Origin of the sequence: Enterococcus sp. 4E1_DIV0656 (assembly GCF_002140695.1) — a bacterium.
Taxonomy (GTDB): domain Bacteria; phylum Bacillota; class Bacilli; order Lactobacillales; family Enterococcaceae; genus Enterococcus_D; species Enterococcus_D entomosocium.
Window position 1 is genome coordinate 95,913 of the sequence record NZ_NGLF01000001.1, and the last position, 57,671, is coordinate 153,583.

A 57,671-nucleotide genomic window follows, 5' to 3' on the forward strand; every position below is an offset into this window, starting at 1 on the left:
CTTGTCGACTCACTAACACTTGTAGATGTTGATTCGCTCGATGACGTACTTGCGCTTGTGGAATCGCTGTTGCTTACACTTGTGCTACCACTAAAGCTTGCTGAATCACTCGCACTTAATGATGCAGAAATGCTTGTACTCAATGATGCAGAATCGCTGATTGACGTACTTTCACTTGCTGATTCGCTGTTACTGATACTTGTACTTACTGATAACGAATCGCTGATCGACGTGCTGGTGCTTGTTGACTCACTAATGCTTGCAGATGTTGATTCACTGCTTGACGTACTTGCGCTTGTGGAATCACTGTTGCTTACACTTGTACTACCACTGAAGCTTGCTGATTCACTCGCACTTAGGGAAGATGAAACACTTGTACTCAATGATGATGAATCACTAATTGATGTGCTCAAGCTTGTCGACTCACTGATACTTGTAGATGTTGATTCACTACTTGACGTACTTGCACTTGTCGAATCACTGTTACTTACACTAGTGCTACCGCTAAAGCTTGCTGATTCACTCGCACTTAGGGAAGATGAAATACTTGTACTCAATGATAATGAATCGCTGATCGAGGTGCTTGTGCTTGTGGATTCACTAATACTTACAGATGTTGATTCACTACTTGACATACTTGTACTTGTCGAATCACTGTTGCTTACACTTGTACTACCACTGTAACTTGCAGAATCACTCGCACTTAGGGATGTCGAAATGCTTGTACTCAATGATGCAGAATCGCTGATTGACGTACTTTCACTTGTTGACTCACTAATACTTACTGAAAGTGAATTACTTGCAGATATACTTTCGCTTGCCGAATCGCTATTACTTACACTCGTACTGCCGCTATAACTTGCTGAATCACTCGCACTTAGGGATGTCGAAACACTTGTGCTCAATGATGATGAATCACTGATCGAGGTGCTCAGGCTTGTTGACTCACTAATACTTACTGAAAGTGAATTACTTGCAGATATACTTTCGCTTGCCGAATCGCTATTACTTACGCTCGTACTGCCGCTATAACTTGCAGAGTCACTTGCACTTAATGATGTCGAAATGCTGGCGCTCAATGAGGATGAATCACTAAGCGAGGTACTCAAACTCATTGACTCACTGTTACTTAATGATAATGAATCGCTAACTGATGTGCTGGTACTGATTGACTCGCTAATACTTACAGATGTTGAAGCACTAGCTGACGTACTTACACTTGTGGAATCACTGTTACTTACACTTGTGCTGCCACTGAAGCTTGCTGATTCGCTAGTAGACTCACTATTGCTTTCACTAATGCTCAATGACATCGACATACTAATTGAATTTGAGATCGAGTCTGATTCCGATAAACTTTCTGATAAACTCATGCTAGCACTCAATGAATCAGAAATAGATTCGCTGAAACTAATGCTCTCACTAAGCGAAGAAGAATCAGATTCACTAATTGCGACAGATAATGATTCTGATGCTGAAATACTTTCTGATACTGAATCACTCTCTGACAATGATAGTGAAGTGGATTCACTGAGTGATTGCGAGAGTGAAACTGATACTGACTCAGATAAAGATAAACTTTCAGAATCACTTGTACTGTTGCTCAATGATCCAGAAACAGAGGCACTAAAGCTAGAACTATCACTTTCTGAATCTGACTCAGAAACACTAGCTGATATGGATAACGATTCTGATGCTGAAAGACTTTCTGACATTGAATCACTATCCGACAATGAAATCGATGTTGAAATACTTTCAGATAGGGATTCTGATAAAGATTCTGAATCACTAAGCGAAATTGAAAGAGACATTGATTCACTTTCTGAGATAGAGGTCGATGACGAGCCACTCTCTGAGTCCGACACTGAAATAGATTCACTTGTTGAAAGAGACGCTGATTCTGAGTCACTCAATGAGATCGAAACCGATTCTGAATCACTTAAAGAAGTTGAAGTAGAGATTGATGTTGATAATGATTCAGATGTCGAATCATTCATATCAGATTCACTTTCTGAAATAGACGATGACAATGAGTCACTCTCTGATTCTGAAACTGAAACAGACTCACTCATTGATGTAGACATTGATTCTGAATCACTAACAGAGATCGATTCTGATAAAGAGTCACTTTCTGAAATCGATTGAGAAAGAGAAACACTTTCTGATTCTGAAGTAGAAGTAATAATGGATTCTGATAATGATTCACTTCCCGAAACAGACTCTGAAGTAGACAAAGATACCGGATCTTGTTCATAATTGACCGTGAACATCTGAGGTGAAGAATCCATTTGAGATGCTCCATTACTGGTGGTGTCAAAAGTTTGATTGGCAGCCATAGCTTCCGCTAATGTATTGTAGACTACTCCATCTGGTCCTGTAACCGTATAAATATATCCATTTCTCTCTAAATCTGCATCTGTTACACCAAGAGTGATACTTTCGTTTGAAACGCCAGAAGTACCATATTTTCCAACAGTGACTGTTCCCGGGATTTGCTCAAATGCTTCCCCTGTAGCAGGATCTGATTCCGGTTGATTATTTCCAACGACACCGACTTCTTGATAAGACGGATAGAGAGTGATCGTAATAAACTGTTGATCACTATCTGTCGTACTACCATTATTGCTAGTATTATCAAAAACAAATGTCCCTGTTTGATCTGCATAATAACCGGTTTGAGTGAGGTAATCCGCAATTAAATCCTCATAACTTATTTCTTGGCCGGTCGTCCCATTGATGGCAACTGTGCCAGTTTGGTTTTGTAATGGACGACCATCTGAATTAACAAATGTTACGTTGACTGTTTGTGTATCTGCTACAACATAAATAGTGGTTAGACTCGCTCCAGTTCCGACTGTAGTAGATCCAGGCTGTACATTACCATTTAATACTGCACCTGTTGCATAGTAGTAACCAGGAGGTAAATTCGTCGAAGTATAGTAACTATTGGTCCAATCAATAACATTCCCGTAGTTTGCAGGAACTCTATCTGTTCCTGAAGCTTCGGTACCAGCATTCATGTACTCAGAAGAAATCACTTGACCTGTCTTAACGTCAACATATTGGTACTGAACCGAATTATTAGCAACACCGTATACATAAATATTATAGGTATAATTGGTGTTTTCCATCGGAACGATCGCAACTGTCGCTTGTCCATAACTATCCCCATTATCAGCATCAGTCGTACTATCTCCACCACTTTGGCCATCATTTTTCGCAGAACTAGCGACTTGGGTACCAATCGCCCACATATAATTATCAGGCATTAGATCATTGGCATACTCCAACGTTTGCAAATCAAGATACTCACCAATGTAATTAACGTCTGGATCAATTGGCATATCAACAGTTTTGATAATATTGCCATACTGATCAACATAGTTTACAGTTACAGTTCCTGGTGCAATAGCAACAGTCGCTAATTCACGGGTAGAAGTATCTACAATATTAGATGTAGTAACATTTCCAGCCGTATCTTTAATGGTGGTTGTCGTACCTGAAATAGTCATCTCTACGAATTTTAAGTTACGGTTTCCTTCTGGAGCAGCGGTTTGGCTACTGCTGCCTTGCCATGTACTAATCTGAGAATTATTCATGACAAATGTTCCCGAACCTGTAATCAATCGGCCAGCCGAAACAGCTCCTGAAGAAGTTAAACGTGCTAAGTGCAATGCTCGCGGTGAAATAAAGCGAATGGTTGCGCCAGAATCAACGTTTACAACAGTATTGGCATTCCATTGTTGCAAATCAAGTACCGTTCCTGCATTAAATGTAACAACCGCTCTATTTGTGACATTCAGCGAGTTAGAACCTACTGTACGCGTAGCCGTCATTTGTAAATTTTGTCCAAAAGTTGCAGTTCGGTCATTTGATTGACTTCCTGAATAACGAGAAAAATCAAGGAGCATTTGGAAGCCGTCTTGTTTCCAGGTTACGTCATCTCCAACAGTGATTGAGTTAAATCCATAATAGACAAGGGGATAGTTGTTACTATTATAGGTACTAAGTTCGTTCCCAATAATTGTCGCTCCATCACCTACTTTAAAGGTATGGTTGAATCCTGTATCACTCGCATTGTTCCCTCGGATGGCCATATAGTAAAACATGGAATAACCAGTGGTACCAGCTGTTCGATTCAACTCTACATGGGATCCGTTAGCGATAGCTACTTCCCCAATTTGCATCAATTCTTGTTTTACATTGGCAACGATTTTGCCTGATAAAGTCACTTGACTATCCTCAGCATCCAGTAGTCGTCGTGGTTGATAAGCAGTATCTGTTCCGCTAACACCATCTCGTCCTTCGAGAGTGACATTATCGATATTGAAGTACCAGTATCCATAACCACCTGTTGCCGACCTTGAATCGATCACAGCGTCCGCTGTACCTGTCCCACTGTCTCCTGAGTTGGTGCCTGACTGCCAATGAATCAAGTTAATATTTGTGATCGTAAAAATAGAACCGCGAACCGTAGAACTTGCCCCTACATTAAACGCTGCTCCTGCCATATTGACTGTAAAACCATTCCCGTCAATAATCACACTCGTTTCGCGCCAACCCAAATCACGAGTTGCCACATTGGTAGCCGCTGTAATATTGGCGGTTACCTCGATATAGGTAATCGAAGAATTTCCATATGCTGCTTTTAAGGTAGCCCAGTCAGTAACTGCGGCATAAGTGCCATTAGCAATAGCGGTTTGCTTATATAAATCTTTATTCTTCACTTGGTCTGGCACATCAACTGTTACCCCAGAAGGTGAATTGGTTTTATTTCCATCATTGATTGCCTGCTCAAATTCTTCTCGACCCATATCCGGATCTGCAGAAACATTGATTTTAATGATCTGCCCCGATTGGGTGGTAATTGCAAAACTTGCAATCAAATTATTGGCACTAGCATATTGTTGCGCTGCCCGTATCAAAGATGTACTTGGTGAATTGCCATCTTTGACTACTATCTCTAATGAATTCGTTGTAGTGTCAACCGACGCTTGTACTTTCTTCGGCACTAATTGATCAAAGAGATCTTGTGCTTTTTGCGATTCTACTTTATTTTTTTCGGTGACTGTTTGTTTTGGTGGGTTCTTTTGACTTACTGACGTTGAATGAGAGACGCTGGTAGATCGTGACATCGATAGACTAGTCGATTCTGATGCACTTGACGACAACGAACCACTTTCTGAAATAGAGGTACTTTCTGAGATACTCAAACTCTCTGATTCAGACACACTCTCCTCCTCGGAAAGGCTCATTGATTCAGAAGTGCTTTGGGATTCTTCAATAGTGGTAACATTGTTTTCAATTTCTGAATCACTCACACTCTGTGATTCGGTTAAACTAGTTGACTCTGTTGCACTTTGTGACTGGGTAATACTTTCGGATTCAGAAAAACTATCCGATGGCTGTGTGCTTTCAGATTGAGAAGTAGCTTCACTTTCTTGTGTCGATGAAGCCGGTATTTTGGTCGTCGTTTTATTTGCCAAGACATTCTCGGCATTTGCTTCTTTACTTGCATCTAATGGCGGTGTGATTTCTGAAGCATGTGCCACGATTGGCGCGATACTCAATCCAGCAATGCCAGTAAAAGAAGTGATCGTTGCATAGACCCAATGTTTTCCGCTTTTATACATCTTGTAGCGTTCACTTTTATTGGAGCGTAACAACTTTCGATAATTATTCTTTTTACTCATTACGTTTATTTTTCTCCCCTTTCGTAAAAATGTTTTATAAACTTCCCCAAGTCCTATTTATTTAGAAGATAGGATAACTAATTATTTCATAGCTAGTAAAAAAGTTACGTTTTGTCCCAGAATCGGGACAAAAAAAAGCAACCTCTCCAATAGAAGAGGTTACTCCACTTGAAATTCCTGTTGGACAAGCTTTAAAGCAGCTGCGATCGTATCGTCCATATCATAATAGCGATAGCTGGCTAGGCGCCCACCAAACAAACAATTTTTTTGCTGTTGCGCTAATTTTTCATATTTGCGATACAATGCATTATTGCTTTGATCGTTAATTGGGTAGTAAGGAATATCTCCTTTCTTCCACTCTTTCGGGTATTCTTTAGTGATAACTGTTCTTTTTGACACCACTGGACAAAAATGTTTATGCTCAATGATTCGCGTATAGGGCGTTTGACTGTCTGTAAAGTTCATGACGGCTGTTCCTTGGTAATTATCCGTGTTATAGACTTCAGTTTCAAAATGTAAAGACCGATAGGCCAACTCGCCATAACAATAATCGAAATATTGATCAATCATTCCAGTATAAACAATGTTCTTAGAAGAGGCTTCATGTCGTGTGCGATCTGCAAAAAAATCAGTCTCTAAAGAAACATCAATCAGTGGATGTGTAAGCATTTTTTGAATCATTTGTGTATAACCCAATTTAGGTATTCCTTGAAAAATATCCGTAAAATAATTGTTGTTAAAGGTATACCGGATCGGCAGCCTTTTGATAATAAAAGAAGGAAGAAGATCACATTCTCGTCCCCACTGTTTTTCAGTGTAGCCTTTGATCAGCTTATGATAGATGTCTGGTCCGACTAAAGAAAGAGCCTGTTCTTCTAAATTTCGTGGTCTTTTTATTCTTGTCTTTTCAATTTGAGTCATTATTTTGGTACGAGCTTCAGCAGGATTTTTGGTTCCCCATAGTTGGTAAAATGTGTTCATATTAAAAGGAAGATTATATAGCTCGCCTTGATAGTTTGCAATAGGAGCATGAATGTAGGGATAGAATTCAGTAAACTGATTGATATAGTCCCAAATTTTTTTACTCGATGTATGAAAAATATGCGCACCATATTTATGTACGTCGATTCCTGCTTGTTTTTCTGTATAACAATTACCGCCAATATGTGTCCGTTTTTCCAACATTTTGACTGTATGTCCCCGTTTTGCTGCTTCATGAGCAAAAACTGAGCCAAAAAGACCTGTACCAACGATCAAATAATCATAAGCCATTTTTTTCTCCTAAAAACTATTTTCTTCTATTATAGGATTTTGATAAGTCAGAACTATAATTTCTTTTTTTTGAAAAAGAAAATAAAGAAGAAATGACTACCTTCTGTTATCTTAAATGATTGGTCATTGTCTACACTGAATGAATCGAGACAACAAAAAAGCTCTGAAATCGCAGCAGCTGACTGTTAAATCAACCGCTGCTCTTTCAGAGCAAAGCAATAATCGAAAGATTATTTATTTTTTAAGTTGTAGAAAGCTTGCAAGCCTTTGTATTCAGCAACTTCACCAAGTTGGTCTTCGATACGTAGTAATTGGTTGTATTTTGCAATACGGTCAGTACGTGAAAGAGAACCAGTTTTGATTTGGCCAGCGTTTGTTGCAACAGCGATATCAGAGATTGTTGAATCTTCTGTTTCACCTGAACGGTGAGAAACTACTGCAGTGTAACCAGCTTCTTTCGCCATTTCGATTGCATTGAATGTTTCAGTCAATGTACCGATTTGGTTAACTTTGATAAGGATTGAGTTACCGATACCGTTTTTGATTCCTTTTTCAAGGATTTCAGTATTTGTAACAAACAAGTCATCCCCTACTAATTGAACTTTGTCGCCTAAGCGTTCAGTTAATAGTTTCCAACCATCCCAATCGTTTTCATCCATACCGTCTTCGATAGTGATGATTGGGTATTTGTTAACTAATTCTTCTAAGTAGTCAACTTGTTCAGCAGCAGTACGTTTTACGCCGTTTTCGCCTTCAAATTTAGAGTAGTCGTAAACACCGTTTTCGTAGAATTCTGATGATGCACAGTCAAATCCTAGGTATACATCTTTACCTGGTTCTAAACCAGCAGCTTTGATTGCTTCTAAGATTGTTTCAACACCGTCTTCAGTTCCTTCAAAACGAGGAGCGAAACCACCTTCGTCACCTACTGAAGTTTCTAAACCACGTTTAGACAAGATTGATTTCAAAGCGTGGAATACTTCAGTACCCCAACGTAAGCCTTCTTTGAATGTAGGTGCGCCTACAGGCAAGATCATGAATTCTTGGAAAGCGATTGGTGCGTCAGAGTGAGAACCACCGTTGATGATGTTCATCATAGGAGTTGGCAATACTTTTGTATTGAATCCGCCTAAGTAGTGGTATAAAGGTACTTCTAGGTAATCAGCAGCTGCACGAGCAACAGCGATAGAAACACCAAGAATCGCGTTTGCGCCTAATTTGCCTTTGTTAGGAGTTCCGTCTAAAGCGATCATTGCTTTATCGATAGCCATTTGGTCACGTACATCGTAGCCGATGATAGCTTCTGCAATGATGTTATTTACATTGTCAACTGCTTTCGTTACACCTTTACCGCCATAACGAGCTTTGTCGCCATCACGTAATTCAACTGCTTCGTGTTCACCTGTTGAAGCTCCTGAAGGAACCATTCCGCGGCCGAAAGCACCTGATTCTGTGTAGACTTCTACTTCGATAGTTGGGTTACCACGTGAGTCTAAGACTTCGCGTGCGTAAACATCAGTAATAATTGACATGTTTTGTCTCTCCTTTGAGTTTGTTTTATCTTAAGGGGAATACCCCTTGCGAACAACTTAATTGTAGTGAAAAAATGACGATTCTGCAAATGTTATTTTCATGAAAATGAAATTATTTTACAGCATCTAATAATGCTAGGAATGAATCAGCTTGCAAGCTTGCGCCGCCAACTAATGCTCCGTCAACATTTTCTTTTGCCATGTATTCAGCAATGTTTTCAGGTTTTACAGAGCCTCCGTATTGAATACGTACGCTGTCTGAAACTTCTTTGCCGTATAATTTTTCAACGGTTTTGCGGACAACGCCACAAATTTCGTCTGCGATGTTTGCATCCGCAGATTTACCAGTACCGATCGCCCAGATTGGTTCGTAAGCAATCACAAGATTACTTACTTGACCGTCTGTTAAACCGTCTAAGCCAGCAGTGATTTGTCCTTCGATCCACTCCGCTGTTTTGCCAGCTTCATAGGTTTCTAAAGATTCACCACAGCATAGGATTGGGATCATGCCGTTTGCAAAGATTGCTTTGGCTTTTTTGTTGATGTCTTCATCTGTCTCATGGAAGTATTCACGACGTTCTGAATGACCAATGATGACATAGTCAACACCTAGATCTGCTAAAGCTGCTGGTGAAGTTTCGCCAGTAAAGGCACCTTCATTTTCCCAGTAGCTGTTTTGAGCAGCAATTTTTAATTCTGTTCCTTCAGCAGCATTCACTAATGTTTCTAAGAATAAAGCTGGCGAACCGATCACAGAGTCAACTGTATCGTTGCTAGGAATTTTTGTTTTGACTGCTTCAGCAAATTCTTTTGCTTCTTTCGCAGTTTTGTTCATTTTCCAGTTTCCGGCAATAATTGGTTTGCGCATGTTCTGGCACTCCTTTTCGTTATCAAGCGTGCAAAGAAAGTTCTTTGCACGGCTTGTCATTGATTATTTATCGTTGATCGCAGCTAGGCCAGGAAGTGTTTTTCCTTCTAGCAATTCAAGGCTGGCACCGCCACCTGTTGAGATGTGGGTAAATTTGTCAGCAAACCCTAATTGTTCTGCTGCAGCTGCAGAGTCACCGCCACCGATGATCGTTGTTGCATCTTCAAGGTTGGCAATTGCTTCACAAACACCGATCGTACCGTTTGCGAAGTTAGACATTTCAAACACACCCATCGGTCCGTTCCAAACGACTGTTTTTGCGCCTTTTAATGTTTCAGCAAACAAAGCGATGGTTTCAGGTCCGATATCTAAGCCCATTTGTCCTTCAGGAACATCACCAGTATGTTCTTCTGTTGGGACATCATTTGAAAACTCAGCAGCAGTGATTGAATCAACTGGTAATACTAATTTATCGCCAGCTTTTTCGATCAATTCTTTTGCTAATTCTACTTTATCTGCTTCCACAAGAGAATTACCGATTTCCATGCCTTTTGCTTTGTAGAACGTATACGTCATTCCGCCGCCGATCAAGATTTTGTCTGCTTTAGGAATCAAGTTTTCGATTACGCCGATTTTGTCAGATACTTTTGCTCCACCAAGAATCGCGATCATTGGACGTTTTGGTTCTTCGACTGCATCACCGATGAATTTGATTTCTTTTTCCATTAAGAAACCAGCAACTGTTGGGATACCTGTTGAAGCGATCCCTACGTTTGAAGCGTGTGCGCGGTGTGCGGTACCAAAGGCATCATTTACAAAAACATCGCCTAAAGAAGCCCAATATTTACCTAGTTCAGGATCGTTTTTGCTTTCTTTTTTGCCATCGATGTCTTCGAAACGAGTGTTTTCAAAAACAACGACATCGCCATCTTGCATGTTGTTGATCGCTGCTTCTAATTTTTCGCCGCGGGTTTCATCAACGAATGTTACTTCTTTGCCTAACAATTCGCCTAGACGTTTCGCAACTGGCGCTAAAGATTTTCCAGCTTTATCTGCTTCTTCTTTCACACGACCTAAGTGTGAGAAAAGAATTGCTTTTCCGCCGTTTTCGATCACATAATTGATTGTTGGTAATGCTGCTTTGATCCGTGTATCATCTCCGATCACTCCATCTTTCAATGGAACGTTGAAGTCCACACGTACAAGAACTTTTTTATCTTTTAAATCGATATCTTGAACTGTCATTTTAGCCATGAACAGATTCCTCCTAGCATAATTGTTAAAAAAAGCGGAGAAGCGCGATGCTTCCCCGCTTTCTCTTGCGATGGTTTAAATTAAAGTCGTTCGCAACTCTTATAGGTTAGCGAAGTATTCTAAAGTACGTACTAATTGTGCAGTGTATGACATTTCATTGTCGTACCAAGCAACAGTTTTAACTAATTGTTTGTCGCCAACAGTCATAACTTTTGTTTGAGTTGCATCAAATAATGAACCGTAAGTCATACCAACGATATCAGAAGAAACGATTTCGTCTGTGTTGTAACCGTAAGATTCGTTTGAAGCTTCTTTCATTGCTGCATTGATTTCATCAACAGTTACTTCTTTGTCAAGAACAGTAACTAATTCAGTTAATGAACCAGTTGCAACAGGAACACGTTGAGCAGCACCATCTAATTTGCCGTTCAATTCTGGGATTACTAAGCCGATCGCTTTAGCAGCACCAGTTGAGTTAGGCACGATGTTTGCAGCAGCAGCACGGGCACGGCGGAAGTCACCTTTAGGGTGTGGTCCGTCTAGAGTCATTTGGTCACCTGTGTAAGCATGGATTGTAGTCATTAATCCTTCAATCACACCAAATTTGTCGTTCAATGTTTTCGCCATAGGAGCTAAACAGTTTGTTGTACATGAAGCACCAGAGATAACTGTTTCTTCACCTGTTAAAGTTTCATGGTTTGTGTTGTAAACGATTGTTGGAACATCGTTTCCACCAGGAGCTGAGATAACTACACGTTTTGCACCAGCTGTTAAATGTTTTTCAGCAGCTGCTTTAGAAGTGAAGAATCCAGTACATTCTAACACGATTTCAACACCTAGTTCGCCCCAAGGCAATTCTTCAGGGTTGCGGTTAGCTAAAACTTTGATTTCGTTTCCGTTCACATTGAATGAACCTTCGTGAACTTCAACTGTACCGTTGAAACGTCCTTGTGTTGTATCATATTTTAACAAGTGAGCTAACATTTTAGCGTCTGTTAAGTCATTGATAGCCACAACTTCGATTCCTTCTACTTCTTGGATACGACGAAATGCTAAGCGTCCGATACGTCCAAATCCATTAATACCTACTTTAACTGTCATTTAAGATTTCCTCCTTATGAAAATCATAAAAATATTTATTTTAAAGGGTTGCCCCTTTTAAAATCTCATTTGCGCAAGCTTCATCGGTGATGAGCCAGGTTTGTTTTGGTGCATTTTTCATGTATGCATTGACCGCTTTGGCTTTTGATTGTCCGCCAGCGACCGCAAAAATGATTGGGACTTTTTGTAAATCTTTTAATTGAAGTCCGATTCGAGGAACTTTGTAAACGACCTCGCCTGCTTCGTTAAAGAAATACCCAAAGGATTCTGCAACTGCATTTTTTTGTTTCAACATCAGAATTTCTTGTTCTGACATTTTTCTTCGAGCCGCCATATGCAACGCCCGTCCAATACTATGAATAACACAATTTGCTTGACTTATCAAGTTTAAGACATCAACGATGGCGGGTTCTTTCAAGAGAAACTCGTAGGTGTTCATGCTTAATTGTTCTGGTACAAACAAGGAGCGATAATCGCCATTTGTCTGCATTGCCATCACCGAGCTGACAGAGTTTGCTTGCACGTTGACTGATTCTCCGATACCACCACGGGCTGGAACAAACAAGTTATGACGTTTGGCGGTTTCCAAATTACCCAATTCCTCGGCAACTTTCGCCATTGTCGTCCCTCCCATTACTGCGATGGTGTTTTTGCCTTCTGGCAATAAGAGATCCAACGATTCATTCAGCAACTGGCCAAATTCAGCAATAACTTTCGGTTGTCGATCACCATCGCCGCTCGCAATCAAACAACGTTCGATGCCAAAGGTCTCTGATAATCGTTTCTCGATTTGGTGCATTCCGAACAGCTGATCCATCAGTGCACCAATCTTCGTGTACACTTCTTCTCCGTAGGCGGTCAATTGCATGCCGCTTTTTGAAGAGTCGATCAGTTTCAGCTTTTTAAGGATATCTGTTTCCGTCCTCAACACGCGTTCCGTCATTGATAAACTTTCCGAAAGTGTCCGGCGGCCAACGGGCTGCATCCAATAAATATTTCTTAAGATACGGTAACGTTCCTGGAGTACAGCGAGAATATCCGGGGTGATTGCCTCAATCAATTTTAATTCATCGAGCATTTTATATCCTCCCGTTGGACAATTTTCGTCCTACAATGACTTAAAATGACCCATCGATTGCAAAAAAAATTTAAATCTGTTTCCTACACCAATAATAGTAGCACTTATCGCCTTGATACGCAACTATTTCAGTCACAAAATCTTGCTTTTCATAAAATCGTCATAATTTGAAAAAGAGGAAAGGATCGATAAAAAAAGGAAAGGCTTTGCTGCCTTCCCTACTCATCGTTAATAGTAAGTTTTGCTTTACTCGAATCGTTTCCGCTTGGAAGAACCAGGGATATTCATGGCTTCACGATACTTTGCCACCGTTCGTCTAGAAATATCGATGCCTTGGGCTTTGAGGGCATCTGTCAACTTTTGGTCTGACAATGGTTTGTTTTTATTTTCTTCATTGATCAGTGCTTTTAGCTGCTGTTTGATCGATGCCGTCGTCAGGTCATCACCGCTTTCTTGCGTCGAAACTTTCTGTCCAAAGAATAGTTTTAATTCAAACACCCCAAAGGAGGTCTCCAAGTATTTCCCATTGACTGCCCGGCTGACCGTTGATTCATGAATTCCTAATTCTTCGGCAACTTCTCTTAAAACCAATGGCTTTAATGGTCGATCTGGTTGAGTGAAAAACTCCTTTTGCCGCGCAACGATCTGCACCCCGACACGATAGATGGTATCCCCTCGTTGCAGCAAGGTCTTCTTTAACCACTCGAACTCTTGGGCTTTATTGTCTAAATAACTTAAGACTTCTGGATCACCGCTTTGCTTCAATTGGTCAAAGTACTGCTGCTGAAAGCGAACCTCTGGTAAGGCGCGTTTGTTTGATTTCACGATCGGTTGTCCTTTTTCAACCGTCACTCGCAGGTCAGGAACGATGTAAAGCCCATCGGTCGACCCAAACGCCGCCCCTGGTGTGGGGGTCAATGTTTGAACATAATCAAAGACCTTTTGAATCTCAGTTAATGGAATCTGCAGCGCTTTGCTGATTTTGTCCCACTTGCGCTCTGCCATTTCCGTGAAGAATTCTTCTAAAATGAGATAAGCCATTGGCGGCGCATAGTCATCTCTTTCCGTTTGCAGCATCAAACACTCTCTTAGATCACGAGCACCGACTCCTGCCGGATCCAGTTGCTGGATCAAGGTTAAAGCATCAAGCATTTGGATCGGCGTCCCCCCGACAAGCTTCCCAGCTTCTTCCAAATCAATCGTCAAAAAGCCGTTTAAATCAATGTACTCGACTAAAAATAAAACGATCGTCCGCAAAAAGGTGTCGCGGTAATTTAAATGAACTTGATCAATGAGGTGTTCGAATAAAGACGTGTGCTGATCAGGGATCTGGCTTAAGTAATCCATTATTTGTTCTGACGAGCCGCTGCTCTTGCTTGGTGTGATGGGCGAATCATATTCCCCCAGATCAATCAACGGATTTTCTAATGCCTGGTTATCTATGAAGGACAATAATTCATCTGCAGAAAATTGCAGCACTTGGATCGATTGCTGTAATTTCTGCGTCATAGCAAGCTTTTGCGTCTGTTTTTGTTGTTGTGAAAATTGCTGTTGAAATTTCATCATTCTACCTCTTGTTTTTTTCACTGAAATTGGTTAAACTAATATTTGTGCTTCGCGCCTTTAGTGTAGTGGATATCACGTAAGATTCCGGTTCTTGAGACGGGGGTTCGATTCCCTCAAGGCGCGTTTTTTCTTTTCGTTACAAGTATACTCGATTCAAATCAATAATTCAAAAGCACTTAGGGACCGCTGATGCGGTTCCTTTTTTATTTGTATCTATGTAAGAAGGCGAACTCGTCCTTCAACGATTAAAAGCTGCTTGCAGCCATAAGGCGAAAAAAAGAAGAGGATTACTCCTCTTCTTCCTCTTCATCCGCAAAATCATCTTCATCATCGTCATCGATAATGGTGAGATCTTCCTCAATGCTGTCAGGTAATTCTTCTTCATCATCGGTGCTATTGTCGGCGCCGATTTCTTGCAAGTCTGAATTGTATGCCGAGATTTCTTCATCCTCGTCATCATCATCATCAAAGAGATCATCTTCTTCGTCATCTGACAAATCAGTATCCTCAGGATCATCATCGTTATAATCGATTGCATCTTCATCATCGTTGATAAAGGCATTGACTTTTTTACGTTTGCGACGACGTGGTGTATCTTCATCATCGTCTTCGATGCCATGGTTGACTTCTTCATCGATCGAATCAATGGCGTACCACGAACGTAAGCCCCAACGATTGTCGCCTAAAGAAATAAAACTACCGTCGATATTCAAGTCTGTATAAAACTGCGCCAATGAATCACGAATCTCGCTGTCTGAAGTTTCAAGATAGTTTTGAATTTGGTTGACCAAATCAGAAAAATCCATCACGTCACCGCGCTGCTCTAAAATCGCATGGGCAACTTCAATCATCGACAATTCGTTTTTATTTACACCTTCAAATACATTAATTTCCAAACGGGACACGTCCTTTCACAGTCTACTCCTAATCATACAAAATTACGTCTCAAATTGCAATTTTTTCTTTCAATTTCCCTTTGATTAAGCGGTAAATTCTAAAGACAGTTTGTATTCGCCGACTTTGTCAGCAGCCATGAACAAGTCATAATCGATATCGATCTTTCCCGAGTATGGACGGTCTTTCAAGCTAACGTGCAAGTGATTGGTGAAGGTGTGGAACATCATCAAGCCATACGGGGTTTGATAACTCGTCTCTAAACGTTCCTTATAAGAAAATTTCAAGCGCATGCGCATTTCCCCTGAGCGAATCAATTGAATCAATCCGTCTGGCATAATTTTCATCGTAACGGGAATGTCGGTGCCGTCTGGCTGGATCTCTTTGTAACGGAGATATAAGGTATCACCGATCTTGACTGCTTGTCCTTGCAGATCAAACAGAAAGTTCTCTGTTTCCCCTGCTTGACGTACATTGGTTGTTAAATGAATCGAGATTGGGATTCCTTTTGATAATTCTTGCATGTACGTGTGCCTCCTTTGAAGATTTCAGTTTCATTCTTGCTTTTTTTCATTCGTTTGTCAATCATTTCAGTTGATTCTCCTTAGTCTATTTCTTCATTGAAAATAAAAAAAGAAAACAATAGCAAGTTTTCATTCTTTTCTCCAAGTAATTTTCCAAGAATCGTATATAATAAGGATAACAGGTATTTTAAAGGAGTTTAACCGATTTGACTATCTATGTAATGGATCAAACCTTACCACGTATCCACAATCCTTATGAGCCGTTTGCCTTCACCGATGTTGCCACCGAAGTTGCTGGCAAACAGGAACAAGTTTATTGTCATTTTTGGCAGTTGTCCGATACGATGATTTTAGGCATGAAAGATACCCGGCTGCCTTTTTTGACAGATGGTCTGCAGGTTTTGAAAGAAGCTGGCTATGCCTCGATCATCCGCAACTCAGGGGGGCTTGGCGTAATTAATGATGCCGGTATTTTGAATGTCTCCCTCATCTTCCCTAAACATTTGGCTGCCACCACAGATGCAGCCTATGAAATGATGGCGACATTGCTGCAAACCGCCTTTCCTGAGCGGACAATTTTGGCTTATGAAATTGCTGACTCGTATTGCCCAGGCACCTATGACCTGAGTATTGATGGGAAAAAAATTGCTGGTACAGCACAACGACGAATCAAAGACGGCGTGGCTGTCATGATGTATCTGAGTGTCAACGGCGACCAACCAGCCCGCGGCTCTCTCGTTCGTCGTTTTTACCAAGCAGGTTTGAAAGAGCGCTTTGGTACAGATGGCTATCCAGCCGTCAATCCTGCGAGCATGACCACTTTAGAAGCGGCCCTCGGCCGTAAGTTTACCACACACGAGGTGACTGACCGCTTGCAAAAAGCCCTGCTTTCCTTGATCACAGACCAATCCCTATATCCGCTTGAATCACTGGATCAATGGCGGACAGAAAATAACCTTAGCGAACAAATGCAGCAACGCTTAGCTGGCATGGAAAAGCGAAACCAACCAATAAAGGAGTTTAGCGATGAGCCTACCATATAAATATCAAACCTTAGCGATAGAAAAAGTATTTCGTGATCCTGTTCATAACTATGTCCATGTACAGCACCAAGTGATTTTAGATTTGATCAATTCCAAAGAAGTGCAGCGTTTGCGGCGCATCAAACAGCTGGGAACTGCTTCCTTTACCTTTCACGGAGCAGAACATAGCCGCTTTTCTCACTCCTTGGGCGTTTATGAAATCAGCCGTCGCATTTGCGATATTTTCCAACGCAATTATTCCCTTGAAAAAGTCGGACCAAACGGCTGGGATGATAAAGAGCGTTTAGTGACCTTGTGTGCAGCATTGCTTCATGATGTGGGCCACGGACCATACTCCCACACCTTTGAGCACATTTTCCATACAGACCATGAAGCCATCACAGTGGCGATCATTACTTCTCCTGAAACGGAAGTTCATCAGATATTGAACCGAGTGGAAGCTGGATTTCCTGAGAAAGTCGCAAGTGTTATCACTAAAACTTATCCAAATCCTCAAGTCGTTCAAATGATTTCTAGTCAAATCGATGCTGATCGGATGGACTACTTGCTGCGCGATGCTTATTTTACCGGCACTGAATACGGCACGTTTGATCTGACCCGAATTTTACGAGTGATTCGTCCGTACGAAGGCGGTATTGCTTTTTCTATGAATGGCATGCACGCTGTGGAGGACTACATCGTCAGTCGTTACCAGATGTATGTGCAAGTTTATTTCCATGCGAGTTCTCGAGGGATGGAAGTGATCTTAGCCCATTTGCTGGATCGAGCTGCAGAACTGTATCAAGTGGATTCAGAATTGTTTCAAGGCCATTCGCAGCTGCTTCTCCCATTTTTAAAACAAGAATTCACCTTAGATGAATACTTGAAACTCGACGATGGCGTTCTGAATACCTACTTTACCCAATGGACGGAAGAAAATGATCCGATCCTCAGCGATTTGGCCAAGCGGTTCTTAAATCGTAAACCGTTGAAATCCGCCCGCTTTGACGATGAGACGCAGTTGCCTATGATTGAAGAAATGCAGGGACTGGTGGAAAAAGTCGGCTTCAATCCCCGCTATTATACTGCCATCAATTCAAGCTTCGATCTGCCTTATGATTTTTATCGGCCGACTTCAGGCAAACATCGGACACAAATCGAATTACAGGAAAAAGATGGTTCCCTTGTGGAATTATCCCAAGCCAGTCAGCTAGTTGCAGCTTTAGCGGGACAAACCCAAGGTGACCAACGCTTTTATTTTCCAAAAGAAATGATTGACCCCAACATCCAAAATCACTATGATTTATTTGGAGAGACGTATCAAGAGTTTGCCAAGCACATTCGCAATGGTGCTTTGATCAAACCAAGCCACTAGGAGGAACTTATGAGTATCAAATTGATCGCCATCGATATCGATGGTACCCTGTTGAACAACGACCGCAAGATCACCCCAGCCGTTTACAAGGCATTGAAAGACGCTGAAAAGCAAGGTGTACGCATCGTTTTGTGTACGGGACGCCCTTTAACTGGTGTCCAAGATTTATTAAAGGAACTAGACTTATTTACGGACAATGATTTCGTTATTACTTATAATGGCTCTTTGGTTCAAAAAACCAAAAACCAAGAGATCATCTCTGAATTCGGCTTGTCCCAAGATGACTATCTCTTTGTTGAGATGACTGCGAGAAAATTAGGGGTTCATCTTCATGTAGAAACCGAAGATACCATGTATACCGCTAACCGCGATATCAGTCCTTATACGATTTATGAAGCCTTCTTAGTCAACATGCCATTGAAATATCGGACACCAGAAGAAATGACTGCTGACTTGAATATCATCAAAATGATGATGATCGATGATCCCGAAAAACTTAATCAGATCATCCCACAATTGCCGAGCAGTTTGACGGACAATTACAATGTGGTCAAAAGTGCTCCTTACTTCTTGGAAGTTCTAAATAAACAAGCCCATAAAGGGGCTGCTGTCAAAAAATTGGCGGAGCACTTAGGCATCAAACAAGAAGAAGTCATGGCGATCGGCGATAACGAAAATGATTTAACCATGGTGGAATACGCTGGTATCGGTGTGGCGATGGCCAATGCCACTGAAAACGTGAAAAATGCCGCAGATGTCCTAACTGCATCAAACGAAGAAGATGGTGTGGCAGAAGTAATCAACAAGTATGTTTTAGCAAATAACTAAGTGTAAAAGGCAGGTTTCCTTTTTATCGGAAGCCTGCCTTTTTTATTTTGCCAACCATTGTTCAACTGCCCATTTATGGCTGCCTCGTTTTAATCGCTGAATCGCTTCTTCTGGCGTATGCCATGACAACTGATTGGTTTCTTCTGTCGGTTCACAGACTTTTTTCCATTTGGTCATTAAATAGAAATAGCCGGGATGATGGTAAAATGTATCGCGATGGCGTGAATAGAAGTATTCAACTGCCTCCCCTAAATAGGCAGCGATCTCCCCTTCAAATCCAAGTTCTTCTATTAATTCTCGCTGGATCGCTTCTTCTTTGGTCTCATTTGGTTCAATTTCACCGCCTGGTAAAAAATAGGCGCCATTGGGTGCTTGTACCAAGATCACTTCATTTTTTTCATTTGGAAGAACGACATACGCGCCATATCTTGATTTGTATGGTTTCCCCGCTTCTTTTTCCCCGAACACAATTTCCTTTTCTGGCATGATTCCCTCCACCAACACTTTCTTTCCATTTTACCCTATGCCAATAGTCTGGACAAGCTGGAAATAACGCTCTGTTGTCTTTTATTCGTTATAAAATGATAAAATATGTTATCATACAACTATCAAGATCGAAAGGATGATTTACCCATGAAAATGGCTCACACTTGTGTCCGCGTCAAAGACTTAACGGCTTCTCTAGATTTTTATCAAACTGCCTTTGGTTTTGAAGAATCTCGCCGTCGTGATTTTCCTGAACATCAATTTACTTTGGTTTACTTAACATTGCCTGGAGATGACTACGAGCTAGAGTTGACATATAACTATGACCATCCTGGCTATGAGTTAGGCGACGGCTATGGCCACATCGCCATCAGTACCGATGATCTAGAAGCGCTTCATGAGAAGCACCAAGCTGCCGGATTTGACGTCACTGACTTGAAAGGACTACCAGGGACTTCTCCATCTTACTATTTTGTGAAAGATCCTGATGGTTATAAAATCGAAGTTATTCGCGAAAAATAAAGCGAAGATGCTCGAAAAAAGGACCTCGTGTCCTTTTTTCTTTTCGTTCCATTTACTTATAGAAAGGTTTGATCAAATGAAACCCATTATCGGCATCGCTGCTAATGAACGGCCAATGATTGAAGAAGCAGAACATTGGTTGTCCTATACACCCAAAAATTTTGTCACCCATATCCAACAAGCCCAAGGCATTCCCCTAATATTACCAATGGGTGTCGTGGAAGATGCTGCGACTTACATCAGCAAAATCGATAAACTCTTGTTAGCCGGTGGTCATGATGTCTCCCCTGATCATTATGGCGAAGATCCTCATCCTTTGATTCAAGGCATTCATCCTGATCGTGATGTCTTTGAATTGGCATTGATCAAAGAAGCAGTGGCTCAAAACAAACCCATCTTTGGAATCTGCCGCGGCATGCAGTTACTAAATGTCGCATTTGGTGGGAGTTTGTACCAAGATCTCTCTTTGATCGATCACCCAACGATCAAACACGTGCAATTACCAACGTTCTTTCAATTCCCTACACATCGGGTGGAAATCAAGGCAGACAGTCGTTTGGCTGCTCTTTTAGGCACAACCTATCAAGTCAATTCTTTTCATCACCAAGCAGTCAAAACAGTTGCAGATGATTTCAATGTGACCGCCACCGCTCCTGATGGTGTTGTTGAAGCCATTGAATCCACCGCCTATGGCGCACCGATCTTAGGCATTCAGTGGCATCCTGAGCTAGCCGCTCACAAGCTGCCTTCTGAGCAATCGATCTTCGACTTTTTTGTGCAGGAATTCTAAAGGCCTGCACCTTGTTTTCTAGATGCTAGCCAATAAAAAACGCCCGATCACAAAAAGGATCGGGCGTTTTGTTTATTTCTCATTTTTCATTAACACCAGTGATTGTTTCAACGTTGCCAAGATGCCATTGTCGTTATAGATCAAGACATTTGATTTGTACATTTTTGCAGAAACCAGCATCAGGACGATCGTGGTAACAGCAAGGATCCCTACTGAAATCAACGCTCCGCCAATCCCCACTGTATCATTAGCAAGCCGTACTGGCATAATATACGAGGACAAGAATGGGATATAAGAAGTTACTCGTAAAACAACGTTATGCGGATCCATACCGCCTAGTACGATTCCTAGCATATACCCGCCCAACGAAAGATACGTCACTGGAATAATGGCTTTCGCCGTATCTTCTGCTTTGTTCACTAACGACCCGCAAAGGGCTGACAAGACAGAATAGATCAAGATTCCTAAGAAGACGAAAACGATCGCAAACACGAGGAAAGGACCAAAAATGCCATCTGATGAAAAACTTGCCAATAAGTCTTTTACCATGGAGTTGTCCTTGATCCAGAAATAACTCCCGCCAAAAATCGCAACATACGCAACTAGCTGGGTCGCTGCAACCATGATCACCCCAGTTAATTTGGCGTAGTAATGGGTTTGTGCTCGCGTACTAGACAAAATGACTTCCATAATGCGCGTTCCTTTTTCAGAAGCAATTTCTTGCGCAATGATTTGTGCGTAAGTGATGATAAAGAAAAAGAGAACGATTGTTGCGATGGTACTAACTGCTGCTTGCATCGCGGTATTATCTTCTCCATAGGTCATTTCGCCACCTTCACTGAAGGAAACTTTTTGCCGGTCAAGTGGTGCAACTTCACTAAGAACTGCCACTTGCTCAGCAGTCAAACCAAGCTCGCTAGCTCGAAAGGATGACTGCAAGCCCGTCAATAATTGTTGGATCGTCAGCTCTAAAGCTTGCCCCATCGAGGACTCGCTTAATAATTCCCCTTGCAGCGTATCCCCTGAAGCAGTAATAACTAACAAGGCATCAGCATCTTTGTCAGCCAACTGTTGTTGTCCTTGTTCTTCGCTTTCCACAACTTCAAATTCATAATCATCGCTACTTTGCTCCACAAAGGTCTGCGCAATGGCTGGTTCATTCGCATAAACGACAATTTTATCCACACTGCTCATACCATCGGCAAAGTAACTAATCAGATAAAATCCGCCCATTGCAATGAATGGAACCAATATCATAATCAAAAACGAAATTGATTTGATATTTTTCTTATAAACATCTAATGCGATTACCCAAAACTTATTCATTTGTTTTTCCTGCCTTCCGCTTAAAGATTTCTTCTAACGTTGGCGGTTGTTGATTGAACATAGGGATATAACCATCCGCCGTCGCTAAATCAAATAAGGTTTTTCCTACTGCAGGATCAGCGATCGTAATATCATAGCTGCCGTCTTCTCTGGCAATGACTTCCTCAACACCTGCCACTGCCAAAAGCTGTTCTTTCGTCAAATTAGACTCCAAATAAACTTTCGTTCGTCCAAAGGATTCACGAATTTCATGGACCTTTCCGTTTAAGACAGTTTGACCATCCCTTAGCATAATCAAGTGGTCACAGATTTTTTCTACGTTATCCATATTATGACTGGAGAAGATGACACAAGAGCCATTTTTTTTCAGTTCAATGATCCCGTTTTTCAACAGTTCCGCGTTGACTGGATCTAAGCCACTAAACGGTTCATCTAGAATCACTAATTTTGGTTCATGGATCAACGTTGAAATTAGCTGAACTTTTTGCTGATTTCCTTTTGATAAAGATTTGACTTTATCAGTTTTCTTGCCTTTGACTTTAAACTTGTCCATCCAATAGTCGATTTTGGGTACGATGTCTTCTTTCTTTTTACCACGTAAACGCGCGAAGTAGATCAATTGATCTTCAATCGTGACTTTTGGATACAAGCCGCGTTCTTCTGGCAGATAGCCAATAAGATTGTATTCTTTTTCACTAATTTTGTGACCATCCCATAATACTTCTCCTTGATCGGCTTTCAAAAAATCCAAGATCAATCGGAATGTCGTCGTTTTTCCTGCTCCGTTTTGACCAATTAATCCCATAATCTGACCATCATTGATGGTAAAAGACAATTGATCGACTGCTGTATAATCCCCAAATGTTTTTACTAGCTGTTTTGCTTCTAACACATGCTCACCTTCCCTGTCTAATAAAATATGTCACTAAAGAAAAAACCGATAATGGCACCAACGATTGCTCCTGCAACCATCAAGATGATAGAGTCGCGGATCACCCGTTGGCGTTTCGCCAGTTTCTCTGGTTCATTGTAATAACTTGCTCGATTTTTGTATAAAAATTTCATCAAAATCGTGGTCAATCCTACCCCTATCGGAATAAATACTAGCCCAGTAATCAATCCTAGCCCAAAGGACCAAAAGGGATTTGTACGAATATTGAAATAACGAATGGAAAAATAAATCACTGCTAAAATTGCTAAACTGACCACTGAAAACAGAATCGATTTTTTCATCAAATAGCGCGTCTCATTATCGATTCGTTCTTGATAGCTTTCTTGATCGCTGAAAATCGCTGGTGTATCCGGAGATGCTTTAAAATAAAAATACCGATCTTTATAATTGCTGATATAGGTCCAGCCCCCAGCTTGATACATCGCTAGGTAATCAACGATCTCAGAAGGATCTCCTTCGAAAAAGTCCACTGCATATTTGGTCGTTTCCGATTTTCCTTTGATAAACTTCAAAAACCCTAACCGATTCATCTTCACAAAATGCCAGCCCATTGACGCTTGTTTTTGTAAACGAACCATTTCCTTTTCCGGATAATAGGCGACTCCAAGAGAAAGAAGATATTTCTTATTGATGCCCATCTTGTTCCCCTCCTAACGCTTCGAAGACCTGTTCTCCGATTTGATAAAATAGTTTGCGTCGCTGAATATCTTTCTCCAGAACCTGTCTTCCTTCTGGTGTAATCTGATAGATTTTTTTTCGATCGACGCTTTCTTCTAAATCGATCCACCCCTTTTTCGTCAGCTTTTTCAAAATCGTATACATCGTCGCGGGGCCAATCTCAAATGTTCCTTGGCTTAGCTCATGGATTTGTTTCATAATGACATACCCATGTTTTGGCTTTAAAAGCGCTAATAAAATCAAATAGGTTGAATCTGTCAATGCCTCATCCATTTGATTCCTCCATCCCACTAACTATATCACTTAATGATATATTATCGAATGATATAGCCAGCGTCAATCTTTTTTTTGGGGAAAATAAAAGCCGTCTCCGTTGACGGAAACGACTTTTGATCATTAATTAGCAATTTTGACAGGCGTATTATAAGGCATGTTATAGTAAAACCATTTGGCATCCGGCACTGCTAATCGAATACAGCCATGAGAAGCCCGAGTGCCTAATTTTCGTCCTTCAACGGAACTAAAAGCATTGGTGGACCAAGCGATACTCGTTGGGATCGTATGGAATAAATAGACCCCATGGTCTTTAAAGGAACGGTAGTAGGCGGCTCCTGAAAAAGCTAAGCCTTTTTCTGCTTGGATGCGAAAATTCCCTAAAGGTGTTGGTGTATTGAAGGCACCGGTCGAGCAAAGCATCGTATAAATCACTTTATTCCCTGATTTGATATAAACCCGCTGTTTGCTGATGGATACTTCAATATTTAAGTTTTGAACGTTTAATGAAGGATATTTTCCTCCAGTAGTATACATCCAAAAGTTACTATTTACATTTGTGGTTTGATTTTCCTTGACCCAACCGATTCGACCGGCTGGCGAAACGAGATACAGGTAGTTGCCATCACTCGTTTTTGCTAGTTTGGTCGCTTGTGCCATATACCCTTTGTAGGCACTCTTTTTCCCAAGTTTCGTACTATTTGGATCAGCTTTTTCAAAGAAATTGCCATCCCCATTCTTGACGACCACGTAGCGGCTAATGTTGCTTTGAGAGGTGATCGTATGGGCATTAGTCACCCCACTTGCATTGATGTAACCCAGCCACTTGTTATTGAGATAAAGTGAATAGTAGGTGGAGCCGTTGAAATGTTGATATTTCCCAGTAACTTGAATATTCTTGTTCATATAATCAGCGCTGCTGCCTTTTTTCTTCGCAAAAGCTAAATCTTGCCATAAGGTATAATTCTTACTTTTTAGGCGGACTGTGCGTTTTTCACTTTGCCAAGTACCGCCTTGATTGTTGGCAACCGTTGCTGCATCGGCATTTAAGTAGCCGATCCATTTTCCGTTAGCATCATAAAGGGACAAGTAGACACCGCCATTGACATGGTTATATCTTCCTTTTGCAAGATAGGTTTTTCCCGCTAATTTCGTTGTAGTATTTTTCTTACTCGACCAGCGAAAATTGCCCCAAATCGTGTAATTTTTCTTGGTCAATGTCACATATTTTCCGTAGGATTGATAGGCACCTTGTGCATCCGTCGTTAACTTAACACCCGAGGCATTGATATAGCCTAGCCATTTATTGTTATTTGTATAAAGGGAATAGTACGTCGACCCATTCAAATGACGATATTTACCAGTAACTTTGACTGTTTTGCCATTTAAAGCGGCTGTCGTTCCTTTCTTCGCTGTCCAATTAAAATTTTGCCATAGCGTATAATTCCCGCTGATGATCGTGGCATATTTTGATTCAGACTGCCATGCACCCCCAGGAGTTGTCGCTAACTTAACACCGGCGGCTTTTATCCAACCGATGAGAACATTTTTATTTGAATACAATGCGTAATAGACTACGTTATTATTCGTCGTGAATACTTCTTTGATTTCAAAGGTTTGACCATTAATGCTTGAAGAGGTGCTCGTTTTTTTATCTAAAAACACATCTTGCCAAAGCGGTTCTTTCGCACTTGTGATGGTTGCATATTTCTTCTCGGTTTTGAAGGTTCCGCCGGCAACTTTCACTGCTGCTTCTGCTACGACACCGATAACCTTTTGATCGTCGCGAATTTCAAGATAGGTCTGCTTATCGGTATCTTGATACCGTTTGACACTACGGTATACCTTGCCAGCTAATTCATCGATCGTTCCTTGTTCGATCAATTGATCCTTCTCAAAACGGTAAAGGATTTTTTGTGTTTCTGGATCCGTTGCTACGACCGGCTTGATTTTTACATATTGGTTTTTATCTGCAACTGGTTCAACATCAATGTTCCCAAGTTCTGGTTCTTCCGAAGTTTCTTCCGTCGATTGAGTAGATGAGTCTTGGGTGGCCTCGGTCTGACTGGTCTCAGTCGTAGCCGTGCCAGTACTTGACGTTGTTTCTGATGAAGAGGTAGACGTTGATGAGGACTCTGTTGTCGAACTTGACTCTATACTTTCAGTGCTGGCCTCTTGAGATGATGCTGCGCTTTCTTCTGAGAAACTTACTGACGTAGTCTCTTGCGCAGCGAAAGAAGCTGTTGTCGAATCTCCTTCATTTGCTGCATAGACTTGTGTGATCGTTCCTACGATGGGTGCGACCAGTACCCCAACAATCGCAACGCCTTGAAACAACCCGCGTTTCAACTTTTTCATTTTTATTCCCCCTTTAATCCTATTTTGGTATCACTTTCTTACTATATAAACGAGATATTTTTTAGTGCCACTCCCCACTTTAAGTATACCACTGCCGAAAGAAATATCTAAAAAAAACCTCCCAAAAACAAAAAAGCAATAGCCTCTTTCGGCTATTGCTTCAAAAACACTTATTCTATTACATATGTTCCGCAACTAAAGCTTTCAATTGATCTTTTGTATGCACCCCAATTGCTTTATCAACGACTTGACCGTCTTTTTTCAACAACAAAGTAGGAATAGACATGATCCCGAATGAAGCAGGTGTTTCAGGATTTTCATCCACATCCATTTTCACGATCTTCAATTCGTCTTCCTCATATTCATTCGCTAATTGTTCCAAGATCGGTGCTTGCATACGACAAGGGCCACACCAAGTTGCCCAAAAATCAATAAGGACTAAGCCTTTATCGGTTTCTTCTGAAAAAGTTTTATCGGTAATTTCTTTTGCCATCGTACTTCCCCTCCATTTTTAAAACTAAAAAAAGTATACCACGTATCCTAAGTTTTTTAAAATCGTCTGCTTACAAAAGGTAAGGGTTCTTAACGTTTAGTTAAACTTCACAATGGTCGCTCCATTGCCCCCTTGATTTGCTGGCGCAAATTCAAAACTTTTCACCGAGCGATGATTTTTTAGGTAGTCAGTGATCCCTTGACGCAATGCGCCAGTTCCTTTACCGTGAACGATCGTCACCTGCGGATAGCCTGCCAAAATTGCTGCATCCAAATACTGATCCACTTCATTTAGGGCTTCTTCGTACCGCTTGCCGCGTAAATCCAACTGATTGACCACTGGACTGCTGTCAGCAGAACGAATCGTATTAACGATACGCTGTGTAGGCTCCTTCACTGGCGCTGCTGGTTGGAGATCTGTTTCTGGCAAATTCATTTTCAGAATGCCGATTTGGACTTGCCACTGATTTTTACCGGCTTTTTTCAACAGTACCCCACGCTGCCCATAAGAAGTTACGAGTACCTCGTCTCCTTCTTTCAGCGTCTTGGCTGCTTTGGCTTTTTGCAGAACCTTGTTTTTTTGCAGATGTTCTTCTTGCTGCAGTCCTGATAGCTTGGTGCGCGCGTCGATCAGTTCGTGTTCTTTGACCTTCGTTTGACCGCCGGCTAACTGCATTTTACGAATATCGGCAATGATTTTTTCAGATTCCTCTTTAGCCTCTTCTACGATTTGATTGGCTTTTTGACGGGCTTTTGCCAATTCTTTTTCGCGTTCTTCAAAGAAATAACTGTAAGCTGCTTCTAATTCTTGGTGCAAGCGGGCTGCTTCTTTTACATGATGACGAACTTCCAGATACTCGGTTTCCGTCATTTTTCTTCGATTTTCTAAATCAGCGATCATTTCATTCAGGTCTTGGCTTTCTCCGTCCATGATCTCTTTGGCTTGATCAATGATCGTCTCTGGCAAGCCAAGTCTTTTCGAAATCTCAAACGCATTGCTTCGTCCCGGAACCCCGATCAACAAGCGATAGGTCGGACTTAAGGTATCGACATCAAACTCCATAGAGGCGTTGATCGTATTGGATCGGTTATAGCCATAAACTTTCAATTCTGGATAATGGGTCGTCGCCATGACATAAGCCGACTTAGCCCCGAGTTCGTCCAAAATCGCAATTGCTAGTGCTGCCCCTTCTTGGGGATCGGTCCCAGCACCTAGTTCATCAAAAAGCACCAGACTTGTTTCGTCGACTTTTTTCAACACATCAACGATCGTTGTCATATGTGAAGAAAAGGTCGATAGACTTTGCTCAATGGATTGTTCATCACCAATGTCCGCAAAAATCTCATTGAAGATCCCCATTTGGCTTTCTTCTTCTGCCAAGATTGGTAAGCCGGCTTGGCCCATGATCTGCAATAGCCCTAATGTTTTTAAGGTGATGGTTTTCCCGCCGGTATTCGGCCCAGTAATGACAACAGCTTGATAGTCTTTTCCAATCGTAATATCGTTAGGAACGACTTTTTCTTGATCGATCAATGGATGACGTGCTTGTTTAAAAAAGACATGGTTATCTTGATTGATCGCTGGTACGATTGCCTTCATCTCTTTCCCAAAACGAGCCTTGGCATTCATGAAATCCATGATTCCGATCACATATGCATTATGGAGGATCTCTCTTTGGTACGGAGCTAACTCTGCTGATAATTCCGCCAAAATACGAGTGATTTCGTCCCGTTCCGCAATTTGATGCTGACGCAAGCGGTTATTTTGTTCCACTACTTGTTTCGGTTCGATAAACAAGGTTTGACCAGATGAACTTTGGTCGTGAACCACGCCGCCGAAAACACCTCGGTATTCTTGTTTGACTGGAATCACATAACGCTCATTTCGCATGGTTACGATCGTATCACTTAGATACTTTGCATTGCCACCTCGGACGATGCCATCCAATGTCTCACGGATCGTCCGTTCTGCTCGTCGGATCGATTGACGAATTCCCCGAAGTGCTGGAGAGGCATCGTCTGTGACTCGGCCATCCTCATCGATAGCTTCTTTCAAGCGACGATTCAAGGTTGGTAAAGAAACCAACTGTTCTTCCCAGTGATACAAGCGGGAAAATTCAATCTCACTTTCAGACAAATCAGCAAAAAAGCGTTTCAATTCCTGCGTAGTTGATAAGACGCGGGCAACTTGTGCCAATTCAACGCCGTTTAAATCTGCGCCGATTTCGATCCGTTTCATTTGGGGACGAATATTCTCAATTTTTGGTACAGGGATTCCGCCTCTTAAACGCTGGATCTTGATCGCGTCTTCTGTTTCTGCTAGCCAAGAGGAAATGACTTGCGCATCACTTGATGGCACAAGCTTTGCTAAGGCTTCTTTTCCTTGGGCTGTTACGATATACTGACCGATTTGACTCTTTACTTGTTCAAATCCTAAAACATCAAGGATCTTAGTATTCATTCTTTTCTCACCTGCTTTGTTTTAACTTTTTGTTCCTAAGAAAAAGGCAGAATGGCTCTGCAACCATCTGCCTGCTTTTTACCCAATCACATCTGTGATCCACAATCGATAGAAGTAATCTGAGAGAATCGGTGACCGATCAACGATGAAATTCGCAGTTCCGCTCGTTTCAAACAGATTTTGAATCGTGGCAAACGGGATCATTGAGAGAATCATGAAAAACATATACAAATTGATATACATCAAGATGACATTCAAAACACCCGCAACTGCCCAGTCATAGCCGCCTAAAAAACGTAGGCGTTTGTAACGCAAACTGTCTGCAAAAATCACTAATAGTTTGGTGATCAGCCAACCAGCAAAGAGTACCATCACAAAAGCGATGGCCGCATAATAGGCTTTGTCTAAATCTAAAGCCAGTTCCATATCGTAGTATTTTAACTTTGAATCCGCCGTTACTGACATATAAGGAACATAGAGCTCAATTTTTTTCGCAATTTCTTGGTAATTCGCAACTGCAAAGAAAAAAGAGAGCAAATAGCCCAAAACTGAGACCAATTGTAAACTGGTTCCGCGCCGCGCGCCGCCGTAAAAGGCTGCCAACAACAAAACCAAGACAAATAATCCAATCATTTAGGAATCCTTTCTACGCCGCACTACCCATGGGCTGTCTTTTCTTGAATTTTTCGTTTCCTTTGTTCATTTAAGATCTGTTGTGCTTCCACATGATTATGGATCTCCACATCACTGCGACCTGTCTCATCGAGAACTTTCCGTGCTTCGGATTCGATTGCTTCGATCCGCTTGATGCGATTCTCAAGCTCCGTTGCTTTAATGGCTTGTCCCCGCAACTCGTCCACTTTTTTTTGTAGGACCAAAAGCTGTTCTTGTTTTTTCAGCTGGTCGGAAACAGCGTTGATCGCTAATAAGATCGACGCTTGTTCTTGATCGGTTTGTGGCGATAATTGCATAATCTCAAGCAGTTGGTCATTGACCAATCTTGTCACCATATCCATGTGTTCTTTGCTTTCGCGTCCAATAATCGTGTAACTTTGATTCGCGATAACTGCTTTATAGCGTTTCTTTTGCTCCGTCATAGGAATATTTCCTCCCATTGCTTACATTCTGCTCTATTCTATCACTTATTGAACATGTGTCGCAAACTCTTAACTATTATACGTGATTTTCTTATGAATTTCCATGCCAATCGTTTGTTTGCTGATCGTCTTAGTAAAAAAGAATAAGAAGTATGGTAAAATCTTAAAGTATCCTTTTGTCTACCTAAGAAAAGACAAAAAAACAGGAGGAATCAAATGAGTACGATCGTTATCAAAGTACCAACTTCAACTATCAAAAAGATGCAGCAATTTTACCAACGAGAACTGCTGGCTAAGAAAGTTCCTTATACAGTGTTTGTCGCCAAAAAAGGGCCAACAACGATCACTGCTTATACGTCTGGAAAAGTCATGTTTCAAGGAGCGACTGCCGAAAAAGAAGCTTCCTTATGGGGCGATTCGGCAAGTGCTGTACCGGATAAGAAAAAAGCGACTGTTTCAACCACTGCGTTGCCAGCAGGATTTAGCGAAAAAAGCGTCGTCGGCAGTGACGAGGTCGGCAACGGCAGTTATTTCGGTCCTTTGGTGGTCTGTGCCGTCTATGCCAAAAAAGAGCAATTGCCACAGCTGAAAGCCTTAGGTGTCAAGGACTCAAAAATGCTGACAGATCCAGAGATCCGTAAGATGGCGCCGAAAATCAAAGAATTGGTTCCTTACCAATTGCTCACTGTTACACCCAGCAAATACAACGAGATCCAACCAAAATACAACACGGTCCGAATGAAAGTTGCTTTGCATAATCAAGCCATTCGTTTGCTTTTGCAAAAGATTGCTCCTGAGACACCAGATGCCATTTTGATCGATCAGTTCACAAGCGAAAAAAATTATCGCACTTATTTAAAGTCGGAACAAGCAGCGGTTACCGAAAAGCTCTATTTTGCGACGAAAGGTGAACAATATCATCTAGCAGTAGCGGCAGCCTCTATTTTATGTCGTACAGTCTTTTTGGATGAATTAGATGCAGCCTCTAAAGAAGTCGGTTTGCGCTTGCCTTCTGGCGCCCACGCAGCTGCTGACCAAGTTGCCGCAAAATTACTGCAGCAAGGTGGCATAGCACTATTGGGCAAATATGCCAAACTGCATTTTGCGAATACCGAAAAAGCACAGAAACTCGCTAAACTGTGAGTTCTCGTATTTTCAAAAAAACTGCCACTGCTTCTGATAAAGGAAGCAGTGGCAGTTTTTGTCCTCAGTACCAGTTGAATGCTGCGAATCAAAGCCCTAAGCCCGCTGCTTCGATTCCCATCGTGATCAACCCAGCCAAATAGTTTTCTGAAAACCGATCTGAAAAGTGTAACTTTGGTAAGACGCCATAATGAAACACTGCTGCCAGCTGCTTTTCCAAAAAAGAGCGCGGCACAAGCGCCTGCCACTCAGAGGGCAAAAACAAAATGACTTGATGCGGGTCCGTGACTGCCACGATCGCTTGAAGAGTGGCAGTCACTTGCTCTTGGATCGCCTCTGTTGCCATAGGGTAAGAAACTTTGTAAAGATGCGGCAAATGCTTGATTTCGCCACTTAAATGGTTGGCTCCTTTAAAGAGCTGTTGGTCGATGACCAGTCCCGCACCTGGCGGATAATTTTTCGGAAAATAAATGCCAGCCACGATTTTTTTCTCTTCTTTGAAATGGAATACCGATGCATTCACGTCATTCTCAATAAGCGTTTTTACCGCGATCTCCTTTTCAATCAATTCCCCTAGCGCCATGTCCTTAAATGCAGGAGCATCCATGATCTTCAGTCTTCCAGCAATTTCCACACCAGGAATTCCCACGACTGCCAAGCTGATTTTCGGGTATTCCTGTTTTATCTGACGAATCACTTGCAAGAACTGCGGCAATCGGCCCTCTGCTGACTGCTCATGATGCAAAATGTTCCCGACGAGATCGACGACTGAAAAACGAATCACGATCTGCTGGTCTTCTTCGATAAACTGAATGATCAACAACAGTGTCCGTTGCGCATTGTACTGGTAAGCCGCAGCTTGACGTCCTCCCGTTCGTTGCGGTTGATCCGTCGTCAAAAGCAACTGCTTTTCTATCAATTCAGGAAGCAGCTTGTTGATCGTTACCACGCTTAATTGAGAGGCATCTGCCAGTTGGCGCTTGGTCATAGGCGCTTGCTGCTGTTTTAGCAAATCCAGCAATACTGCCTGATTATGTAATTTAATGGTCGTTGGCTGATAAGCTTTCATTTTTCTCCCCCTCAACGCTCCTATTTTAACAGATAAAAAGCTGGGAATATACCTTTATTAATTTTGTTAACAAAGGTATAATAGAAGCAACTTATTAAACAAAGTTTACTAAGTTCAAAAAGGAACGAAGAAAGAACGACGCATGTTGCTTATTAAAGGAGTTGTCAATAATGAAAATTGAACACATCGCACTATATGTCAATGATTTAGAAAAAATGAGAACATTTTATGAAACCTACTTTCAGGCGGTCAGCAACCAAAAATATCATAATCCGAAAACAGGCTTTCAGTCCTATTTTTTGACCTTTGATTCTGGAAGTCGGTTAGAATTAACGACCAAGAAATTTTTAAGCCCTCGTGTCAGTGAGAGCTTAGGCTACACTCACCTTGCGATTGCAGTAGGTGATCAAGCTGACGTTGATCGATACGCTCAACGGTTTGTTGAAGATGGCTACCCTCTTTTAAATGGTCCTCGTACGACAGGCGATGGCTATTATGAAGCAGTTGTCCAAGACCCCGAAGGCAATTTGATTGAATTAACCACCGACGATTTACCGTCTTAGAAAGGATTTTGCAATGAAAGAAGATTTTGATTATCAAGCGATGTTGGCTGGTCAACTGTATCAAGCTGCCGGTATTCTCCCTGAGAATGGCTCAGTGGAGGGGAAAAAACGTGCCCAGGAAATCAACCTTTTACCAGTCGATGACCGAGAAGGAATCATCGCCAAAGAAAAAGCACTCTTTGGCAAATTTGGGCAGCATTGCTTTATCCAACCACCCCTTTTTGTCGACTATGGTCGCCATGTTGAGATTGGTGATCACTTTTATGCCAATATGGATTGCATTTTTTTAGATGTCAATAAGATTCTGATTGGTGATCATGTGATGGTGGGACCACGGGTCAGCTTCTATACAGCCGGCCATCCGATCGATTCTGTGATCCGCAGTCAAGATTTGGAATTTGGCCTACCGATCACCGTCGAAGATTACGTTTGGATCGGAGGCAATAGTACGATTTTACCAGGTGTCACGATCGGCAAACATGCCATCGTCGCTGCTGGTTCCGTCGTCACAAAAGATGTGCCGCCGAATACGATCGTCGGCGGCAATCCAGCCCGTCTGATCCGTGAGATTCAGCCGACTGACAAAGAGCATTGGGAAACGGCCGCCCAGCTTTATTATCAAAAACGAGCAGACTGGCAGAAGCAGCAAAAATAACGAAACAAAAGGAGACGCCATGATTTTTACAGACTATCACGTTCATAGTGATTACAGCGATGATTCTTGGTATTTGATGGAAGATGTAGTCAAAGACGCCATTAACCTAGGCTTAGCAGAAATCTGCTTTACCGATCATGTGGATTATGGGGTCAAAGAAGACTGGCAAGCGACGGATGCGTACCTCGTCGGAGCCAATAAAGTCGTAAAAAATGTCTACTACGACTTGTATTTTACCGAACTGGCACGCTTAAAGGAAACATACAGTGACCAAATCAAGCTAAAAACTGGGCTGGAATTTGGGATGCAAATGCACACGATCCCACAATTTACCCGTCTTTATCATTCGCATCCCTTTGACTTCATTTTACTTTCCGTTCATCAGGTAGACGATCAAGAATTTTGGACTGGAGAATTTCAAAAAGGACGCAGCCAACAGGAATGCTACGAGCGCTATTATGATGAAATGTATCAGCTGGTCACGACATATAAAGAGTATTCCGTCTTAGCTCATATGGATTTGATTCGTCGTTATTTAGATAAAGAGAAGGATGCTTTTGAACAAACGAAAGAACAAATCGCAGAGATCTTGAAAGTCGTGATCAAAGATGGCAAAGGCATTGAACTGAATACCTCTTCCCACCGTTACGGAATCAATGGGTATACGCCATCGATCGAGATCCTCAAGCTTTATCGTGACTTGGGGGGAAGCGTGCTAACCATCGGCAGCGACAGTCATAAACCAGAGCAGCTCAGGTTTCAAATCAAAGAGGGACAAGATCTTTTACGATCATTAGGATTTACTGAACTCTGTACGTTTGAACAGATGCAGCCGATTTTTCATCGTTTTGCTTAACCTGCACAAAAGCTCCGTCTTTTGCAAAAATCATCCCCTCGTCTTTCGTTATGAACCTAAGTATTTTAAACAACAAAAAGAACGACCGCTTCAATCTGCGGTCGTTCTTTTTTTAGACATTAGTTCGTCCATGCAGCAACTTCTTCTGGGTGATTGGCTACCCAATCTTTGGCTGCATCTTCGGCTGATGTTCCGTCATTGATTGCTAACATGACTTCTTCCATATCTTCTTGTGTCCAGTTGAAACGATCAAGTACTTCGTAAACTTCTGGCATGTCATCTGCTAATCCTTGGCGTACAACAGTGTTGATGCTTTCTGCTTCACCCATTGTTCCTTCTGGATCATCCAGATATTTCAGATCATATTTCGCAAACATCCAGTGTGGAGACCAACCAGTAATAACGATCTCATCTTGGTTCTTGATGGCTTGGCCCAATGCCACTGTCATCGCTCCAGAAGAAGAGGTAGCGACATTCCAATCTGAAAGGTTGTCATACGTCGCAACCGTATTCTCCGCTGCATTCACGACACCAGCTCCTGGTTCGATACCAGTGATGGTTTTTCCAGCTTCGTCAGAAAGGTCGGCGATGGAATCTACATCCATATAACTTGGGACAACGATCCCCAGTTTTGCCCCTTCTAAGTTAGGACCTAAGTTCTCGACTTGGTCTTGGTACTGTTCATACTGGGATTGATGCGTAGATGGCAGCCAAGCAGCAACCATCCCGTCAACTTCCCCTTTTGCCACCGATTCCCACATGATGGCATTATCCAAAGGCGTCGTGTTGACTTCGTAGCCCATTTGCGACAAGACTTCTGCCACCACATGGGTAGATGCGACTTCCGTATCCCATTCGACATACGCCAAGTTCACCGTGCCTTTGCTGTCAGAAACATTTCCAAAGGCAAACGATGCGCCAATCAAAGCAACGACTGCCGCTGCAGCAATCCCGCCAAAAAGACGTTTTTGTTTGCGACTTGTCTTGCTGGCTGCTTTTTGATGTGCCGAACGATTCAAATTCTGGGTAAAGCGATCCATGATGATCGCTAAAATAACTAAGGATACCCCACTGACAAATCCGTTACCGACTTGTGCTCGTTGCAAGGCGGACAAGACGCCGCGCCCTAACCCAGGAGCACCGATCATTGACGCGATCACGACCATTGATAATGCCAGCATCGTGGTTTGGTTGACCCCAGCCAAAATAGTGCTTTTGGCTAGTGGCAATTCTAATTTGATCAGTTTTTGCCAGCCAGTCCCACCGAAGGAATCAGAGGCTTCCACCAATTCACGAGAAATTTGGCGAATCCCTAAGTTCGTCATCCGAACGGTTGGTGGTAGAGCAAAGATCACTGAGGCGAAGACCCCAGGAACCATCCCGATCCCAAAGAAAGCAACCGCAGGAATCAAATAAACGAAACCAGGCATCGTTTGCATAAAGTCTAAGATCGGCGTCACGATACTTTGCGCTTTTTCGCTTTTCGCCATTAAGATTCCTAGTGGAATCCCAATGATTATCGAAACCAAACTCGACAATAAGACCAACGTCACGGTGTTCATCAAGTCTGTCCATAACCCTTGGTTATAGATGAACAGCAACCCGACAAAAGTAAAAGCTGGCAAGCCGAATTTTTTGCGTGAAACGAAAAAGGCAGCAGCCGTCAATAAGACGATCATCAACAACGGTGGTACAAACAATAATACATTTGTAATAGCGTCCATGATAAATTGTCCGAAAGACTGTAAGGCTGAAAACAATCCACTGAAAGTTCCTGTTAGCCAATCAGTAAAGTTTTCGACCCAATCAGCCACCGGAATCGTATGTTGTAAGAAATTATCCATTTGTCACTACCCCTTCCTCTGCTAGAGCGGCTGAATCGGTCTCAGCCAACGCTTCAATCACGCTTCCGCGGATCACGACTCCGATCAAACGATCGTTTTCTACCACGGCTAAAGGTGTAGGCGAATCATAGATCAAATTGAAGATATCCGTTACCAGCATATCTTTATCAATCTTTTTAACATTTTTATCAATAACTTCCTTCAAGGTCAGATTGTTTTTCCGCGCCTCACGAGCAGACTCGGCTGTCAAGCTTCCTTTTAGGTGACGACGTTTGTCGACGGCTAACAACATGCTGACTTCTTCTTTCCGCATCCGGTTCAATGCTACGCTTGGTCCATCGATCTCGATGTTCGTCGTCAATGCTGGAACCATGATGTTTTGCGCAGTCAAGACTTTGGAACGATCGACATCTTCCACGAAATCACGCACGTATTGGTTGGCAGGATTCGTCAAAATATCTTCTCCTGTACCGATCTGCATGATCTGACCATCTTTCATTAAAGCGATCCGGTCACCGATCCGCAAGGCCTCGTTCAAATCATGGGTGATAAAGATGATCGTTTTTTGAACATTGGCTTGTAGTTCTAAAAGTTCATCTTGCATTTCACGGCGAATCAGCGGATCGAGTGCTGAAAAGGCTTCGTCCATCAAGAGGATCTCTGGATCATTGGCTAACGCACGGGCAAGTCCCACACGCTGTTGCATCCCTCCAGACAGCTGGTCAGGATATTGGTCTTTAAAAGAAAGCAATCCTGAGTTTTCTAACGCTTTTTCCGCTTTCGCTGTTCTTTCTTCTTTCGAGACCCCACGGACTTCTAGTCCGTATTCTGTGTTCTCTAAAATTGTCCGATGAGGGAAAAGGCCAAAGCTTTGGAAAACCATGTTGATTTTGTGACGGCGAACTTCTCGTAGTTCCTCTTTACTCATTTTGGCAACATCCACGCCATCTATGTAAATATCTCCGCCAGACGGCTCGATCAATCGATTCAATAGTCGAATCAATGTTGACTTCCCGCTTCCAGAAAGGCCCATGATGACGAAAATCTCGCCTTCGTTGACTTCAAAGTTCACATCATAGACCCCGACGGTGGCACCCGTTTTTTCTAAAATCTCGTTTTTGCTGCGTTGTTCTTTGACCATGGCAAGAGCTTGCTGCTTTTTCTTACCGAAGATTTTGGTTAAGTGTTCCACTTTAACTTTACTCAAATGATTAATACTCCTTTTTCTGAAAAATTTCACGAAAGTGACCATACTATCTTAACAAGATGTGGTCACTTTGTCAAAAAAAATTTCCCAATGCTTTTTCTTTTGCAAAAAAAGCATGGGAATCAGGAAAAAGAATTACGCTGAATGGTCCGTTGGATAGAAGAAATTGGTCATGCGCTGCAACGCCAGTTCATTTCCGACAAAATAAATCGTATTGCCTGCACTGAATTTCGCATAAGGTCCTGGTGACAACAACAATTCTTCGGTTGTTTGGATTGCGATGATCGTCGCCCCTGTGGCTTGCCAAATATTCAATTCATTGATACTTTTTTCCAAATGCTGCGCTTGTTCCGTCAACTGAAGTTCAAAGGGCACAAACGGACTCATATGGTGTACCTTTTTGGTCTGCTGCACTAACGTGTTCAACAAGTCAGAAAAATTATCCAGCTCTTGCTGCTGCCGCTCCACACTGTCTAAAATGTCTTGTCTGATTTCTTGGATCGACTGCACATCTTGGTATTGTTCAACAAAGGCCTGTGCTTTTTCCTTTGAAGCAATATAGGCGCCGCTGCCATGACGGACATCCATGATTTCTAAATCAACTAATACATTGATCGCTTTGCGGGCTGTTTCAGGAGAGACATTGAAATTGCTGGCTAACGTTGAGCGCGCATGGATCTTTTGCCCAACTTGGTAGCGATTTTCAACGATTCGTTCCGCGATCGCCACGGCAATCTGCTGATAACGAGGCAAAGCGACCTTCTTTTTATCTTGAAACTTATTCGTCATGATGAACTTCCTTTACTTTTTTTTCATCATAACAAGAAACATTGTTGGTGGCAACTATTCACTGGTTCGCGAATTTTTGATCAAGCGGGCACGGATGACCGCTGTTTCTTGCTGTATCTGCTTTTGTAGATCTTGCAGCAGTATTTCATTTGTCTCATCAAGATCAATCAAGGTATAGGCGACTCCGGCTTTTCTCTCACTCGCCAAATTATCGATATCTACGCCTGCTTCAGAAATGATCCGCAATAGCGGGGCAAAAGCACCAGGCTTGTCGTGATAAAACAGCGCCAAGCGATACGGTGCCAAAAAAGGCAACTCTGCATGAGGAAAATTGACCGATTCTTGAATCGTCCCAGCGCGCAAATAGGCATGCATGCGATCAAAAACTACGTGATCCCCCTTTTCCAAGGCATTGGTAGTACTGCCGCCGATATGCGGATAACACAACACTTTCTGTTGTCCGATCAAGCCGGCACTAGGAAAGTCGGTGATGTATTGTTTGAGCTGATTTTTGGCTAGTGCTTCTAAGACGGCTGCTTCTTCCACGATCTCCCCGCGCCCAAAATTCATCAACACTGCATTTTTTTTCATCTGCTGAATCGTTTGTCGATTCAGCATGCCTTTGGTTTCCTGACTTAAAGGGAGCAAAACCACTACAAAATCTGATTCGGCCAACAGTACGTGCAAGTCACTGACTTGTTCGTAATCGTGTGCCGCTTTTTTCGTACGGGCATAGCCGAGGACTTCCATCCCTAGCTGATGACAGGCTTTTGCCACCCGTTCACCGATCTCTCCTAAGCCTAAAATACCGATGGTTTTTCCAGCTAATTCTTCGCCGATCACTTCTTTTCGCCGTTCTTCAGCTACCTTCAACACCTCTTCTGCTTCAATTTGACCTGACGTTAGCTCTTCTTGCAAATCGGCTACCGTCTGGATGGCTTTGAATAAGGGGCGAACGCTGAGAAACAAATTGGAGAGCACCAATTCTTTGACTGCATTGGCATTGACACCGGGACTATTGAAGACTACTGTGCCATTTTGAGTACACCGTGCCAAATCGATCGTATTGGTGCCTGTTCCTGAGCGAGCGATCACAGCTAATTCTGGTGTGATCAATTCGTTAGGAACCGTTGAACTGCGTACAAACAGCGCCTCTGGGGCCGCTTGATTTTTTAACGAGTATCCTTTTTTGATTGCTCGCTTACCTATCGTTTCGGTCATCTTATCTAACTGATAAATCGTCTCCATAAAGCAGACCTCCTTTTGTCTTTAGTGCGTATTAGTCAAATAGTACAAAAAAGTGCGGTAAAATGATAGCAATACGCAAGAGAGGATGATTACTATGCACCTATCGATCACAAATTTTCCAGATGAACAGCCGATCGTTGGCAAAGACTCGCAGCTTCAAGACACAGCTTTAGGAGACTATGTCGAAATTGGCGAAGCCAATCACATTGATCATTCTTCCATCGGCAATTATACCTATACGGGGCAATATTGCTTTATTCAGAACAGTCAATTAGGACGTTTTATCAGTATCGCAGCGATGGTCCGCATCGGCCCCACCAATCATCCCTATGAACGCCCTAGTCAGCATCTTTTTGCCTATAATGGCGAAGGCTATGGATTTGCGCCAAAGGACGAGTCCTTCTTAGAAAAACGCAAAGCAAAAACGACCGTCATTGGCAATGATGTCTGGATCGGCCACGGTGCCGTGATCCAATCTGGTTTGACCGTCGGTGATGGTGCCGTGATCGCCTCAAACGCAGTCGTAACCAAAGATGTGCCGCCTTATGCGATCGTCGGCGGGGTTCCAGCAAAAGTGATCAAATACCGCTTTGATCCAGAAAAGATCACTGCTTTACAAGAAATCGCTTGGTGGAATTGGAGTCGTGCAGAATTAGAAGCACGCTATCTGGATTTCCGGCTCCCAATCGAAGATTTTATAGTAAAATACACCCGTTGATTATGCGCTTTTTCCGCTTAGTACGAGGAATGAATGATAACACATCACAGTCATTCATTCTTCGAAAGTCTTTGAGGGAAGGATTTTTTAGAAATAAATAAAAAACACTGAAAATCTATTGTATCGAGAAATTCCTGTGCTAAAATGGAGAAATCAAATGAAGTTTTTCACGAACTTTTAAAGGAGTGTTCTATTTGACCATTTTAGACTATCGTCCATTAAATCTTTACACCAATTACCGAGAAGCTGCCGAGGCATTTCCTGACACAACCATCATCCACGATGAAGTGCTACCAGCATTTCCTGAACTTGGCTATCGTAGTACCTACCGTTCGAGTCATGAAATGATTTTAAAACGTGCTTACCAACTTGCTGCACTAGGCGTGCAAGCCGGCGATAAAATCATTCTTTATAAATCTTCAAAATTCGATACCTATTTATTAGCAACGGCTGCTTCTTACCTTGGCGCAGTGCCTGCTATGATCTCTTACCATTTCCCTGCTGAAACCATCGAAGTGTTTGTGGATCGCTTAGAAGATCCATTCATCTTATTTGATGAAGAAACCGAAGGCCGCGTCGCACAAGTGAAAAATAGCAGTACTGATAAACAGATTTCTGTTCGTCATCTGCTGCAACAACCAGCGGAACCCGTGGCACAAACTGAGTTACCGGCGGATCAAATTTCCTATATGACCCACACTTCTGGAACAACGGGTATTCCAAAATTGATTTGTCATTCGGCAAACTCCATGGGCTGGCGGACAAAATGGCAAAAAACGATCTTCACCAAGATTGATCGCACCAAGGCAGACTCTGATTTAATTGCGTTCCATATTTCACCGGTGCACTCCCGCTTCAATATCGGCATCTCATCCTTGATGGCGATGGGCTTTCCGATGATGCCATTAGCCAATGCCAACGGCGCTCATGTCGTAAGCATGTTAAAAGAATATCCACCAATCGCTTTGGAAACTCATCCAAACAATTTTGTCCAATGGAGCTTCGTGGCAAAAGAACAACCAGATGCTTTCGCCAATATTCGTTACTATCACTCAACCTTTGATGCCATCAACAATCAAACAATGGCCACTTTTTTAAATACTTCAGCAACAAAAGAAGCAATCTTTTTGCAAGTCTATGGTCAAAGTGAATGCGGGCCAATGATCCTAAAAGCACATACCTTAGAAAGCATCGCTACCAACGATGCCCGTGATATGGGTGTTGGTCTAGAGGACTTAACGAGAGCACGGATCGCCGATGCAGAGGGCAACGAGCTGCCAGCCAATACCGATGGGCACATCCATTTCCTTTCAAAAGGACGCGCGTTGACCTATTATAAAGAAGATCAGCGTTTTGCTGACAATGTCTATGGCGCTTGGTGGGACAGTGGTGACTACGGCATGATGGATGATCAGGGACATCTTTACTTAAAAGACCGTCAAGTGGACTTGATCAAAAATATTGAAAGCAATCTTGCTTTGGAAGACCTTTTGCTGGATCATTTAGACTTCCTTGCCGAAGTTGTGATCGTTCGCGACAAAGAGAACTCACCACAACCTATCATTGCTTTAGCGCCAAATCGTGAAATGGATTGGGATGCTTGGTGGAAAATGGTGGAAGATCTCCCTCACCTCAATCAGCCAATTTTACGCGACTACGATGATATCCCACGAACAGCAACCATGAAAGTCCAACGACTACAAATTGAAAAAGAATTCAAAAACGCAGAATAAAACAAAAGAAACGGCCAGCAGATTTCCCTGTTGGCCGTTTCTTTTGCTTTCGCTGTTTTTCTTTGGCTGCTGTTATTCTTTCGCTGACCCTTTTCTTGAGTAGATACGTTCTTTAGGTTGCCCATATTGACTTAGCTTTGTTTCAGCTAACGTGATACCAAAGCCCTTTCCATCAGGTACCAGCAGCTTTCCTTCATGCAAAGTTGCAGGCTGTGTAATGACATCATCATAAAAGTAACGGTCAGAAGCGGAAAGGTCCCCGGGAAAATGGAAAATATCTTGACTCGCAAATTGCAAATTCATGGCTCGTCCTACACCAGACTCAAACATGCCGCCTAACCAAACAATCAGTCCATGGGTTTGACATCGATCAAGGATTCGCAAAGCTTCGGTGATCCCACCGACACGGGGGATTTTCAGGTTGATCGCACGGCAGCTGTCCAGTGCTGCGACTGTATCGACGTCTTCCGCCGTTCGAATATCTTCATCCAAACATAGAGGCGTCTTCATCTGTCGCTGTAGCTGACTGTGCCCTACCAAATCTCGTACCTTAAGGGGTTGCTCGATCATCACCAGACCTAAGTCATCAAGTGCCAAAATGCGTTCTGGCGCACTCTGATAGGCTCCGTTCGCATCTGCCATCAAAAGCAATTCTGGAAAGGCTTGTCGAATCGCTCGCAAGGGTGCAACATCTTGCCCTGGCTTGATTTTTAACTTGATTCGTTGATACCCTTGCGCGACATAAGCGGCAACAAGAGCCATTAGTTTTTCGACAGAGTCTTGCATGCCGATACTAACGCCAACAGCGACACTCGGTCGGGTGGCGGTATACAGCTCTTTCACACTTTTATCTATTTGTTTGCCATATAGATCCCAAATTGCTGTTTCTAAAGCCGATTTTGCCATGTAGTTTCCTTGGACCGTTTGAAACAATTGCCAAACTTCTTGCGGATGCTCGATCTCTTGGTCAATCAATAATGGGATCAGTGCTGTTTCAATCACTTGTCGAGCAGAAAAGAGGGTTTCTTCAATGTAATCTGGCTGCTCAAAAGCGACCAATTCACCGATGCCAACCGTTCCATCCTCTCCAGTCACCAAATAAAGATCAAAGGCTTTTTCTGTTAATTGTCCGTAACTTGTCACAAAAGGTTGTTTGAGGGGCAAGCGACAGGCGATGCGCTCAATTTTCTCAATCTTCATTGCGTTCTCTCCTTGTCAATCAGCTGACTGTGGCCTCGATCCTTTTACAAACCATTGATCGATTTCATGACGAACCTGTGTCGGCTGTTCTAAATGGATACAATGTCCAGCATTAGCAACGACTTTGATGGTCATCTCTGGTTGCAGCTGCTTCATTTGGTGGGCGATTTTCCGAAACTTTAAATCTTTTTCCCCCGCTAAATAAAGAATTTCACAAGCTAGCTGCGGAAGTGCCGACCAACAGCTTGGCTGTTTGCCAGTACCACCGTGAACCAAGCTTACTGCCAAGCCAAATTTATTTTGCTGCAAGCGTCCTTGGCGTACAGCAGCCTGCTGCACTAAGGGCAGCTCCTTTTGACTAGCAAACAACGGCAGTTCTTGCCAGTAATCGACAAAATCGACCAAAGGCTCCCTTAGTAAGCGCAATCCTAAGCGGCGATCGTGCCGCTGACGAGCGAGTCGTTCTGCTGGATCAGCCAACCCGGGGGAACCACTCTCAAGCAAAAGATGGGTCACTGCAGCTGGTTCCTTGACTGCCCAGACAAGTGCGATTCGTCCCCCCATCGAGTAGCCATAAAGGCCATAACGTTCAATCCCTAGCTTCGCTAAAAGCTGTGCAAGATCCTCTACCAGTAAAGGAAGTTCATAACGCATGGGATGGACATAAATCGATGACCGTCCATGTCCAATCAAGTCGACTGCCAATACATTATAAGAACCTTCCTCTGCAAAAACCGGTCGAAAACTTTCCGAAGAACCCGTGAAGCCATGCAATGCCACAAGGGTTGGTAAGGCTGGTCGATACGGCTGCAGCCACTGATAAAAATAACTGACGCCATTTATCGTGTCCTTCATGGCTGCGCTCCCGCCTCGCTAAACTGCTGTTGCAGTGCTTGCCAAGTATTGACCGGATCTTTTTGCTCACCTTTCACTTCGATTATTTGAAAGCACGGCCGTTGGCTTGTTTCCGTTAAAATCGTTTGAAACTCTAGCAAAGAGGTCGGTGTGTGCCAATCTGCCTCATATAAGGCCGCCACTTTTTGAAAATCAAGGTCTAACGGCGTGCCAAAGAGCGGGACAAAGTCGTTTGGTTCTAAGGTGTTTTGTGACAAAAAGGAAAAGATCCCACCACCGTTATTATTCAGTAAAATGATCGTTACTGGCAATTGATACTGACGCAGTAGTTGTAGGCCGTTCATATCATGGTATAACGCTAAATCACCAATCAACAAGTAGGTAGGCCTTTGACTGGCTGAAGCAATCCCAGCTACGGTCGAGACAAGGCCGTCGATCCCATTGACGCCCCGATTTCCATACACTCGATAAGTGGAGGAAGTTTTGCTGCCGTAGCGATCAAAGAAACGGATCGCATTGCTGTTTGCCAAAAGAATTTGCGCTTCTTCAGGTAGACATTGTTGGAGCATGCGCACAGCGCTGCTCTCATCCCATTGTTTCAACTGCGGACTTGCAGCAATCACCTGATCTGCCCGCGCTTGAAGTGCTTGCCATTGTTGTTGCCACGCCGTATGTTTGACGATCGGCAACTGGGTGATGGCCACCACGAAAGTGCTGATCGCTGCTTCGATCAAATAGTTTGCCCGATGCAACTGGTCTTGCCACTGCCCCGATGGATCAACAAAGAGCCACGTCGTCGTATCCGCTGCTTTGTTCAACCATAATAGGACATTTTTAGTGACTGGTAAGCGACCAAAACGCACGACCACTTCTGGTTGGAAGGCAGAAGTCAATTGCGGGAAAACAAGATCGGCTTGACTGATAAATGTTCCTACTTTGGTACCGGCTGTCGCCAAATTGGTCAATGGATCGCCGACAATCGGCCAGCCTAATTTCTCTGAAAAAGCCAGCAACTGCTGCGCTTCTTCGATCGTAAGGCTTTCTCCAGCAATCAGAATACCTTTTTTACCAAAGTAAGGGGCTAGCTGGGTGATCATCTCTGCTGATAGCTCTTGTTGTGGTGCCAGATAGCTCACGTCTTGCTGCATACTGCATTGGCGACTAAAGTCAGGCAACAGCGGCTCCCGTAATGGAAAGTTGATTTGGACAGGGCCTTTCGGCTGTTTTTGCGCTTCGATCGTGCAAGTTGCAGCTTGCCAAAAACTATAACGCAACAAAGCAGGATCGTTTTCTGGTACCGTCATTTCTACCATCTTTTTGACATGAGAGGCATACAAATTCTGTTGATCCATTGCTTGTGGCGCCCCAACACCCCGCAGTTCTGGCGGGCGATCAGCCGTTAAGACGATCAGTGGCAAGTTGGTGGCTTCTGCTTCACAAACAGCTGGGTAATAATTGGCTGCTGCAGTTCCAGAAGTACACAGTAAGATCGTTGGCTGGAGATCAACTTTGGACATTCCTAAAGCAAAAAAAGCAGCCGAACGTTCATCGACAGCCACCGTACAGGTGATCTCAGGATCACGATGCAATAGTAACGCCAATGGCGTGGAGCGTGAACCGGGACTAATGACTGCTCGCTTCGCACCCGCTGCTTTTAGTCCTTGGATCGCCGCTAGTAAATAGTCTGTCATGACTGTCTGGTTATTCATCTCCTAAGATCCCTCTCCTCATCGGTTGAAATTTTAACCGTGTTTCTTGACGTTCGGATTCCGCATCTGAATCGGCAACGATCCCACAGCCTGCATACAGCGTTGCTTGATTGCCGCTAAAGAATCCTGAGCGGATGGCCACTGCAAACTCGCCAATATCTTCTTGAATACCCAACCAACCGATCGGTCCACCGTACATCCCTCTGCTGGCTGGTTCATGGGTACGAATCCAAGAGACGGCTGCTTCTTTCGGTTCTCCCCCCAATGCTGGGGTCGGGTGTAGTTTTTGCACGGCGCTCAGAAAGTTGACTCCTGCTTTTCTTTGCCCTGCTAAAGGAACAAACAAATGCTGAATGTCACGATTTTTGATGACGGAGCGGGCTTCTGATTGAAAACCGTCAGCTAACAAAGTAGCCAATGCCGTTTCCAAGCGATCGACAACTACTTGATGTTCATGGGTATTTTTTGCGTCCGCTAAGAGGGCTTGTGCCAGTGCCTCATCTTCTTCTTTGGTTTTGCCTCTTGGCGCGGAACCTGCGATACTTACCGTTTCAAACTGATCGACAGTTGCTTTTAGCAAGCGTTCTGGCGTCGCACCAGCAAAAACATGGCCCCCATGTTCGATGGCAAAAAGATAGGTATTCGGCTGCTGTTGCGCCAACCGTTGCAACACCCCAGCACTAATGATCGACTGCTTCGTTTCTATCTTCATTCTCCTGGCCAGAACCACTTTTTTCAACGGTGTTTCAGTCGAGCGAATGGCTGCCACTGTCTCTTCGACCGCTTGCAGCCATTGGGGCACCTCTAGTTCCTCTTGTGCCTGAAAAGCAGGCGTTTCTGCTACAAGACTCTTGTCCGGGTTGGCATTCAACCAGCTTGCGACTTTTTCCTGTAAGGCAGCGACTTTTTGTTGTCGTTGTTCCTCGGAAGAAGCGGCTACTGTATAAACGACGCCACACTGATCATCAGTTTTGCTGACCAGTATTTCTGGCAACGCAAAGAGACCGGCACCTAGCTCAGCCCAATCCTGACTGACTTCTGCCTGTTCATCAAAAGCAAAACCACCAACCAACTGCGCCTGCAAAGGTGCCTCTGGTTGATAATGGGCTTGCTTTAAGAGAGAGCGGACTTCTGAAAAGTCTGCAAGTTTGGGTTGCGAAAAAGTGGCTAACCAACCCAACCCTACCAGACTAGTCGTTTCATCAGGGGTACGCCAGAAATAGCGTTCCCCTTGATATTCTTGTGCCGCTGCATAAAGAGCCAGTAAGTCACACCTTTTTAAAGGCTGATACTCACTCAAATAGGTTTTCCCGGCAGCGATCGCTGCTTCATAATTACTTGATGATTTGCTGTTCAATGTAGTTCACTCTTTCTTCACTCAGCAATAGCCGTTTTAAAAGTTTGCCGCTTGCTGTGCGCGGCATTTCTCGCACGTGATAAAAACGGCGCGGAAATTTATAATGGGCGATCTGCCCTTCTAATGTATCCAACAAGGCTTGGAGTCGGACGGACTCATTTAACGTTAAATAAGCCGCGACAGATTGTCCCCACTCCTCGTCTGGTTCCCCCACCACAGCTGCCTCTTTGACCGCTGGATGCTGCAACAAGGCTTGCTCCACTTCTGCAGGATAGATGTTTTCTCCACCAGATATGATCAGTTCGCTTGCACGACTGACTACATACAAAAAGCCCTCTTGATCAAGATACCCTAGATCTCCTGTGGCAAACCAGCCCTCTTGATCCCACTGCTGTGGACTGCGATCGTTTAAGTAACGGGTCGTGATCGCCGGTCCTTGCAGTTGGATCTCTCCGATCGACTGGGTACTTTCAGCAGTCTGATGATCTGCCATTTTCGCATCAACCGCAATTCGTAAATGGACACCTTGCAGGGGAACCCCTGAGGAGCCGATTTTTTCTGAAGCTTTTTCTGGCGGCAATGCCACCACTTGTGAACAGGTTTCTGTCATCCCATAGGATTGGATCACAGAAAGCTGTTTTTGCTGGCATTTTTCCAATACACTTTTGGCAATCGGACCGCCGCCTAGCAGTACATAACGCAACGAATCAAAGCCTTGTTGGGGCACCAACGGCAGCAAATCTGTCAACATTTTCGCCACCAAAGAAACGATCGTCCCTTTTCCTGCCTCAAGATCTTTCGCCATTTCTCCAGCATCAAAGCGCTCATACAAACGAACACTCATTCCAAGTCGCAAGGAACGCAAGAGAATTGATAATCCACTGATATGATACAGCGGAACTGCACAAAGCCAACAATCCTCACTAGTGATCGTTAAGTTCTTTTGAGTTGCTTCGGCACTTGCTAGATGATTCCTAAAGGTTTGCGGCACACCCTTGGGATTGCCCGTCGTACCGGATGTATACATAATCGAAGCTACTTGTTCTGCTTGATAGATTGCTTTATTAGGAACAAACGAAGGATCAAAAGAACTGGCAAGAGCCTTCGCCTGTTCCATCGCTTGTCCAAAGGTCATGCTGCGAACACCCGAGACCGCAATCTTATCCGCCTTGATCACCCAGTCGCAGTGGGCATCTTGCAATTGGAAGGTGATTTCAGCGGCTGTCAATCGCGTATTCAACAGCTGGACTTCGATCCCCAACTCCCACAACGCAAGGATCGTAAAAACCAATTCAGGGGAGTTATTGCTAAAAAGGGCTACCCGGTTTGGCAGAACAACGAATTGGGCTTGATAATAAGCAGCATAAGCATAAACCTCTTTTTGCAAGGCAGCAAACGACCAGCTTTTTTCATGCCAATAAAAAGCTGGTCGTTCTGGATGAAGTTGTGCTTGCCTTTGCAGCCAACTCCCAGTCATTATGGGAATTTAGGGAATTGGTCGAAGTCTGGTTGACGTTTTTCTTTAAACGCGTCACGACCTTCTTTGGCTTCATCCATCGTGTAATACAATAAGGTCGCATCGCCAGCTAATTGCTGAATGCCAGCTAATCCATCCGTATCGGCATTCATTGATGCTTTGATCATACGTAACGCCAACGGGCTCTTTTGCAGCATCGTTTCGGCCCATTCCATCGTTTCATCTTCTACTCGATCAAGAGGAACGACTGTATTGATCCAGTTCATCGCCAATGCTTCTTCGGCAGAATATTGTTTTGTCATGAACCAAACTTCCTTGGCTTTTTTATGTCCGATCGTCCGTGCAAGATAGCCCGAACCATAGCCACCATCAAAACTACCGACATTTGGTCCTGTTTGACCAAATTTAGCGTTGTCAGCGGCAATCGTTAAATCACAAACCAATTGTAAAACATTTCCGCCGCCGATCGACCAGCCTTTGACCATGGCGATCACCGGTTTTGGCAACGTTCGGATCAAGCGTTGCAGATCCAATACGTTTAAGCGAGGAACCTGATCTTCCCCAACATAGCCACCGTGACCACGGACTTTTTGGTCTCCGCCTGAACAAAAGGCTTTGTCGCCGGCGCCTGTCAAAATAATCACGCCGATGCCTGGTTCATCGCGACTGATTGAAAACGCATCAATCATTTCAAACACCGTTTTTGGTGTAAACGCATTGTGGACTTCTGGGCGGTTGATCGTGATCTTCGCCACTTTTCCATGTTGTTCAAATAAAATTTCATCATATTCTTTTAAGGTTTTCCATTCTCTCATTACTTGTTCCTCCTCAATTCACATAGCTCTATTATACACATATCTAGTCGCTTTTCGTTAGAAATTGCTTTGGTTAAGGGAATTTCTTAAGACTTCTCCCCCTGTTGCTGTCTTTCTTAGAACTTCGGCTATTTCTACCAAAACTCGTGCTATAATCATGGTAACTTTCTTAGAAAAAGGAGCAAAAAATGAACTTACTAGAAGCTTTAGAAATCGAAGTAGAAGCAGCAACAGCCGATTTTGTTCGTTTACGGATGCCCATCAAAGAACAGCATAAACAGCCTTTTGGTCTCGTTCACGGTGGCATTAACGGCGTTTTGATCGAGACTGCCTGCAGCATCGGTGCCAATCAAGCTTTGGCTCAAGAAGAAGCCTTCGCCGCCGGCGTTGACCTACAAGTCAACCATCTAGCCGCCGCTCAAGAAGGAACCCTGATCGTAGAAGCTAGTCCTGATCGTATCGGCGCTCGTATCCAAACTTGGCAAGCCACTATTTGGTTAGCTAGCGGGTTAAAAACTGCCGTTGGTCGCTGTACCTTGACGACAGTGCGCAAATAATTCTTTTCGCTCCTGTGTTGTAAACACGGGAGCATTTTTGGCCTGCTTTGAAGAAAGATGCCATCAGTTAACCCCTTATCAAAGATATTCTTTCATTATAAAGATATTGAGAATATGAGCGTAGTTTTTTCAAAAGGTACGTTGTTTTTTTACAGAATAGGGGTCTTTCGTTATAATGTAGCTAAGAAAGCGAGGCTTATTATGAAAAATAACCGATTGATCCACTTTTTAGGCGGCAAAACAAGCTATTATGTCTTAGGACTGATTATCTTGTCGGCAGTTGCTGTCTTTTTGCTAAATCAGATTTCTTTTTTATTTACACCCTTTTCAGCCATACTTACAGCTATTATCCCACCCTTTTTATTTGGGCTGATCCTTTACTATCTGTTTAACCCGGTAGTCGATAAATTGGAATCGAAAAAAATTCCCCGCAGTGTTTCGATTGCTGGGATCTATCTGTTGATTCTTTTGTTGATCGTCTTTGCTGGTTTCCAGCTTTACCCGATTTTGGAGCAGCAAACCACCGATCTGATCAACAGCTTACCAAGTTTGGTCAGTGACTTTGAGAAAAACGCGACCGCCTTTTTAGAAAATACCCCGTTTCAAGATGAGATGGCACAAATTACAGACACATTGCAAAATATCACCAACAACATCATGAGTTTTATTGGGGACTATTGGGAAACTGGTGCTGCTGGGCTCAGCAGCTTGTTTTCAACGATTTCGACCTTGTTCATCGCTTTGTTTACGGGACCGATCATTGCCTTTTTCTTATTGCGCAACCCCAATAAGTTTTATTTTTCAGTTCTCTCGTTAGTGCCACCACGTTTTCGCAAAGACTTTAATGAAATCGTCAAGATCTCTGACATACAAGTCGGTGCCTTTTTGAAAGGACAAATCATTTCTTCCTTGATTTTAGGGGCGATCTATTGGGTCGTTTTCCTATTGATTGGCTTAGAGTATGCCAGTATTCTGGCGATCGCCGCTGGTCTGCTTTGCATCATCCCCTATATTGGTCCTTTTATCGTCTTTTTCCCGGGACTTTTCATTGCCGCACAAGACTCCACCGGGATGTTGGTTAAATTTTTGATTGCTTGGTTTGCTGTACAGTTGCTTCATGGGGATTTAGTCGTGCCCCGTGTGATGGGTGACCGATTGAAAATTCATCCTATTACGATTCTGGTTGTTTTATTAGTGATGGGTGATTTGATGGGGATCGTTGGGGTGATTTTCGGGATCCCAATTTATTGTCTGCTAAAAGTTCTTGTCGTTTACGTGTTCCGCAAATTCAAGCAGCGCTATAACCGCTATTACGGTCAAGAAGGCAAATACTTCCACAGTGCCTTCACTAGCAAAGATTACCTAGGTGACGAAGACAAAGACCCCAAGAAAAAAGCCTAAAAAAACTGTCGCGAATCGTTGGTTCGCGGCAGTTTTTTTCTATTTTATTTCATCTCATGTTCCAAAAAGAAATGATAGAGCGCCCCTAATAAATTGGCGTCATTTTGAAATTTGCAGGCTTGGATTTCCGGCTTCGTCAAAGTCTGCTGCAAAATCGGTAAACTAGCTAGCAGTTGCTGATACTGACGGTCGATTTCTTCCACCACGATCGCTTGGGCACTGATGCCCCCGCCAATCACGAAGCGCTCTAAGTCGATCACGGCTTGAACATTGAGCATGACACACGCGATTTCTCGGCAATACGCTGTAAACAGCGCCCAGACCTGTGGTTGTTTCTGATTGATGGCGTCAAAAACTGCTTCACCATCCGCAAGATCAGCTAAGCCTAGCAGTTGGGCGCTGCGACGAATCATGGCGACCGCTGAACCGCTAAAACCTGCCAATTGCTGCAGGGTCAATCCCTGATTGACTGGTTGCTCAGCGTTTTCTTGAGTGTCACTTCTCTTAGTGGCATTTAGTAGAAAACTTAATTCCCCGGCTTGAAAATGTGCACCTTGGATCAGTTTTCCCTCAACGATTACGCCACCGCCCAAACCAGTACCTAATGTTATGGCAGCTCCGTTTTGAATCCCTTTAAGGTTTCCTAGCCACCATTCAGCTAATGCGGCTGCTTTGCCATCGTTGGTCACAGCAAGCGGCATTTGATACTTTGCCAGCAGCTGTTTTAAGGAGACCCCATCTAAAAAAGGCAATGCCCCGCCAAACGAGATTGTCCCGGTCTCTGGGTTGACTTTTCCCGGGGTACTAACCGCAATGCCCCGAATGCTTCCATGAACGTCCTCAACGATCGTTTCAATCCCCGTCAAAAATTCCGCAAGACTTTTCGGCGTATCCATCCGTCCTCGTGTCAGAATATTCCCCGAGCGATCAATGACAGCCGATTTGATTTTCGTGCCGCCGATGTCGATGCTTAAATAGTTTTTATTCACTGAATCCCACCTTCTGATTCTACTGCCCATCGCAGGACGGTTTTGGCTTTATCTGGTGAGACTTTTCGCGGATCAGACAAATAGATTTCTCGATGCTGGAACGTGTCCATCGTTGGACGGATCACTAACTGTTCTTGTTTTAACAGCTCCTTCATTTGCGCAAATGTTTCCGCTTCAGTATCAAAATAGCCTGTATGCATTGCTTGCAGACACAGTCCTTCTTCATAACGTTCAAAGATGAGCTTCTCTAGATTTGGATTGTCTTTCTTCTCTTTGACTGCCAAGAGCTGTTCTTGAAACAGTGTTTCCGTGACTGGATCTGGTTGGCGAATCATGATTTTATAGATCAATTCTTCTTTGTTGATGGCACCCTCTGGCTTTGTCAGAGAGGTCCACACGCCTTCCAAAGGAAAGACCGTGTATTCAAAGGGTTCATTGCCAAAAGCCCCTTTTTTTAACCCCATCCTGAGTGAATAAGAAATCGTATATAAAGCGGCGATTTCTTCGCTGAATTCAGGACGATTCGGATCGCCGCTGCCGCTCAAACTGATAAATTGATACGTTGGCACCTCGATCACTGTTGGTTTTTTGGGAAGATAAAGCTCTTTTTCTAGTTTGCGCCATTCATACTTCATAAAAGACCCTCCTCGATTTGCTTTTCTTTATTTTACCATGAAAAAGAAGGGACATCGCAAAAACAGTTATCCCCTCAACTGCAAAGGGACGATTGTTTTTTCTATAGAGATAATGTAGCTACTTGCTGTTTCCCCAACTGCTCGTCTTATGCGGCTTCTTGTTCTTCTTTCAGCAATTTTGTGTCATAAAACTTCGCAAATGGAAAATAGATCAAGAAAGAAACAACTGCACAAACAATGGCAACGACGCCTGCACGCCAGTCTCCACCGGTGCCAATAAAACCACCAAGTCCAACGGGTGTTGGGAAAGGAATATTGGCGATCATGGGACGAATCAATTCCATCCTTGTGGCAAAATACGCGATCGTGGCGGATGCCATCGGTGCTAACAAGAAAGGAATTGCTAAATAAGGATTATAGATGATCGGCACCCCGAAAATAATCGGTTCATTGATATTGAAAATCGACGGGACGATGGCAGCTCTCCCTAATACTTTCATCTGTTTCGATTTAGCAATGTAGATCATAAATAAGGTAAAACCAAGGGTTGCTCCCGAACCACCTAATGTCACGTACCCGTTGGTAAATTGGCCTGCTAATGGGAAACTCGCCCCTTCAACATTGGCAGCTAAATTAGCTAACATGATCGGGGTGATCAGTGGACTAATGATATTGAATCCATGAATCCCTACCAACCACAAGGCATGCGCGAGGAAGTAAATCACCATGATTCCCAACCAACTATCCGTAAGGTGGGTAACAAACCCAAACGGAATTGCCACTAGTTGAAAAATATCCGTCCCAAAAACAACTAAAACACCATTGATGGTCAGAACCACAACTGCCACTACAAAGGCTGGTATCAGTGCTGTAAAACTACGAGCCACACCTTCAGGCACTTCTTCGGGCATTTTGATGACCCAGTTGTTTTTTACACAGAGACGATACAGCTGAACGGCAACGACCGCCATCACGATACCGGTGAAAATACCAACAGTTCCTAGACGTGCGACTCCATCGGCACCAATCAACCAGCCATTGATCAGCCCTTCTTCCACATCATTCATCCGTGTCATTTTTCCGCCGTCAAAAACAAGCTGAGGAATCGACATCAATGTAGCAAAAACACCTAACAACGCCCCATTGATCGGCGTCAGGTCGAGATTCTCCTCGACTTGAATGATCTTGGAATACTCATAGCCCAGAACGATACAAAAATATAATGCCAATAACCCCATGGTCGTACTATTTGCTAACATATACAAATCACTGAAATTCAAAAAAGTCGCTTCAAAAAAGTCAGCTAAAAACGGAAACGTGATCGGTAAAATGTTGAATACTAAAAACATTGAGCCTACGATCGTAAAAGGAATCGACGCCATCCCTGCCGCCATGATGCTACGAACGATTTTGTATTGGGAAATCTTTCCCATCGGACCCATTACTGCTTTTTCCAAAAGTTGAAATAGTTTATTGTTCGATTCTGTCAATTCAATCACCCTTTCTTTCTATCTCTTCAAATTCACGTATCCATTGCCATTGTCGATCTTTATTACGAAAAATTTTCTTCAGTTTTCTGATACCACTCCAAGCAAAGACGCCACTTATCCAGAGAACTATGCGAACATACTCCGTACTTTGCGAGGTGAAATAGGGGAAAATAACTTCTGTCACTCCAAAAAAAGTCAATAAAAAAAGAATGGCCATTGTCCCCATTTGAAGGCGTAAATACCAAGTAGTAAAAAAGAGTTGCTTGCGGACGATGGTTGCGTGGTGTCCATATAAGCGGATAAACTCACTGATCGCTCCCATTGAAAAAAGCAACAGGCTCAGTGGAACCACACGCAGCCATTGCCCTGCCAAAGAAGCAGCTAACAGCCAATATAGGTTAAAAAAGAAAGAGAATGCGACTAAGTACCGCAAAAACAACAGACGTTGAAAATAGAGATTTTTCTTCGTCAGTTTTTGCGATGCATCTCTTTGCGCGACTTTTGCTTGCTTACTCGCCATCTGCACTCCTGCATTGGATCGCTTCTTCAAGGCGATTCATCTTTTGATAAATCCTTAGCATTTCTAGTGCAACCTCTCTGAGGGTCATGGTTGTCATCAAATGATCTTGTGCATGGATCAACAAGATATCGCAGGTAAATGAGGTCCCTGAAGCATATTCTTGCAGCATTTTTGACTGGATGCGGTGGGCTTTGACTAATGAATCATTGGCTGTGTCCAACAACTCTTGCGCTTCTTGACAACTACTGATTCGCATCTGTTCAAAGGCTTGATGAATCATCGTGCGGGCATCACCGCTTGCTAAAATAAGTTCAAAGGATATTTCTTGTATTTTTTCACTATCCATAGCCTGCCTCCATTTATTTCGTACTTTTTTCTAATGCAATGCTTTCTTTGACTAACTGTGCTAATTTCTCGATTCCGATTGGGATCGGAATATACGCTTGCGGGGGAATATTCACGATTGGTTTGCCGTATTTATCGGCGCTTTTCTTTAAATTGGCAAAATGCATTTTCGTTTGCGGGCTAACTAAATATAAATCATACTCATCCTTAGCGATCGTAGCGATCCCCTCTGAAGCAGAGATGGCATCGATCCTCACTGACCAGCCTTCTGTGGTTAAAAAGCTTGTTCCTTTTTTAGCGATCAACGATGAAGACATGCCTGCTGCACAAATTATCAACACTTTTTTCATTTCACTTCCTCCTCCTATGAAACGCTTCCATTTTGGTGTATCTATTCCTTTCTTCTACCCTCCTTCATGCTATAAAAAATCCTTGAGAACGATTCACTACCTGCTGATTCTTACAGGTAGTAATCCTTCTTCACATAAATAGTATTACATATCGAGTACTTTGTAAATGCAATAAAACTCTATTAGTGATATAAAACATTAATTTCTTTCTGCTTCTATCGTGTCATAGTAGAATAATTTTGTGGAGGGGATTTCATGTTTAAAGATCGTTTAAGACAGTTGCGGAAAACGCGATCTGGTTTAACACAAGCAAAAATGGCAAAATATTTAGGAATCGCCAAAACAACCTATGCTTCGTATGAGCAAGGCAATCGGATGCCCGATATTGAGATCCAAAAAGAACTTGCTGATTACTTCAATGTCAGTCTCGATTATTTACATGGACGTCCGAATGATTTGGAAGCCCTCTCTATGAAACAGATTCGTGTGGCTTCAAGAATCAATGAGGACTTTACTGAATATCAACTATCCGAAATCATTACCTTTATCGAATTTATAAAAAACCGGCCAGAGTAAACGCGATACTATTCTGCCTTTTTTCTCTGGCTAACTTGTGGTGCTGCTTCATTACCTAAAGAAAAAACTGCTGTCAATGTCTCACAAGGAAACATTGACAGCAGCTGAAGAGCCTCGGCTCTTTTTTTATTGTCTTACAGCCTCATTAGCGGCAAAGCGTTTTGAAAAATGTTGTTCTAATCGCTTTTGCCCGGCTTCAATCAAAATGCACAACAGCCAATAGATGATGGCAACTAGCACATACATTGACATGTAATCAAAGGTTCGTCCGCCAACGATCTTAGCTTTTTGAAAAATATCAGGAATCGTGATCATTGCTGCCAAGGAGGTTCCTTTCAGCAAATCCATTGCCACATTGCTCAATGCCGGTACAGAAATACGAAAGGCTTGTGGCAAAATAATCAGACGCATCGTTTTCGTAAAGGATAACCCTAACGCATAGGCAGCATCAAATTGCCCACGATCCACACCAGCAATTGATCCTCGGTAGATTTCCCCGATAAATGCGCTGCTGGTCAATGTAAAACAGATGATCGCAGCACTGAGCGCCGACAATTGATAAGGCAAGCCAAAATACAGTAGGAACAACAAGACCAACGCTGGGACGCCTCTTAGAAATGAGAGGTAGCCCCGCACGAACCCTCTAATGAATGGATTTTCCAACATCCCTAAGAAGGTGAGCATGATCCCTAATACGTTGCCACCTAGAAACGAAACGACAGCAATGCCGACCGTATAGGACAAGCCCGACAGCAAATAGGGCAATGACTCCCACATCAACGGCAAATCAAGGGTTGGAATATACATTAGTCTGTTTCAACCGTTTGGATCGCTTGATCAGATTTTACTGAAATATCAGTTTGAAAATACGTTTCCGCAAGTTCTTTTAAACGGCCGTCTTCTTTCATTTCTGCTAAAACAGCATCCACTTTTTCCTGTAATGCTTGATGATCTTTCACGAATAAGAAGCCCGTTTCATTCGGATTAAAGTAGACATCTTCCAAAATTTTTACAGGGATATCTGGCAAAGCAGCGACTGCCATTTTTTGCAAATAGTAATCATTCAAGATCACATCCGTTCGACCATTCGCAACATCTGTCAAATACTGATCATTCGTTGCGTTGTCG

General features: G+C 43.0%; 53 protein-coding genes and 1 tRNA gene (1 of these 54 only partly in view). 15 read left to right on the forward strand and 39 right to left on the reverse strand.

The features are described 5' to 3' along the window. The 8 genes from A5882_RS00405 to rpoN form a co-directional block, all read right to left on the reverse strand. Positions 1-5,693, reverse strand: a 5,693-nt coding sequence (locus tag A5882_RS00405; protein ID WP_176461992.1) for a KxYKxGKxW signal peptide domain-containing protein, incomplete at its 3' end; no start/stop codon positions are given. 159 nt (positions 5,694-5,852) lie between these two features. Then, on the reverse strand, positions 5,853-6,965 hold the full coding sequence (gene glf / locus A5882_RS00410; protein ID WP_005234362.1) for a UDP-galactopyranose mutase: 1,113 nt from the start codon (positions 6,963-6,965) through the stop codon (positions 5,853-5,855). Between the two features lie 230 nt (positions 6,966-7,195). Further along, the gene (gene eno, locus A5882_RS00415) at positions 7,196-8,497 is read right to left on the reverse strand and encodes a surface-displayed alpha-enolase (protein ID WP_005234360.1); all 1,302 of its coding nucleotides are present in this window, start codon (positions 8,495-8,497) and stop codon (positions 7,196-7,198) included. Between the two features lie 112 nt (positions 8,498-8,609). Next, the gene (gene tpiA / locus A5882_RS00420) at positions 8,610-9,365 is read right to left on the reverse strand and encodes a triose-phosphate isomerase (protein WP_060792838.1); all 756 of its coding nucleotides are present in this window, start codon (positions 9,363-9,365) and stop codon (positions 8,610-8,612) included. 63 nt (positions 9,366-9,428) lie between these two features. Continuing rightward, a complete protein-coding gene (gene pgk, locus A5882_RS00425; RefSeq protein WP_086372300.1) occupies positions 9,429-10,619 on the reverse strand; it encodes a phosphoglycerate kinase in 1,191 nt (396 codons plus the stop codon). Positions 10,620-10,718: 99 nt separating this feature from the next. Beyond that, positions 10,719-11,720: a type I glyceraldehyde-3-phosphate dehydrogenase gene (gap, locus tag A5882_RS00430; RefSeq protein ID WP_008380858.1), complete on the reverse strand. Its 1,002-nt coding sequence runs from the start codon at positions 11,718-11,720 to the stop codon at positions 10,719-10,721. A 40-nt stretch (positions 11,721-11,760) separates the two neighbouring features. Then, entirely contained in the window at positions 11,761-12,798 is a 1,038-nt protein-coding gene (locus tag A5882_RS00435) for a sugar-binding transcriptional regulator (RefSeq protein WP_005228675.1), read from the reverse strand. Between the two features lie 246 nt (positions 12,799-13,044). Further along, the gene (rpoN, locus tag A5882_RS00440) at positions 13,045-14,364 is read right to left on the reverse strand and encodes an RNA polymerase factor sigma-54 (RefSeq protein WP_176257008.1); all 1,320 of its coding nucleotides are present in this window, start codon (positions 14,362-14,364) and stop codon (positions 13,045-13,047) included. Positions 14,365-14,415: 51 nt separating this feature from the next. On the opposite strand from rpoN, the gene A5882_RS00445 reads away from it, so the two are divergent. After that, positions 14,416-14,487 (forward strand) — tRNA-Arg (locus A5882_RS00445). Between the two features lie 164 nt (positions 14,488-14,651). Here A5882_RS00445 and rpoE read toward each other — a convergent pair. Both rpoE and A5882_RS00455 read right to left on the reverse strand, forming a co-directional pair. Beyond that, positions 14,652-15,260 carry a DNA-directed RNA polymerase subunit delta gene (gene rpoE, locus A5882_RS00450; protein ID WP_086297788.1) on the reverse strand — a complete coding sequence of 203 codons (609 nt, stop codon included), beginning with the start codon at positions 15,258-15,260 and terminating at the stop codon, positions 14,652-14,654. Between the two features lie 84 nt (positions 15,261-15,344). Further along, a complete protein-coding gene (locus tag A5882_RS00455) occupies positions 15,345-15,782 on the reverse strand; it encodes a DUF1934 domain-containing protein (RefSeq protein ID WP_005234346.1) in 438 nt (145 codons plus the stop codon). 206 nt (positions 15,783-15,988) lie between these two features. Here A5882_RS00455 and A5882_RS00460 point away from each other — a divergent pair, with 206 nt between their 5' ends. The 3 genes from A5882_RS00460 to yidA are packed head-to-tail and all read left to right on the forward strand — an operon-like array spanning position 15,989 to position 19,007. After that, positions 15,989-16,825: a lipoate--protein ligase family protein gene (locus tag A5882_RS00460; RefSeq protein WP_005234345.1), complete on the forward strand. Its 837-nt coding sequence runs from the start codon at positions 15,989-15,991 to the stop codon at positions 16,823-16,825. Continuing rightward, positions 16,809-18,179, forward strand: a complete 1,371-nt coding sequence (locus A5882_RS00465; protein ID WP_008380856.1) for an HD domain-containing protein — start codon at positions 16,809-16,811, stop codon at positions 18,177-18,179. Before A5882_RS00460 ends, A5882_RS00465 begins: the two co-directional genes overlap by 17 nt. A 9-nt stretch (positions 18,180-18,188) precedes the next feature. Continuing rightward, positions 18,189-19,007 (forward strand): sugar-phosphatase, encoded by an 819-nt coding sequence (yidA, locus tag A5882_RS00470; protein ID WP_005234343.1) that lies wholly within the window; start codon positions 18,189-18,191, stop codon positions 19,005-19,007. 42 nt (positions 19,008-19,049) lie between these two features. On the opposite strand, the gene A5882_RS00475 is transcribed toward yidA, so the two are convergent. After that, positions 19,050-19,493 (reverse strand): NUDIX hydrolase, encoded by a 444-nt coding sequence (locus A5882_RS00475; RefSeq protein WP_005234342.1) that lies wholly within the window; start codon positions 19,491-19,493, stop codon positions 19,050-19,052. Between the two features lie 147 nt (positions 19,494-19,640). On the opposite strand from A5882_RS00475, the gene A5882_RS00480 reads away from it, so the two are divergent. Together A5882_RS00480 and A5882_RS00485 are read left to right on the forward strand one after the other, a co-directional pair. Beyond that, on the forward strand, positions 19,641-20,015 hold the full coding sequence (locus tag A5882_RS00480; RefSeq protein ID WP_005234340.1) for a VOC family protein: 375 nt from the start codon (positions 19,641-19,643) through the stop codon (positions 20,013-20,015). 76 nt (positions 20,016-20,091) lie between these two features. Beyond that, positions 20,092-20,805, forward strand: a complete 714-nt coding sequence (locus tag A5882_RS00485) for a gamma-glutamyl-gamma-aminobutyrate hydrolase family protein (RefSeq protein ID WP_008380852.1) — start codon at positions 20,092-20,094, stop codon at positions 20,803-20,805. Positions 20,806-20,877: 72 nt separating this feature from the next. Here A5882_RS00485 and A5882_RS00490 read toward each other — a convergent pair whose 3' ends face one another. The 9 genes from A5882_RS00490 to zapA form a co-directional block, all read right to left on the reverse strand. Beyond that, entirely contained in the window at positions 20,878-22,131 is a 1,254-nt protein-coding gene (locus A5882_RS00490) for an ABC transporter permease (RefSeq protein WP_008380850.1), read from the reverse strand. Then, positions 22,124-23,023, reverse strand: coding sequence for an ABC transporter ATP-binding protein (locus tag A5882_RS00495; protein WP_005234329.1), 900 nt, complete (start codon positions 23,021-23,023; stop codon positions 22,124-22,126). The genes A5882_RS00490 and A5882_RS00495 overlap by 8 nt, the downstream gene beginning before the upstream one ends. Positions 23,024-23,040: 17 nt before the next feature. Continuing rightward, the gene (locus A5882_RS00500; protein WP_005234326.1) at positions 23,041-23,721 is read right to left on the reverse strand and encodes a DUF2812 domain-containing protein; all 681 of its coding nucleotides are present in this window, start codon (positions 23,719-23,721) and stop codon (positions 23,041-23,043) included. Beyond that, positions 23,708-24,034 carry a PadR family transcriptional regulator gene (locus A5882_RS00505; RefSeq protein WP_005234324.1) on the reverse strand — a complete coding sequence of 109 codons (327 nt, stop codon included), beginning with the start codon at positions 24,032-24,034 and terminating at the stop codon, positions 23,708-23,710. Before A5882_RS00505 ends, A5882_RS00500 begins: the two co-directional genes overlap by 14 nt. A 123-nt stretch (positions 24,035-24,157) precedes the next feature. Further along, positions 24,158-26,392, reverse strand: a complete 2,235-nt coding sequence (locus tag A5882_RS00510) for a L,D-transpeptidase (RefSeq protein ID WP_086372301.1) — start codon at positions 26,390-26,392, stop codon at positions 24,158-24,160. 178 nt (positions 26,393-26,570) lie between these two features. After that, positions 26,571-26,885 (reverse strand): thioredoxin, encoded by a 315-nt coding sequence (gene trxA, locus A5882_RS00515; protein WP_005228645.1) that lies wholly within the window; start codon positions 26,883-26,885, stop codon positions 26,571-26,573. Positions 26,886-26,981: 96 nt separating this feature from the next. Next, positions 26,982-29,345, reverse strand: a complete 2,364-nt coding sequence (locus A5882_RS00520; RefSeq protein WP_016612651.1) for an endonuclease MutS2 — start codon at positions 29,343-29,345, stop codon at positions 26,982-26,984. Between the two features lie 78 nt (positions 29,346-29,423). After that, positions 29,424-29,978 carry a CvpA family protein gene (locus A5882_RS00525; RefSeq protein WP_016612652.1) on the reverse strand — a complete coding sequence of 185 codons (555 nt, stop codon included), beginning with the start codon at positions 29,976-29,978 and terminating at the stop codon, positions 29,424-29,426. Between the two features lie 23 nt (positions 29,979-30,001). Then, a complete protein-coding gene (zapA, locus tag A5882_RS00530; protein ID WP_005228634.1) occupies positions 30,002-30,442 on the reverse strand; it encodes a cell division protein ZapA in 441 nt (146 codons plus the stop codon). Between the two features lie 216 nt (positions 30,443-30,658). On the opposite strand from zapA, the gene rnhC reads away from it, so the two are divergent. After that, the gene (gene rnhC, locus A5882_RS00535; RefSeq protein WP_086372302.1) at positions 30,659-31,585 is read left to right on the forward strand and encodes a ribonuclease HIII; all 927 of its coding nucleotides are present in this window, start codon (positions 30,659-30,661) and stop codon (positions 31,583-31,585) included. A gap of 88 nt (positions 31,586-31,673) precedes the next feature. Here rnhC and A5882_RS00540 read toward each other — a convergent pair whose 3' ends face one another. Then, the gene (locus A5882_RS00540; protein ID WP_086372303.1) at positions 31,674-32,654 is read right to left on the reverse strand and encodes an ROK family protein; all 981 of its coding nucleotides are present in this window, start codon (positions 32,652-32,654) and stop codon (positions 31,674-31,676) included. A 170-nt stretch (positions 32,655-32,824) separates the two neighbouring features. On the opposite strand from A5882_RS00540, the gene A5882_RS00545 reads away from it, so the two are divergent. Genes A5882_RS00545 through A5882_RS00555 form a run of 3 tightly spaced genes read left to right on the forward strand, consistent with a single transcriptional unit; the run spans position 32,825 to position 34,728 of the window. Next, positions 32,825-33,217 (forward strand): VOC family protein, encoded by a 393-nt coding sequence (locus tag A5882_RS00545; RefSeq protein ID WP_008380837.1) that lies wholly within the window; start codon positions 32,825-32,827, stop codon positions 33,215-33,217. A 13-nt stretch (positions 33,218-33,230) separates the two neighbouring features. Beyond that, positions 33,231-33,872, forward strand: coding sequence for a sugar O-acetyltransferase (locus A5882_RS00550; protein ID WP_086372304.1), 642 nt, complete (start codon positions 33,231-33,233; stop codon positions 33,870-33,872). Positions 33,873-33,891: 19 nt separating this feature from the next. Beyond that, positions 33,892-34,728, forward strand: coding sequence for a histidinol-phosphatase HisJ family protein (locus A5882_RS00555; RefSeq protein WP_016612656.1), 837 nt, complete (start codon positions 33,892-33,894; stop codon positions 34,726-34,728). A 119-nt stretch (positions 34,729-34,847) separates the two neighbouring features. On the opposite strand, the gene A5882_RS00560 is transcribed toward A5882_RS00555, so the two are convergent. The 4 genes from A5882_RS00560 to A5882_RS00575 all read right to left on the reverse strand — a co-directional run bounded on the left by A5882_RS00560 (position 34,848) and on the right by A5882_RS00575 (position 39,816). Next, the gene (locus A5882_RS00560) at positions 34,848-36,572 is read right to left on the reverse strand and encodes an ABC transporter permease/substrate binding protein (protein WP_005228611.1); all 1,725 of its coding nucleotides are present in this window, start codon (positions 36,570-36,572) and stop codon (positions 34,848-34,850) included. Then, positions 36,565-37,779: a glycine betaine/L-proline ABC transporter ATP-binding protein gene (locus A5882_RS00565; RefSeq protein WP_042890221.1), complete on the reverse strand. Its 1,215-nt coding sequence runs from the start codon at positions 37,777-37,779 to the stop codon at positions 36,565-36,567. Before A5882_RS00565 ends, A5882_RS00560 begins: the two co-directional genes overlap by 8 nt. A 135-nt stretch (positions 37,780-37,914) precedes the next feature. Beyond that, positions 37,915-38,568 carry a GntR family transcriptional regulator gene (locus A5882_RS00570; protein WP_005234303.1) on the reverse strand — a complete coding sequence of 218 codons (654 nt, stop codon included), beginning with the start codon at positions 38,566-38,568 and terminating at the stop codon, positions 37,915-37,917. A 54-nt stretch (positions 38,569-38,622) separates the two neighbouring features. Next, entirely contained in the window at positions 38,623-39,816 is a 1,194-nt protein-coding gene (locus tag A5882_RS00575; RefSeq protein WP_086372305.1) for an NAD(P)-dependent oxidoreductase, read from the reverse strand. Positions 39,817-39,910: 94 nt separating this feature from the next. Between A5882_RS00575 and A5882_RS00580 the strand changes: the two genes are divergently transcribed. Then, the gene (locus A5882_RS00580) at positions 39,911-40,534 is read left to right on the forward strand and encodes a DapH/DapD/GlmU-related protein (RefSeq protein WP_086372306.1); all 624 of its coding nucleotides are present in this window, start codon (positions 39,911-39,913) and stop codon (positions 40,532-40,534) included. Positions 40,535-40,728: 194 nt separating this feature from the next. Next, a complete protein-coding gene (locus A5882_RS00585) occupies positions 40,729-42,267 on the forward strand; it encodes an AMP-binding protein (RefSeq protein ID WP_034872110.1) in 1,539 nt (512 codons plus the stop codon). 72 nt (positions 42,268-42,339) lie between these two features. Here A5882_RS00585 and menC read toward each other — a convergent pair whose 3' ends face one another. Genes menC through menB form a run of 6 tightly spaced genes read right to left on the reverse strand, consistent with a single transcriptional unit; the run spans position 42,340 to position 49,680 of the window. After that, the gene (menC, locus tag A5882_RS00590; protein ID WP_086372307.1) at positions 42,340-43,467 is read right to left on the reverse strand and encodes an o-succinylbenzoate synthase; all 1,128 of its coding nucleotides are present in this window, start codon (positions 43,465-43,467) and stop codon (positions 42,340-42,342) included. Positions 43,468-43,482: 15 nt separating this feature from the next. Continuing rightward, positions 43,483-44,322, reverse strand: coding sequence for a 2-succinyl-6-hydroxy-2,4-cyclohexadiene-1-carboxylate synthase (menH, locus tag A5882_RS00595; RefSeq protein ID WP_086372308.1), 840 nt, complete (start codon positions 44,320-44,322; stop codon positions 43,483-43,485). Continuing rightward, entirely contained in the window at positions 44,319-46,031 is a 1,713-nt protein-coding gene (gene menD, locus A5882_RS00600; RefSeq protein ID WP_086372309.1) for a 2-succinyl-5-enolpyruvyl-6-hydroxy-3-cyclohexene-1-carboxylic-acid synthase, read from the reverse strand. The genes menH and menD overlap by 4 nt, the downstream gene beginning before the upstream one ends. Next, positions 46,024-47,388, reverse strand: coding sequence for an isochorismate synthase (locus A5882_RS00605; protein WP_005234289.1), 1,365 nt, complete (start codon positions 47,386-47,388; stop codon positions 46,024-46,026). Before A5882_RS00605 ends, menD begins: the two co-directional genes overlap by 8 nt. After that, positions 47,366-48,865, reverse strand: coding sequence for an o-succinylbenzoate--CoA ligase (menE, locus tag A5882_RS00610; RefSeq protein WP_086372310.1), 1,500 nt, complete (start codon positions 48,863-48,865; stop codon positions 47,366-47,368). Before menE ends, A5882_RS00605 begins: the two co-directional genes overlap by 23 nt. Then, positions 48,865-49,680 carry a 1,4-dihydroxy-2-naphthoyl-CoA synthase gene (menB, locus tag A5882_RS00615; protein WP_086372311.1) on the reverse strand — a complete coding sequence of 272 codons (816 nt, stop codon included), beginning with the start codon at positions 49,678-49,680 and terminating at the stop codon, positions 48,865-48,867. The genes menE and menB overlap by 1 nt, the downstream gene beginning before the upstream one ends. A 188-nt stretch (positions 49,681-49,868) precedes the next feature. Between menB and A5882_RS00620 the strand changes: the two genes are divergently transcribed. Continuing rightward, positions 49,869-50,237 carry a PaaI family thioesterase gene (locus tag A5882_RS00620; RefSeq protein ID WP_005234285.1) on the forward strand — a complete coding sequence of 123 codons (369 nt, stop codon included), beginning with the start codon at positions 49,869-49,871 and terminating at the stop codon, positions 50,235-50,237. Positions 50,238-50,438: 201 nt separating this feature from the next. Then, positions 50,439-51,638 carry an AI-2E family transporter gene (locus A5882_RS00625; protein WP_008380813.1) on the forward strand — a complete coding sequence of 400 codons (1,200 nt, stop codon included), beginning with the start codon at positions 50,439-50,441 and terminating at the stop codon, positions 51,636-51,638. A 44-nt stretch (positions 51,639-51,682) separates the two neighbouring features. Here the strand turns inward: A5882_RS00625 and A5882_RS00630 are convergent, their stop codons facing one another. The 6 genes from A5882_RS00630 to A5882_RS00655 all read right to left on the reverse strand — a co-directional run bounded on the left by A5882_RS00630 (position 51,683) and on the right by A5882_RS00655 (position 55,967). Beyond that, the gene (locus A5882_RS00630; RefSeq protein WP_005234281.1) at positions 51,683-52,627 is read right to left on the reverse strand and encodes an ROK family protein; all 945 of its coding nucleotides are present in this window, start codon (positions 52,625-52,627) and stop codon (positions 51,683-51,685) included. After that, positions 52,624-53,262: a GyrI-like domain-containing protein gene (locus A5882_RS00635; protein WP_086372312.1), complete on the reverse strand. Its 639-nt coding sequence runs from the start codon at positions 53,260-53,262 to the stop codon at positions 52,624-52,626. The genes A5882_RS00630 and A5882_RS00635 overlap by 4 nt, the downstream gene beginning before the upstream one ends. Before the next feature lie 146 nt (positions 53,263-53,408). Then, positions 53,409-54,752: a PTS cellobiose transporter subunit IIC gene (gene celB, locus A5882_RS00640; RefSeq protein WP_176461993.1), complete on the reverse strand. Its 1,344-nt coding sequence runs from the start codon at positions 54,750-54,752 to the stop codon at positions 53,409-53,411. 1 nt (position 54,753) lies between these two features. After that, positions 54,754-55,272, reverse strand: coding sequence for a hypothetical protein (locus A5882_RS00645; protein WP_016612676.1), 519 nt, complete (start codon positions 55,270-55,272; stop codon positions 54,754-54,756). Next, on the reverse strand, positions 55,262-55,618 hold the full coding sequence (locus A5882_RS00650; protein ID WP_016612677.1) for a PTS lactose/cellobiose transporter subunit IIA: 357 nt from the start codon (positions 55,616-55,618) through the stop codon (positions 55,262-55,264). Before A5882_RS00650 ends, A5882_RS00645 begins: the two co-directional genes overlap by 11 nt. Before the next feature lie 13 nt (positions 55,619-55,631). Continuing rightward, positions 55,632-55,967: a PTS cellobiose transporter subunit IIB gene (locus A5882_RS00655; RefSeq protein ID WP_016612678.1), complete on the reverse strand. Its 336-nt coding sequence runs from the start codon at positions 55,965-55,967 to the stop codon at positions 55,632-55,634. A gap of 255 nt (positions 55,968-56,222) precedes the next feature. Between A5882_RS00655 and A5882_RS00660 the strand changes: the two genes are divergently transcribed. Beyond that, the gene (locus tag A5882_RS00660) at positions 56,223-56,543 is read left to right on the forward strand and encodes a helix-turn-helix domain-containing protein (RefSeq protein ID WP_005228576.1); all 321 of its coding nucleotides are present in this window, start codon (positions 56,223-56,225) and stop codon (positions 56,541-56,543) included. 126 nt (positions 56,544-56,669) lie between these two features. Here A5882_RS00660 and A5882_RS00665 read toward each other — a convergent pair whose 3' ends face one another. Together A5882_RS00665 and A5882_RS00670 are read right to left on the reverse strand one after the other, a co-directional pair. Further along, positions 56,670-57,350: an amino acid ABC transporter permease gene (locus A5882_RS00665; RefSeq protein ID WP_015510210.1), complete on the reverse strand. Its 681-nt coding sequence runs from the start codon at positions 57,348-57,350 to the stop codon at positions 56,670-56,672. Continuing rightward, positions 57,350-57,671 carry the end of a transporter substrate-binding domain-containing protein gene (locus tag A5882_RS00670; RefSeq protein WP_086372313.1) on the reverse strand. The gene runs 530 nt beyond the window's last position, so only the last 322 of its 852 coding nucleotides appear in the window; its start codon lies beyond the right edge, outside the window — the gene reads right to left on this strand; it ends in the stop codon at positions 57,350-57,352. Before A5882_RS00670 ends, A5882_RS00665 begins: the two co-directional genes overlap by 1 nt.

Coding starts and splice junctions, on each gene's coding strand:
- glf (WP_005234362.1), bottom strand. CDS start 6,965: ATGGCTTATGATTATTTGATCGTTGGTACAGGTCTTTTTGGCTCAGTT.
- eno (WP_005234360.1), bottom strand. CDS start 8,497: ATGTCAATTATTACTGATGTTTACGCACGCGAAGTCTTAGACTCACGT.
- tpiA (WP_060792838.1), bottom strand. CDS start 9,365: ATGCGCAAACCAATTATTGCCGGAAACTGGAAAATGAACAAAACTGCG.
- pgk (WP_086372300.1), bottom strand. CDS start 10,619: ATGGCTAAAATGACAGTTCAAGATATCGATTTAAAAGATAAAAAAGTT.
- gap (WP_008380858.1), bottom strand. CDS start 11,720: ATGACAGTTAAAGTAGGTATTAATGGATTTGGACGTATCGGACGCTTA.
- A5882_RS00435 (WP_005228675.1), bottom strand. CDS start 12,798: ATGCTCGATGAATTAAAATTGATTGAGGCAATCACCCCGGATATTCTC.
- rpoN (WP_176257008.1), bottom strand. CDS start 14,364: ATGATGAAATTTCAACAGCAATTTTCACAACAACAAAAACAGACGCAA.
- A5882_RS00455 (WP_005234346.1), bottom strand. CDS start 15,782: ATGCAAGAATTATCAAAAGGAATCCCAATCTCGATTCATTTAACAACC.
- A5882_RS00465 (WP_008380856.1), top strand. CDS start 16,809: ATGAGCCTACCATATAAATATCAAACCTTAGCGATAGAAAAAGTATTT.
- yidA (WP_005234343.1), top strand. CDS start 18,189: ATGAGTATCAAATTGATCGCCATCGATATCGATGGTACCCTGTTGAAC.
- A5882_RS00475 (WP_005234342.1), bottom strand. CDS start 19,493: ATGCCAGAAAAGGAAATTGTGTTCGGGGAAAAAGAAGCGGGGAAACCA.
- A5882_RS00480 (WP_005234340.1), top strand. CDS start 19,641: ATGAAAATGGCTCACACTTGTGTCCGCGTCAAAGACTTAACGGCTTCT.
- A5882_RS00485 (WP_008380852.1), top strand. CDS start 20,092: ATGAAACCCATTATCGGCATCGCTGCTAATGAACGGCCAATGATTGAA.
- A5882_RS00490 (WP_008380850.1), bottom strand. CDS start 22,131: ATGAATAAGTTTTGGGTAATCGCATTAGATGTTTATAAGAAAAATATC.
- A5882_RS00500 (WP_005234326.1), bottom strand. CDS start 23,721: ATGGGCATCAATAAGAAATATCTTCTTTCTCTTGGAGTCGCCTATTAT.
- A5882_RS00505 (WP_005234324.1), bottom strand. CDS start 24,034: ATGGATGAGGCATTGACAGATTCAACCTATTTGATTTTATTAGCGCTT.
- A5882_RS00510 (WP_086372301.1), bottom strand. CDS start 26,392: ATGAAAAAGTTGAAACGCGGGTTGTTTCAAGGCGTTGCGATTGTTGGG.
- trxA (WP_005228645.1), bottom strand. CDS start 26,885: ATGGCAAAAGAAATTACCGATAAAACTTTTTCAGAAGAAACCGATAAA.
- A5882_RS00520 (WP_016612651.1), bottom strand. CDS start 29,345: ATGAATACTAAGATCCTTGATGTTTTAGGATTTGAACAAGTAAAGAGT.
- A5882_RS00525 (WP_016612652.1), bottom strand. CDS start 29,978: ATGATTGGATTATTTGTCTTGGTTTTGTTGTTGGCAGCCTTTTACGGC.
- zapA (WP_005228634.1), bottom strand. CDS start 30,442: ATGACGGAGCAAAAGAAACGCTATAAAGCAGTTATCGCGAATCAAAGT.
- rnhC (WP_086372302.1), top strand. CDS start 30,659: ATGAGTACGATCGTTATCAAAGTACCAACTTCAACTATCAAAAAGATG.
- A5882_RS00540 (WP_086372303.1), bottom strand. CDS start 32,654: ATGAAAGCTTATCAGCCAACGACCATTAAATTACATAATCAGGCAGTA.
- A5882_RS00545 (WP_008380837.1), top strand. CDS start 32,825: ATGAAAATTGAACACATCGCACTATATGTCAATGATTTAGAAAAAATG.
- A5882_RS00550 (WP_086372304.1), top strand. CDS start 33,231: ATGAAAGAAGATTTTGATTATCAAGCGATGTTGGCTGGTCAACTGTAT.
- A5882_RS00555 (WP_016612656.1), top strand. CDS start 33,892: ATGATTTTTACAGACTATCACGTTCATAGTGATTACAGCGATGATTCT.
- A5882_RS00560 (WP_005228611.1), bottom strand. CDS start 36,572: ATGGATAATTTCTTACAACATACGATTCCGGTGGCTGATTGGGTCGAA.
- A5882_RS00570 (WP_005234303.1), bottom strand. CDS start 38,568: ATGACGAATAAGTTTCAAGATAAAAAGAAGGTCGCTTTGCCTCGTTAT.
- A5882_RS00575 (WP_086372305.1), bottom strand. CDS start 39,816: ATGGAGACGATTTATCAGTTAGATAAGATGACCGAAACGATAGGTAAG.
- A5882_RS00580 (WP_086372306.1), top strand. CDS start 39,911: ATGCACCTATCGATCACAAATTTTCCAGATGAACAGCCGATCGTTGGC.
- menC (WP_086372307.1), bottom strand. CDS start 43,467: ATGAAGATTGAGAAAATTGAGCGCATCGCCTGTCGCTTGCCCCTCAAA.
- menH (WP_086372308.1), bottom strand. CDS start 44,322: ATGAAGGACACGATAAATGGCGTCAGTTATTTTTATCAGTGGCTGCAG.
- menD (WP_086372309.1), bottom strand. CDS start 46,031: ATGAATAACCAGACAGTCATGACAGACTATTTACTAGCGGCGATCCAA.
- menE (WP_086372310.1), bottom strand. CDS start 48,865: ATGACTGGGAGTTGGCTGCAAAGGCAAGCACAACTTCATCCAGAACGA.
- menB (WP_086372311.1), bottom strand. CDS start 49,680: ATGAGAGAATGGAAAACCTTAAAAGAATATGATGAAATTTTATTTGAA.
- A5882_RS00620 (WP_005234285.1), top strand. CDS start 49,869: ATGAACTTACTAGAAGCTTTAGAAATCGAAGTAGAAGCAGCAACAGCC.
- A5882_RS00625 (WP_008380813.1), top strand. CDS start 50,439: ATGAAAAATAACCGATTGATCCACTTTTTAGGCGGCAAAACAAGCTAT.
- A5882_RS00635 (WP_086372312.1), bottom strand. CDS start 53,262: ATGAAGTATGAATGGCGCAAACTAGAAAAAGAGCTTTATCTTCCCAAA.
- A5882_RS00645 (WP_016612676.1), bottom strand. CDS start 55,272: ATGGCGAGTAAGCAAGCAAAAGTCGCGCAAAGAGATGCATCGCAAAAA.
- A5882_RS00650 (WP_016612677.1), bottom strand. CDS start 55,618: ATGGATAGTGAAAAAATACAAGAAATATCCTTTGAACTTATTTTAGCA.
- A5882_RS00655 (WP_016612678.1), bottom strand. CDS start 55,967: ATGAAAAAAGTGTTGATAATTTGTGCAGCAGGCATGTCTTCATCGTTG.
- A5882_RS00660 (WP_005228576.1), top strand. CDS start 56,223: ATGTTTAAAGATCGTTTAAGACAGTTGCGGAAAACGCGATCTGGTTTA.
- A5882_RS00665 (WP_015510210.1), bottom strand. CDS start 57,350: ATGTATATTCCAACCCTTGATTTGCCGTTGATGTGGGAGTCATTGCCC.